This is a genomic window from Geodermatophilus africanus (assembly GCF_900107105.1).
In the GTDB taxonomy this organism is placed as follows: Bacteria; Actinomycetota; Actinomycetes; order Mycobacteriales; family Geodermatophilaceae; genus Geodermatophilus; species Geodermatophilus africanus.
The window spans coordinates 54,948-109,401 of sequence record NZ_FNOT01000007.1 but is presented as its reverse complement, the minus strand read 5'-3'; the positions used below and the strand labels follow the sequence as shown (position 1 = coordinate 109,401).

Here is a 54,454-nt window from a genome sequence, read left to right as displayed (position 1 = left end):
GGCCTCCTGGGCGTACTGCTGGGGGCGCAGTACAACGTGCTCTCCCAGCTGAACCTGCCGAGCATCCCGGTCAGCGGCAGCACCGCGACCACCGCCGGCATCGTCGCGGGCGTCGCGGCCGCGCTGGTCTCGCTGCTCGGCGCGCTGCTGGGCGGCGGGCTGGGGACCCGCTACCACCGCAAGATCGACCGCGTGGGCTTCTCCGCCTGACCGGTGTCACGGCAGCGGGGCCGCCCCTACTCCCCGGCCGTCGAGGCGGGCTCCTCGACGGCCGAGGGGCGGTCGACGGGCGACCCGCTGTCCTGCACGGCCTGGCTGCAGCGCGGCACGAGCAGCAGGACGGCGAGCACGATGGCCAGCCCGGCGAGGAAGGTGGCCGCGACGACCCCTCGGCCCCGGCGACGTCGGGCGGTGGGGTCGTCCCCGCCGGATCGGTCCCCGGGCCCGTCGCCGTGCGGTCGTGGATCGATCGGCGGCATCGTCGACTCCCGTCCGTGTCGGTCGCGCACTGCGTGCGCACCAGTCCCCTGCCCCGCCGGCGCACCGCCCATGCACGCCCCGTCCGGCCGTACCCTGCGCCTTCAGCACGAGTCGGGGAGGGGGCGGGGGCCCGTGCCACCGTGGCGGGACGACGTCCGCCCGACGTCCCTGGCGGCGCGGCTGCGCGCGGCCGGCTGCGTGTTCGCCGAGGAGGAGGCCGCCGCGCTGCTGGCCGCGGCGACCGGCCCGGACACCCTCGCGGCGATGGTGGCCCGCCGGGTGGCCGGTGAGCCGCTGGAGACGGTCCTCGGCTGGGCCGGCTTCTGCGGCCTGCGCGTCGCGGTGGGACCCGGCGTCTTCGTGCCCCGGCAGCGGACCGCGCTGCTGGTCGAGCAGGCCGTGGCACTGCTGCGGTCGGTCCCCGGCACCCCGGTGGTCGTCGACCTGTGCTGCGGCTCCGGCGCGGTGGGGCTCGCCGTGGCCGCCGGCGCCGGCCCGGTCGAGCTGCACGCGGCCGATGTCGACCCCGTCGCCGTCGACTGCGCTCGGCGCAACCTCGCGGCGGTCGGCGGCCGGGTGCGCCAGGGCGACCTCTACGCGGCGCTGCCCGACGGGCTGCGCGGCCGGGTGAACCTGCTGGCGGTCAACGCGCCGTACGTCCCGAGCGCGGCCATCGCGTCCATGCCCCCCGAGGCGCGCGACGCCGAGCCGTGGACGGCGCTGGACGGCGGCCCGGACGGCACCGACCTGCAGCGCCGGGTCGCCGGGGGGGCACGCTCGTGGCTGACACCCGGCGGGGTCCTGCTGCTCGAGACCAGTGCCGGGCAGGCGCCGCTGACCGCCGCCGTGGTGCGGACCGGCGGACTGCACGCCACCGTGGTGCGCGACGACGAGCGGGACGCGACGGTGGTGGTCGGGACGGCGGCCCCGGACGGCGTGTCCGAGTCGTCACCGTCCGCTTTGACACACCCGGTGACTGTGCGGGACGGATCAGTGACGCCGTGACCAGGGCGGATGCGGGCCCTTGGTCCCTGCCGCCCCGCAATGGGGCGATGCACGATCCCCGCATGGACGACGCGCACCGGCTCAGGGACGAGCCGGAACAGGATCGGCCGGGCTCGCCCGTCGCGGACGACGCCCCGGACGGGCACCACCGGGTGGAGCCGGTGCGGCTGGTCCCGCTGGTGCCGCGGCGGCAGCACCCCTGGCTGCTCGTCGAGGTCGACGGCGCCCCGGCCGCGTACGGCGCCCTGGTCTGGTCGCTGCGCGAGGCCGCCCGCCGGGAGGCCACCGTGGTCGCCGTCTGCGTGGTGGACGACGACGGCGAGGACCCGCTCGCGGGTCTGGCCCGCCCGGCACCGCGCGCGGGCGCCGCCGCGCTGGAGCGGCTGGAGGCCCAGGTGCTGCGGGCCATCGCCGAGACCGGCGTCTCCGGCCGGGTCCGCACCGCCGTCCTCGCCCGACCGGTGTTCGAGGCCCTGAGCAGCGCGGCCCGCGGCGCCGACCTCGTGCTCGTCAGCGGGCAGGGGAAGGCCCTGCTGCGTCCCGCCGTCCCCCGGCAGCCGACCCGCCGCCTGGCCCGCGGCGCGTGACGGGGGCCGCCATCACCACGTCGCCGCCGCGCCCCCGAGAGCACCCCGACCGCCGGGCCCTGACCCCGCCCGGCGCCGGGGCGGTCGGCCTGCCCTCGGTCGACGTGCCCGTCCGCGGCGGCCACCCGGCCGCGCACAGCGAGCGGGTCGACGTCACGCTGCGCGGGGTGGTCCGCGCCGCCCTCGAGGCCACCGGTGCCACGTACGGCGCGCTGGGCGTCCTCGACGACACCGGCGCGGGCTTCGAGCGCTTCCTCGTCGTCGGCATGGACGCCGCCACCCGCGAGCGGATCGGCCGGCTCCCCGTCGGGGCGGGCGTCCTCGGCCTGCTGCTGCAGCGACCCGAGCCGCTGCGCCTCGATGACCTGACCGCGCACCCGGCCGCGGTCGGCTTCCCGCCGGACCACCCCCCGATGCACGCCTTCCTCGGCGTGCCGATCCGGGTGCACGACGCCGTCTTCGGCCACCTCTACCTCACCGTCGAGAGCGGCGGCGGGTCGTTCTCCGACGCCGACGAGGCCGCGGCGGTGGCGCTGGCGGCCACCGCCGGCCTGGCGATCGCCAACGCCGAGCTGGTCGAGCGGGCCGAGCACCGCCGGGCCTGGGCCCAGGCCGGCACCGACATCGCGACCGCGCTGCTGTCCGGCGCCGACCCCGACACCGTGCTGCGCTCCATCGGCGAGCAGGTCGCCGGCCTGGCCTCGGCCGACGCCGCCGGCGTGCTGGTGCCCGACCCGTGCGACGAGGACTCCCTCACCGTCGTGGTCGCCGTCGGGCTGGACGACGACGACCCCGAGGGCGTGCGGCTGCCCCTCGTCGACACCCAGCTGGGGACGGCGCACCGCACCGGCGTGCCGGTGCTCATCCCGGACGTCCGCACCGCGGCGGTCGGGGGCCAGCGGGCGCCGGTGCTCGGCGAGCTGACCCACCGCTTCGGTCCCACGCTGATGATCCCGCTGGGCGGGCGCCCGGCGCTGGGCACCGTGGTCGCCATGCGGCTGCGCGGCCGCGAGCCCTTCGCCCCGGACACCCTCGAGCTCGCCTCCGCCTTCGCCGCCCAGGCCTCCGTGGCCCTGGAGCTGGCCCGCAGCCAGCAGCGGGAGCGCCGGCTGCAGGTGCAGGCCGACCGCGACCGGATCGCCAGGGACCTGCACGACCACGTCGTCCAGCGGATCTTCGCCACCGGCCTGGCGCTGGACCGGGTGAGCCGCTCGCTGGAGGACGAGCACCCCGCGACGGCGGCGGCGCTGGCCGAGCGGGTCGACGAGCTCGACGGCACCATCGCCCGCATCCGCTCGGCGATCTTCGAGCTGCACGAGGCCGACGACGCCTCACCTGACGCCGTCCGCACCCGGATCGTCGACGTCGTCCGCTCGATCACCGGCGGGCAGGGGCTGCGGCCGGACGTGCGGCTGCGCGGGGACGAGGACCTGCCGCCCGCGCTGCTGCCCGACGTCGTCGCCGTCGTCCGCGAGCTGGTGACCAACGTCGTCCGGCACGCGCAGGCCACCCGGGTGACGGTGTCGGTGACCGTCGACGCCGAGGTGCGCGTCGTGGTCACCGACAACGGAGTCGGGCTGCCCGCGGTCGCCGTGCGCAGCGGACTGACCAACCTGGCCGACCGCGCCGAGCGGCACGGCGGCCGGCTGACCACCTCCACCGGACCGAAGGGCACGCAGATCCGCTGGCACGTGCCGGTGTCGCGCCGGGACTGAACCGGCCTCCGGGTGACGTGCTGGAACGGCCCCCGGAAGGACCCTCCTGCCCCCACCACTCGCGGGCTCGCGGCGGGCCCCTGCAGGAGGGCCGCCAGGACGGGGTCCTCAGTCGGGGCGGTCGCGCAGCTCGGTGGCGAGGATCGCGGCCTGGGTGCGCCGCTCGAGGCCCAGCTTGGCCAGCAGGTGGCTGGTGTAGTTCTTCACCGTCTTCTCCGCCAGCCCCATGCGGACGCCGATCTGGCGGTTGGTGAGGCCCTCGCCGATCAGCCGCAGCACCGTGCGCTCCTGCTCGGTGAGCACGGCCAGCCGGCGGTCCCGCTCGGCCGGGCGGCGGCGCGCCGAGGCGGCGGCCCCGGCGTCCCGGTCGAAGAGCGTGCCCCCGTCGGCGACGGTCCGGACGGCGGTGACCAGCGCCGAGCCGCGGACCTGCTTGAGCACGTAGCCCGAGGCCCCGGCGGCGACGGCGGCGGCCACGGCGTCCTCGTCGGGGAAGCTGGTCAGCACCAGGCAGCGCAGGCCGGGCACCCGCTGGCGCAGCTTGCGGCAGACCTCGGCGCCGTCCCCGTCGGGCAGGCGCATGTCGACGACGGTGACGTCGGGCCGCACGGCCGGCACCCGGGCGAGGGCCTCGGCGACCGAGCCGGCCTCACCGACGACGGTGATGACCGGGTCCTCCTCCAGGACCTCCGCCACGCCCCGCCGCACCACCTCGTGGTCGTCGACGAGAAAGACGCGCACGGCACCGTCGCTCGCCCCCACGGGCAGCCCCCTCCGGAGAGTGACCCTCTTCACACAGCGTAGCCAGTGCCCGGAGGGGTCACCAGCCCACCGGCAGCTAGCCGGGCAGCAGGAGCGCCGCGTACAGCGTCAGGCCGGGACCGAACGCCATCGCCACGACCGGGCCGTCGACGTCGGCGAGCTCCTCGAGCACGAGCAGCACCGTGGCCGACGAGCAGTTGCCGTGCTCGGCCAGCACGTGCCGGGAGGCGGCCAGCTGCTCCTCGGCCAGGCCCAGGTGGTCGCGGACGACGTCGAGGATCCGCGGCCCGCCGGGGTGCACCGCCCAGCCGGCGACGTCCTCGACCCGCAGCCCGGCGCCGGTGAGCAGTTCCTCGACGACGTCGCCGACGTGCCGGGAGAGCACGTCGGGCACCCGCGGCGACAGCCCCATGCGGAAGCCCAGGTCGGTGACGTCCCAGGTCATGTGGTCGGCGGTCGAGGCGTCCGTGCGGGCCACCACGCCGGCCAGCCGCCGCTGCCCTCGTCCCGCCCGCCCGGGCTCCAGGACGACGGCCGCCGCCGCGTCGGAGAACAGCGCGTGCGCGATGACCTGCTCGAGCTCCCGGACCGGCGGCTGCACGTGCAGGCTGGTGAGCTCGCAGCACAGCAGGACGGCCGGGCGGGACCGGGCGGTCACGTAGTCGCCGACGGCGGCCAGGCCCGGGATCGCGGCGTAGCAGCCCATGTGCCCGACGAGCAGCCGCTGCAGCCCCGGCGGCATACCCAGGTCGCTGGCCAGCCGGATGTCCAGCCCCGGGGTGGCGTAGCCGGTGCAGGTGGCGACGGCGAACAGGCCGACGTCCCCCGGCGCCAGGCCGGCGTCGTCGAGGGCGGCGGCGACCGCCTGCTTGCCCAGCGGCAGCGCCTCCTGCACGTAGCGCTGCATCCGCGCGCCGGTGCTCCACCCGCTGATGTCCTCGTCGATCGGGTTGGCCACCGCGTGCCGGCGGCGCACCCCGGAGCCGGCGAAGACCCGCCTGGCCGCGCGGACGCCGTCGTAGTGACCGGCGAAGAAGCCGTCCCAGACCGCGTCCTGGTCGATCGTCGTCGGCAGCGCGCGACCGGCGCCGGTCAGGACGGCCGTCATCGGCGCAGCTCACGGGCGCTCATAACCTCGACCCTAGGGGCGGCCGGGGCGGCGCGCCGCCCCGTCGGGCGGCTCACCGGCGCCGCCCGTAGCCGGCGAAGACGACGGCAGTGGACCGGACCGGCTTCATGCGGACCGTGTCGCGCCGGCCGAGCAGCCAGGCCAGCGCCTCCCGGAACGAGGGCCGCAACCCGACCAGGCGGAGGTCCAGCCCGAGGTCGTCGGCGGCGGCGAGCAGGCGGGTGCGGTCGACGAACAGCGCGGGGTCATGGAGGCCCGGCGGCGGGCCGCCGGGCAGCCGCTCGGCCACGGTGACCATGAGGAACCGCCCGATCCGGGTGTCGGCCAGGGCGTCGACGACCAGCGTGCCCCCGGGTCGCAGCAGCCGGGCGCACTCGGCGAGCACGCCCACGTCGTCCTCGACGTGCTCGAGGATCTCCCCGGCCACCACGACGTCGGCGCACCCGCCGGCCAGCGGGACGGCGAGCACCGAGCCGCGCACCGCCAGGACGCCGTGCTCGCGGGCCAGCCGCAGGCCCGGCAGCCCGAGGTCAACCCCGACGTGCCGGTAGCCGAGCCGGGCCGCGTGCGGCGCCATGAGCCCGCCGCCGCAGGCGAGGTCGACGAGCACCGCCTCGGGACCGGGCGCCGGCGGGATGTGCTCGGCCCGCGAGGCCGCAAGCCAGTGCAGCGCGGCGAACTCGCCGGAGGCGTCCCACCACTGGCCGGCCAGCGCGTCGTACTGGGCGAGGTCGTTCCGGGGCAGCCGACCCATGCGTGCGGTTCAGCCCCTTTTCAGCGGATCGTGGCCCCAGTTCATCAGCGAGTAGCGCCACTTGGAGGTCTCGACGTCCGCCTTGGCCGGCTGCTGCGCCAGGTGGCGGGCGACGTAGCCGTGCACCTTGCGCATGTGGGCGAGGTCGTCGTCGCTGAGGTCGGACTTCTTCGTCCGGAGCAGCTCGACGATCCGGCGTCCCTCGGCGTGGCCGGTGGACTCTCCGGACCCGTCCTTCTTCTGGCCGACCGACTGCGACTCCTCGGTCTCCAGCCACTTCTCGAGCTCCGAGGGGCTCATGTTGACCGCCTCGTCGAACTCGCGGCGGACGGTGTCCAGGTCGTCGTCCTCGGCCATGCCTGCTCCAGCGGGTGTCGGCGCGGATCGGGCCGCGTGTCGGGTGCTGCTCGTCGCGGTACCGCAGGTGGGTGGTGCGGAAACGGACCGACGTGACCGGCGCGGCCGTCGCCCGCGGGCAGACGCCCGAGGAGGTGCTCGACCGCAACCTCGCCGAGCTGCTGCAGGAGATGCGGGTGGCGATCACCGGCGTGCAGATCCTGTTCGCCTTCCTCCTCACGCTGCCGTTCAGCGCCCGCTTCGGCGAGCTCGGCGCCTACGGGACGACGGTCTACGCGGTCACCCTGCTCAGCACCGCGACCGCGATGCTGGTGCTGATCGCGCCGGTCTCCTTCCACCGCACGCTGTTCCGGCAGCGGCGCAAGCAGGAGCTGGTCGCCTTCGCCGACGGCGCGCTGCTGGTGGGCTTGGCGCTGCTCCTGCTCGGCATCGCGGCGGCGGTGCTGCTCGTGCTCGACGTCGTCCTCGGCCGGTGGCCGGCCCTCGCCTGCTGCGCCTTCGTCGTGGTGCTGGGCCTGGTGGCCTGGTACGCCGTGCCCCTGTACCACCGGCGGTCACGCGACGGTTGAGGCCCTGGGAGATGCTGCGCGGGTGAACGTCACCGTCGTGGGCAGCCTCAACGAGGACGTGCTGGTCCGTGTCCCGAGGCTGCCCGGGCGGGGCGAGACCGTCGTGGGGCGGCAGACGGTCCTGGCGCCGGGCGGCAAGGGCGCCAACCAGGCCGCGGCGGCCGGTCGGCTCGCGGGGGCGGTGGCCATGGTCGGCCGTGTCGGCGACGACCCGGCCGCCGACCGGCAGCTGACCGCGCTCGCCGACGCCGGGGTGGACGTCACCGCGGTGGTGCGGACGGCGGGGGTCCCCACCGGCAGCGCGACCATCCCGGTCGAGGACGCCAGCGGCGAGAACCTCATCGTCGTCGTCCCGGGGGCCAACGCCGAGCTGGGGCCCGCGGACGTCGACGTCGCGGCGGTGCGCCGGGCCCGGGTGGTACTGCTGCAGCTGGAGGTGCCACTGGAGACGGTGCAGGCCGCGGCCGCCCTGGCACCGGGCACCGTCGTCCTCACCCCCGCGCCGCCCCAGCCACTGCCGGACGGACTGCTCGCGCGGGTCGACGTCCTGGTGCCCAACGAGCACGAGCTGCTGCACCTCTGACCGGCGCGCCCCCCGGCGACCGGACGCCGGGCGAGCTGGCGCAGCTGGCCCGCGGCCTGACGAGCGGCACGGTGGTGGTCACCCTGGGCGGGCGGGGCGCGCTGCTCGTGCCGGACGACGGCCCGGCCCTGCTGCAGCCGCCGCTGCCGGTGCGGCCCGTGGACACCACCGGCGCCGGGGACGCCTTCTGCGGGGCGCTCGCCGTCGCCCTGGCCGCGGGCCGGCCAGCGGCCGAGGCGGTGGCGAGCGCGGCGACGGCGGCGGCGCTGTCGACCGCCGGGCCCGGCGCCCGCGGGGCGTTGCCCGACGCCGCCGCGCTGGCCGCGGCGCGGTCCGGGCTGCCGGTCGCCGTCCCGGTGGCGGAGGCGGTTGACCGGGCCGCCGGCCGGGCACAGGCTCGGCCAGCCGACGACCGAGGAGGACCCGCGATGACCGACCCGGAGCGCCCACCGCACACGCCCGAACCCGCCGAGGGCGGCGACCCGCCCGGTCAGGAGGACGCCGGCCGAACCCCCCGCGCCGAGGAGCCCGCGGAGGGCGGGGACGTCCCCACCGAGGGCGCCGACACCCCCTGATCGGTGCGGACGTGGGCCCGACCGCGTCTGCACCGGGGTCGCCACGCCGGGAAACGTGACGCATCTCTCCGTGACTCCCGCTCAACTCACCGTCGCGGGTCTGTTTCGCGCGCGGTCGCCCAGGGGACGCTGGCTGCCATGGAGGACACCCAGCACCAGCCCCGAGTAGGTACCGAGACGTCGGAGGAGCGCCCGGCCGATGAGTCGCAGGCCCAGCAGGCCTCGGTCGCTCCCCTGGCCCGGCTGCTGGCCAACCCGCGCCGGACCCGCCGGGCCTGAGTGAGGGAGGACCCCCTGCGCCCCACAGTGTGAGGATCCTGCAGGAGGACCCCGTCCTCCGCACCGCTCGCGAGTTCGGGGCGGTGCCCGGGACGGGGCCGCCCCGGGGTCACGGATCGTCACACCCGCCCCACGGATCCCCGTCGTCCCGGTCAGCTCGGGCGTACCTCGTCACTCACCGCAACCACCTGCCGGCAGGTTCCGGCGTGCCGCGAACTGCTCCGTCACGCCCTGCGGCAGCATCGCCGACGTGACCGCAGCCGCCATCCCCCTCACCGCCGACGACACCTCGGTCCCCGTCCGCCGGAGCCGGGCCGAGCGGCAGGCGATCGTCCTGGACACCGCGGAGCGGCTCTTCGCGACCCGCAGCTCGCGCAGCGTGGGGATGGACGAGCTGGTGCGCGAGACGGGGCTGGGCAAGATGACCGTCTACCGGCTGTTCAAGAGCAAGGACGACCTGGTCGGCGCCTACCTCGCGCGCAAGGCGGCCACCGTGCTCGCCCGCATCGACGCCGAGCTCGAGCGCCTGGAGGGCGACCCGCGGGCGGCGCTGCTGTCGGTGGTCGACACCGTCGAGGCCGACGTCACCCGTGCCGGCTTCCGTGGCTGCCCCTTCACCAACGTCAGCAGTGAGTACGACGACCCGGAGCACCCCGCGCGCAGCGCCGCCGCCGACTACAAGTTCGAGCTGCACGCCCGGCTCGAGCGCCTCGCCGAGCAGGTCGCCCCGGGCTCCGGCGAGGACCTCGCCGCGCAGGTCCACCTGATCATCGACGGGATGTACCTCTCCGGCGGGCTCCTGGGCCCCGACGGCCCCGCCTCGCACGGCCGCCGGCTGGCCGAGCGGCTCGTCGACACCGCCGCTCGCTGAACCTGCGGAGCCGCCGAGCGGCCCGCAGGATGGGGCGGTGAGCACCGACCGCAGCCGGCCCGACCTCGACGACACCACCGTGGAGGGCCTCGGCAAGCTCTCCGAGGCCCTCGAGACCATCGAGCAGGCGCGCGGCCAGCTGTACGGCTTCCACCAGCACTCCGGCAAGGCCGACCTGCTGCTCCAGGACGCCGTCGAGCTCCTCCGCAAGGCCGGCCACACCCAGCTCGCCGACGACCTCGACCGCGACCTCGTCGGCCGCAACGTCGTCGCCGACCGCTGGACCTTCCAGATCGTCGAGGACTACGACGCCAACTACTGGTCGGTCTTCCGCGACTTCGACCAGCGGGCCCGCGACGAGCTGGCCGACGGCGACCGGCACGTCTACGAGGCCCGGATGAAGCAGCGCGAGCGCACCCAGGGCCACCCCAACCACGAGGCCGGCCCCGTCCTGGACGAGTGAAGAAGGACCTCCCTGCCCTCGCCACTCGCAAGGTCGCGTCGGGACCCTGCAGGGAGGCCGAGCGGAGTCGCGACCTGGCCCGCGCCCGCCGCAGACTGGGCCCATGACGATGCCCGAGCCCGACGAGCCGCGCGACGCCCAGCCCCTCGGCAGCGAGGCGGCCCCACCCGGTGACCCGGAGTCCCAGGGCGGCACCCCCGGCCCGGCCGACGGCATCGCCGGTCCGAGCTGGCCGCCGGCCGGGACCGAGCCGGAGGCGCAGCGCTGACCGTGCGCGGGACGGCGGCGGGCAGGAGACTCGACCCGTGACCACCCCCGGCTCCGACCCCCTGCGCACCCCGACCGGCACCCCCGGGACGACCACGGGTCCGGCCACCACCGGCCCGGCCGCCACCGACAGGACGACGACGTCCGAGCGTTCCCCCGTCCGCAACGCCGGCCGGACCGCGGGCCGCACGCTCGCCCTGGCGCTGCTGCTGTTCGTCACCGTGGTCCTGGTGCTCTTCGTCGTCTTCAACAACCAGACCGTCCAGATCAGCCTGGTCTTCACCGACCTCCAGGCCCCGCTGGTGCTCGCGCTGGTCATCGCCGCGGGGCTCGGCGGCCTGCTGGTCTGGCTGGCCGGGCTGGTGGTGCGCGCCCGCCGCCGCAACTGAGTCCGGCCGCCGCGGCTCACCCCCGAGGGGGACGGCGCGGTCGGGTGCTCGCTCGGTGTCACCGGCCGGTGCGGGACCCTGCAGGAGGGCACGCTCGTCACGGTCCGGTCGCCGGCCGTCGTCCTCCCGTAGGCAGCGGCCGCCGGTCGTTTCCACCGTGACGACGGCGGGCATGGCCACCGGTGACAGCGGCGTCGGACAGGAGGCTCCCGTGAGCGACCCCCAGGGCAGCGACCGGATCCAGCAGGACATCCCCACCGCGTCGGGCACCGGCGACAACAGCAGCACCGGCTCGGGCTTCGAGGACGTCCCCCTCACCCGCGAGGAGGCCGTCGAGCGCGACGCCGCCGCGGGCGACGACCTTCCCGCCCGCGCCGACTCCGACGTCGCCCGGGCCCGGACGGACGGCCCGTCCGGCGAGGTCCGGTGACCACCCCACGATCCGGAGGCAGGGACACCTGATGAGCCAATCGGACGACACCGGTTACGGGGAGTCCCCGGACACCACCAACGGCCCCAGCCGGAGCGACCTCGTCGACGGCGTCCCCGGCGAGGACCGGTCCGACGGTGGTGAGCGGGACGAGGTCACTCTCACCACCGACGACGACGCCCAGCGCGACGACGGGACGGTGCGCCCCGGGAACGTCCCCGACTGAGCAGCCCACGACGCGAGGAGAGCGCATGAGTGAGCCGCAGCCCGCAGGCGGGACCGGACCGGACCAGACCAACCTGGTGGACGGCGTCCCCGGCGAGGACCGGTCCGACGGTGGTGAGCGGGACGAGGTCACCCTCACCACCGACGACGACGCCCAGCACGACGACGCCCCGGTGCGGCCCGGCAACAGCTGAGACGCCCCCCGGGGTCCCGCCGGCCCCGTCCAGAAACTCGTCCCGAGCCTGCGAGGGATGAGGAGGACGGGGTCCTCACCCGGTGGGGGGCAGGGGGCCTCCTTCAGATCCAGCCGTGCCGGCCCGCCGCCTCCACGGCGGCCTGCCGGTTGGGTGCGCCCTGCTTCACCGCCGCGGCCGACAGGTGGTTGCGCACCGTCCCCGGTGACAGGTGGGCACGGGCGGCGATTTCCTTGACCGGCGCACCCCCGGCGGCCAGCTCCAGGACGTCGGCCTCACGCGGCGTCAGCGGGCTGTCCCCGGCACTGATCGCCTTCGCGGCCAGCTCCGGGTCCACGTGCCGCCCGCGGCGGGGCGGGTGCGACGGACGGGTGCACGGCGACCTCCTCGGTGCGCCCGCCGGCCGGGGGTCCGGCCGGTCCTCCGGACGCGCCCCCGATGCTGCCGCCGTCCCGCGTCGATCGAGCGCCGCGGTGGGGCCGCCGACCGAGCGAGCGATGTACGCAGACCCCACCCCAGCTCGGCGAGGTGTGTGGGCCCGCGCCGTGCGGGCGGACGGCGGGACGGCCTAGCCTTCGGCGGCATGGCGGACTCAGGAACTCTGACCGGACGGCGGGCCCTCGTCACCGGGGGCGCCTCGGGCATCGGCCGCGCGTGCGCGGTGCGACTGGCCGGGGCCGGCGCGGAGGTGGTTGTCGTCGACCGCGACGCCGAGGCGGCGGAGGCGGTGGCGAAGGAGGTCGGCGGCAGAGCGGTCGCCGTCGACCTCTCCAACCTCGACGCGGTCAGCGCGCTCGACGTCGACGTCGACGTGCTGGTCAACAACGCGGGGCTGCAGCACGTGGCCCCGGTGCACGAGTTCCCGGTGGACCGGTTCTCGCTCATCCTGCGGCTGATGCTGGAAACGCCGTTCCGGCTGGCCCGGTCCGCGTTGCCGCACATGTACGAGCGCGGCTGGGGGCGGGTCGTCAACGTCAGCTCGGTCCACGGGCTGCGGGCCTCGGCGTACAAGAGCGCCTACGTCACCGCCAAGCACGGCCTCGAGGGGCTGTCGAAGGTGATCGCCCTGGAGGGCGCCCCGCACGGCGTCACCTCCAACTGCGTCAACCCCGCCTACGTGCGCACCCCGCTGGTGGAGAACCAGATCGCCGACCAGGCGAGGGCGCACGGCCTGTCCGAGGACCAGGTCGTCGAGCAGGTCATGCTCGCCCCCGCGGCGGTCAAGCGGCTGATCGAGCCCGACGAGGTCGCCGAAGCGGTCGCCTACCTCTGCTCCCCGGCCGCGGCGTCGATCACCGGCAGCTCGCTCGTCATGGACGGCGGGTGGAGCGCGCACTGATGGCGGACCCCCTACCCTCGTCGACCCGCCGGCTCGCGGCGGGACCCGGGGGGCCGGCGGCACCGTCCGGGCGGCTCGGCGGCGCCGCGGAGTACTTCGCGCTGCTGCTCGAGGAGGCGGCGGCGATCGAGTTCGAGGGGCCGGTGGTGCGCGCCCGCGCGGCCGGTGCCGACAGCGCGACGTTGGCCGGGCTTGAGGGGGTCAAGCTGCTGGCCCTGCAGGTGCGCGAGGCGTTCGCCGCGCGGCGCCGCCGGGAGTCCGAGCTCGCCGCGCTGTTCGACACCGCCGGCGACCTCGCCTCGCTGCGCAGCGTCGACGAGGTGCTGACCGCGATCGTGCGCCGGGCCCGGCAGCTGCTGGGCACCGACGTGTCCTACCTGACCCTGCACGACGACGCCCGCGGCGACACCTACATGCGGGTGACGGACGGCTCCGTCTCGGCCCGCTTCCAGGCGCTGCGGCTGCCGATGGGCGCCGGCCTCGGCGGCCTGGTCGCGCAGACCGCCGCGCCGTACGCCACCGCCCGCTACTTCGCCGACCCGCGCTTCCAGCACACCGACGAGATCAACGGCGGGGTCGCCGAGGAGGGCCTGGTCGCGATCCTCGGCGTCCCGCTGATCCGCGGGTCGCGGGTGATCGGGGTGCTCTTCGCCGCCGACCGCAACGAGCGGCTCTACGACCGCTCCGAGGTCTCGCTGCTGGGCTCGCTGGCCGCGCACGCGGCCATCGCGCTGGACAACGCCCGGCTGCTGGAGGAGACGAGGTCGGCGCTGGAGGAGCTGTCGGCGGCCACCCGGGAGCTGCGTGCGCACTCCGCCTCGGTGGAGCGGGCGGCGGGCGCGCACGACCGGTTCATCGACATCGTGCTGCGCGGCGGCGGGGTCGAGGACGTCGCGGCCGCCGTCACCCAGGCGCTCGGCGGGCAGATCACCATCCTCGACGAGCACGGTCGCGGCACACCGTCCCCCGGCTCGGACGACGACCTGCCGCCCGACCCCGCGGCCGCCCTCGCCCGCGCCCGCTCGACCGGCCGGACCGTCCGTGACCGCAGCTGGTGGACCGCTGCGGTCACGGTGGGCGCCGAGCTGCTCGGCGGCCTGGTCCTGCGCCGCGACGACCAGCTCACCGACTCCGACCAGCGCATCCTCGAGCGCGCCGCGCTGGTGACGGCGCTGCTGCTGCTGATCCGCCGCACCGCCAGCGAGGCCGAGGGGAGGGTGCGCGGCGAGCTGCTGGAGGAGCTGCTCGGGCCGGCGCTGCGCGACCCCGACGGGCTGCGGGAGCGCGGACGGCGGCTGGGCGCGGACCTCGACCGGCCGCACGCGGTGCTCGTCGCCCTCGTCGAGGAGCGCAGCCGGGACCGGGCGCTGGCGCAGGCCACCCACCTGGCCGCCGTCCGCGGTGGGCTGGCCGGCCTGCACGACGGCCGGGTCGTGCTCTGCCTGCCCGGGGAGGAACCCGGCGCGGCGGCGACGACGGTGTGCCGGGAGCTCACCACCGCCGCGGGCCGGCCGGTGACCGTCGGCGGCGCGGGGCCGGCGCAGGGGCCGGCCGCGGTCGCGCCAGCGCACTCCGAGGCCCAGCGGTGCGCCGCCACGCTGGTCGCCCTCGGCCGGGCCGGTCAGGCCGCCGGCGCCGCCGAGCTCGGCTTCGTGGGGCTGCTGGTCGGCGAGGGGCGGGACGTGCAGAGCTTCGTGACCGCCACGCTCGGTCCCGTCCTGGACTACGACGAGCGGCGCGGCACCGACCTGGTCGGGACGCTGCGGGCCTGGTTCGACGCGGGCGGGTCACCGGCACGGGCGGCCGAGACGCTGCAGGTGCACGTCAACACCGTCACCCAGCGGCTGGACCGGGTGGGCCGGCTGCTGGGCCGCGGGTGGTCGGCGCCCGACCGGGCCCTGGAGGTGCACCTGGCGCTGCGGCTACACCGGCTCACCGCTCCCGCCGGCGCCTGAGCAGGCGCGCGCCGCCGCCCGTGGCGTGTGGCCTCGCCGCGTGCCTGTGCGCCGAGGGTGGTCTCGCGGCGGCCGTAGACCACCAACAGGGCACATCCGCGGGTCCCGGTCCACCTACCCTGGTCCGGTGTCTCCCGCCGTCCCCAGCCGCCTGCGGGCCGACCGGTGGCCAGCGCTGGCGCGGGCGCACGGGGAGCGGGCCGACGCGCTGACCGCGGGGCACCGGGCCCGGCGGGCGACCAGCACCCGCCACCCGGTCGAGGACTTCCTGTACGAGTACTACAGCGCCCGGCCCGCGCAGCTGCGCCGCTGGCACCCGGGGGCCGGGGTGGCGCTCGAGCCCGGCGCGGACGGCCCGGTGCCGCACGCCGCCTGGCGCTGGTACGCCACCGCCGACGACGGCGCGGTCGCCCTCGACCTGGACGCCTTCCGGGCCGACCGCGGCGACACCGTCGCGTTCGTCGCCCGGCTGCTGGCCGCGACCGCGTCCCGGCCGGCGCACACCGGCTGCTTCGGGCTGCACGAGTGGGCGATGGTCTACCGGGCCGACGAGCACCGCCACCCGGTCCCGCTGCGGCTGGGCCGGGCCGGCACGGACGCGGTCGTCGAGTCCTTCCCCGTCCGGTGCTCGCACTACGACGCGTTCCGGTTCTTCACGCCCGCCGCGGTCGACCGCAACCGGCTGCAGCCCACCCGCGCCACCCAGGTCGACCTGGAGCAGCCGGGCTGCCTGCACGCCACCATGGACCTCTACAAGTGGGCCTACAAGCTCGGCCCCGCCATCCCCGGCGAGCTGCTGCTGGACTGCTTCGCGCTGGCCGCCGACGTCCGCGAGCTGGACATGCGCGCCTCGCCGTACGACCTGCGCGCGGCCGGCTACGAGCCGGTCGCGATCGAGACGCCGGAGGGCAGGGCCCAGTACGCCGCCGCCCAGCGGGGGTTCGCCCGCCGCGGGGCCGGGCTGCGGTCGCGACTGCTCGAGGTCTGCGCGCGGCTCCGCTCCGGCTGACCGCCGGCACCCACGCGGTGCGTCGACCGCGCGGGTACCGGCGGTGCCGGCCCCCGGCCGACCGCGGCTAGCCCTTCACGCAGGCGAAGCTGCCCGCCTCGTCGGGGCTGCCCGTGCCGCTGTACTGGGGGTGGGCCGGGTACTCGCACAGCGGCCGCGTGCGGGTGGCGCCGGGGTTGGTGTCCCGGACCACGGGGTCCGCCGGCGCCGCGCCGGTCGTCACCCAGCGGTCCAGCGCGGTCAGCGAGTCCCAGCCGGCGGCGAAGGCGGCGGCGAGGTTCGCGTGGTTCGCGCCGGGGACCAGGTAGAAGCGGGCGAAGGCGTCGACCCGGCGCTCCCCCATGGTCTGCACCAGCCCCTCGTAGTACTCCACCGTGGCCCGGTGGCTGACCAGCTCGTCCGCCGTCCCGTGCAGGAGCAGCAGTTTCCCGCCCCGCCTGGCGAAGGGCCGCAGGTCGGTGCTGTTGACGTCCTGCAGCGCGGTGAGCTCGGAGATGCGCTCCTCCCACGGGCCCGGCGCCAGCGGGTCCAGGGACAGCGAGTCGAAGCCGGGGTCCCGGGTCACCGCGTACTTGACCCAGGCGTCCCAGAACTGCATGCCGTAGCCGGCGGTCTTCGGCATGGGGGTGGCCGGCGCCGTCGTCCCCAGCCCGAGCAGCGGCGTCGACATGTCCGCCCCGGAGAGGTAGGGGAAGCCCGGGTAGCCGGTCTCGCCACTGGCCAGGGGGTACGGGAACGTGACAGCGCTGGAGATGGCCCGGATCGCGGTGATCTGAGGGTCGGACAGGCAGCCGTCGCCGAGGTCCTGCCCCTCCGGGCAGCGGAGGACGACGGGGTCGAAGTCGCAGGCCGGCTCGTTGCTGACGACGCCGTCGACCAGCCCGTCGAGGTCGTCGCAGTCGGCGATGACGGCGTTGTAGAGCAGCACCTGCTGCGCGGGGCGGGGGAACGCGCCCGGCGCGGCGAGCTGCCGGGTCATGTGACCGAAGTACAGGTCGAGGGTGGCGGCGTTGAACGCGGGGTAGACGCTGATGACCCCGTCGAAGTCGCGCTCCCAGCGCTGCGCGACGGCGAGCGCCTCCCGGCCGCCCGTGGAGCCACCGGCGAAGTAGGTCTGCTGGGGGGTGTCCCGGTCGTAGTACCGGCCGATGAGGAACACCGCGGCGTCCCGGGTCTTCTTCAGGGCGTCGCCGGCGAAGTTGCGCAGCGCCTCGTCGTTGGCGAGGAACTCGCCGTAGAGCGAGGCGGTGGGCAGGAAGCCGGGGGGCGTCTGGTGCCCGGAGTCGCTGGCGAAGGTCGCGTAGCCGCGGCCGAGCGGCTGAGGGGCGTCGGTGGGGCCGAAAGGGACGTTGCCGTCGAGCGCCGGGATGGTCCCGTTGTAGCCGCCCCCGCCGAACATGAGCGCCTTGTGGTTCCACGTGGTGGGCAGCGCCACCTGCATGCGGATGTCCGGGGCGGCGGGGTCCACGGGGTGCAGCGCGGCGCTGACCCGGCAGTACTCCCCGATCGCGGTGACACCGGTCCCGGACGGCGCCACGAGGGTGGCCTCGGTGACCTCCCCGCCGGTCGTCGGAAGACCGATGGCGCGGGCGGGGACGTCGACCCCCGCGAGCGCCGCACACCGCTCGGCGGCGTCCGCGGCACCCGCCGGCGTCGTCCAGCCGAGTGCGGCGACGACGGCGAGGGCCACCCCGGCCGCCGCGGTCCTGGCTCTGGTCAGGTCCATGGGGCTCCTGTCGTTCGGCGGACCCGAGCGCCCCCGTGGACGCCGAGTGGGGCGGGTCACACACTAGGCAGCGGCACAGGGGGGCTCCACGTGAGGCGACCCCACAGATGCGACACCGGGTGTGGAGCCGGGTGCCACCCCGGACGGGCACCGGGCGCGTCGTACCGTCGTGCGCGTGACCTCCGGAGCCTCCGACCGCCTGCGCACCGACCGCTGGGTGCGGCTCGACGGGACGACGAACACCCGGGACCTGGGCGGGCTGCCCACCGTCGACGGCGGGACGACGGTCCCCGGGCGCGTGCTGCGCAGCGACAACCTGCAGACGCTCAGCGAGGCCGACGTCCGCCGGCTGGTCGACGAGGTGCGGCTGCGCGAGGTGGTCGACCTGCGCACCACCGCCGAGGTGCTGCTGGAGGGGCGCGGCCCGCTGCGCGCGCTGCCCGGAGTGACGCACCGACACTTCACCCTGCTGCCCGAACGCGGCCACCACACCGACGTGTTCGCCGTCGAGGAGGCCGAGCTGCCGGAGCTGCCGGCCGACTGGGCCGAGTCGATCCTGCCGCGGCAGGTGGCCGAGGGCGACCAGGCCGAGCCGCCGGCCGTGCGCTCCTACCTCGGGTACCTGGCGCACCGGCCGGAGAACGTGATCGCCGCGCTGCGGGCGCTGGCTGCGCCACCGGACGGCGCCACGGTCGTGCACTGCGCCGCGGGCAAGGATCGCACCGGCGTGGTGGTCGCCTTCGCCCTGGCCGTGGCCGGCGTCCCGCACGAGGAGATCGTCGCCGACTACGCGCTGACCGCCGAGGTCATCGACGACCTGGTCGCCAAGCTGGCCGCGTCACCGACCTACGCCGAGGACATGGTGCGCCGCGACGTCGCCAGCCACACGCCGCGCGCCGAGACGATGCAGCGGGTGCTGGGGCTGCTCGACGAGCGGCACGGCGGCCCGCAGGGCTGGCTGACCGCGCACGGCTTCGGTCCCGAGGAGCAGGCCGCCCTGCGCGCCCGTCTGCGCAGCTAGCACCTGCGGCTACGACTCGTGGCCCCCTTCAGGGTCCCGCGGCGAGCTCGCGAGCCGTGGAGGGGAGGGGGTCTTCTTCTTGTGGCGGTACATGTCCGCGTCCGAGGCGCGCAGCAGCGCGTCGGCACCGCCCTGGCCACCCCCGTGGACGGCGACGCCCACGCTGGTGCCGACGGCGACGGCGGTGCCCTCCAGGCGGAAGGGCTCGTCGAAGCAGCCCAGCACCCGGGCGACGACGCGGTCGGCGTCCTCCGGCCGGGCGAGGACGGGCAGCAGGACGGCGAACTCGTCGCCGCTGAGCCGGCCCACCATGTCGTCGGGGCGGATCGCGGCGCGCAGCCGGGCGGCCACCTGGCGCAGCAGCTCGTCGCCGGCGGCGTGGCCGAGGGAGTCGTTGACCGCCTTGAAGCGGTCGAGGTCGCAGAAGAGCACGCCGACGTGCTGGTCGGCGGGCGTGGTGGCCAGCGCCTCGCCGAGCCGCTCGAGGAAGAGCACCCGGTTGGGCAGCCCGGTCAGCGCGTCGTGGGTGGCCTGGTGTCGCACGGTCTCGAGCAGGCGGGCCCGCTGGAGGGCGGTCGCGGCCTGGTCGCCGACACCGCGCAGGCGGTGCAGGACGTCGCCGGCGAGGACCTCGGGGGCCCGCCCGGCCGGCCAGCTCGCGGTGGCGACGCCGAGGAAGGTGCGCCCGGCCACGACAGGGACGGCGACGACGTCGGTGAGCTGCAGGGCCGTGAGCAGTTGCTCCAGGACGGGGCTGCTGGACTCGGGCCGCAGGAAGCGTGGCTCCCGGTCCGTCAGCATCCCGACCAGCTCCGGGACGTCCTCGGCGTGGAGGGGCGTCCCGTACATGATCTGCTGGTGCTCCGGCACGGGGTCCACGTGGGCGGCCGTGCGCAGGCAGCCCTCCGCCGGGTCCCAGAGCAGCACCGCGGCGCTGTCGCAGCCGACGACGCGGGGCAGCGCCTCGACGACCACCGTGCACACGTCACCGGCGTCGGTGGCCCCGGCGAGCTCGTGGGCCAGGGTGAGCAGCGTCCCGGCGCGGTCGGCCTCCTGCCGAGAGCTCTCCAGCGCCATGAGCAGGTCGAGGGCGGCCGCGGCGTAGCCGGCGTAGGCGGCGAGCATCTGGCGCTCGTGCTGGAGGCCGCCGTCACCAGGACGGTAGACGGTGGCCAGCCGGCCGTGCACCCGACGGGCCGAGGCGACGTCGACCGCGACGACGTTCGGGCCCGGGTCGGCGCCGGCCAGCAGCGTGGCCGCGAGGCTGTCGACCTGGTGCTGCGGCAGGCCGGCGCTGTGCACCAGCGCGGGACCGCCCGCGGGGTCGGCCACGGCGAGCACCCAGCCCGGGGCGAGCACCGCCTCGGCGGCCTTCTCGATGATCCGCTGCAGGACGGTCTCGACGTCCTCGCTGGCGACCAGGTCGGCGGCCGCCGACTGCAGGATGCGCAGCTGCTCGCGCAGGGCCAGCAGCTCGGGGACGTCGTCGTCGGTGCGGCGGCGCCCGCCCAGCCTCCGGCGGCGCTCCCACGTCAGGTGGTAGACGCAGACGGGGTGGCCGTCGGACTCGCACTCGACGTGCACGAGCTGCGCCTGCGGCAGCCCGAAGACCGTCGGCACCATGCCGATGAGGCCCTGGGCGTACTCGCAGTCCAGCCGGGAGTGCCGGTAGCCCTCGTGCAGCCGGTAGCTGAGCGTCGCGTGGGTGGCACCGGCCTCGAGGACCCGCATCGTCGAGGTGGTGGAGAACTTGGCCACGGCGCGCGGCAACTGGCGGTACACCTGGCGCGGTGAGCCCATCGCACGGATGAGCAGGATCAAGGCCGGGGTCAGGCCGAGCCCGAGGGCCTCGCGGCCGACGCGGAACATGGTCTGCGGGTCGCCGAGCACCTCGGTGGCAGCGGTGAACAGCTTGATCCGGGTGTCGTAGCTGGTCCAGTGCGAGGGCAGCTCGAGCTCGGCGGCGGTGAACGGCACACCGGCACGGCGCAGCACCTCCGCGACCGCGTCGTCCCCGCCCTGCTCGCGCACGTAGCTCAACAGCAGCCCCGTGGTGGCGCCGGACGTCTCCCGAGGCTCGGACACCGCAGGGCCGCTCACCTCGGGCCACCCGTTCTGCTCACGCCCGTCCCATCGGCAGGAACGGGGCCCGTGTTGAACGGGTCCACCCCAAAAGAGGGACCGCGCAGTGCCGGAACACCGGCCGTGCGGCGGACGGGTGACACAGATACCCGTGGGGGGTATTTTCTCCGTTGCCGGGACACCCGGTCCCCGGCGACCGACCCGAGGAGGCGACTCCCGTGACGACGAGCCCGCACGGCCACGCAGCGCACACCCACGAGGGCCACCCGCCGGCGCCCGGACACGGGCCGGCACCCGCGTCCTGGGCCATGGCCGCGAGCGCCACGCTGCACTGCCTCACCGGCTGCGCCATCGGCGAGGTGCTCGGCATGGTGATCGGCACGTCCATCGGCCTGCCCGACTGGGCCACGGTGGCGCTCGCCGTCGCCCTGGCGTTCGTCTTCGGCTACGCGCTGACCATGCGCGGCGTGCTGCGCGCCGGACTGCCGGTCCGGCAGGCGCTGCGGGTGGCGCTGGCCGCCGACACGCTCTCCATCGCCGTCATGGAGGTCGTCGACAACGCGGTCGTGCTCTCGGTGCCCGGCGCGATGGAGGCCGGCATCGGCGGCTCGCTGTTCTGGCTCGCACTCGCCGGCGCCCTGGCGGTCGCCTTCGTGGTGACCCTGCCGGTCAACCGCTGGATGATCAGCCGCGGCCGGGGTCACGCCGTGGTCCACCGCCTGCACTGATGAAGGACCCCCCTGCTTCCCCACCGCTCGCACGCTCGCGGCGAACGGTGGGGGGCAGGAGGGTCCTTCGATGGCGGGCGGCAGGGGGTCCTTCACGGGGGGCGAGGGGGTCCCCTGTCAGCGGAGGGAGAACCCGCCGCCGTTGGCCATCGTCAGCAGCTCGTCCCGCATCGCCGGGCTGCTGCTGCGAGCGAGGGCACGGTCGAGCGCCCGACGCGTCCGCGCCGCCTGCCGACGCCGCCGCCAGCTGGAGGTCACGCTGTTCATGTCTCGTTGCCTTCTTCCGGTTTCGTATGGTCTGCACCCAGAGCAATGCAGGTCCACGCCGGATTATTCCGAAGAAAACTAGGCACATGACGAGATACGGCGACGATCCGTCGCTCCGACAGGTGACATCGGCCTCAGCCGGTGACGCCACGGCCGCTCACTCCACCCCCAGCTCCCGGCGCGCCGCGGCGCGCGCGGCGTGCGGGTCGTCGGTCAGCAGCGCCGCATCCGCGGCCCGCCGGCACGCGTCGGTGTCGACGACGGCCAGCCGGGCCCCGACACCGGCGATGGACGAGGCCGCACACGACAGCGAGGTGATGCCGAGGCCGATCAGGACACAGGCCAGCAGCGGGTCGGCGGCGGCCTCCCCGCAGACGCCGACCGGCTGCCCGGTACGGCGGCCGGCCTGGGCGGTGAGCTGCACCAGGGCCAGCAGCGCCGGCTGCCACGGGTCGGTGAGGTCGGCGAGGTCGGCGGAGAGCCGGTCGGCGGCCAGCGTGTACTGCGAGAGGTCGTTGGTGCCGATCGACAGGAAGTCGACGTGCTGCAGCAGCCGCTCGGCCATCAGCGCCGCCGACGGCACCTCGATCATCACGCCGGGCGTGAGCCCGCGGGCGCGCACCCGCCCGGCGAAGTCCGCGGCCTCGGCGACGGTGGCCACCATCGGTGCCATCACCCACGGCGAGGCGCCGGCCCGGCGGGCGCCCTCGGCGATCGCGTCCAGCTGCCGCTCCAGCAGGCCGGGGTCGCGGCGGGCCACCCGCAGCCCGCGGACGCCGAGCGCCGGGTTCTCCTCGTCGGGCATCGTGGCGAAGGCCAGCGGCTTGTCCGACCCGGCGTCCAGGGTGCGGACGACGACCCGCTCCCCGGGGAAGGCCTCGAACACCTCGGCGTAGCCCGCCGCCTGCTCCTCGACCGAGGGCTCCTCGGCCCGGCTGAGGAAGGCCAGCTCGGTGCGCAGCAGCCCGACGCCCTCGGCGTGCTTGGCCGCCGCGGCCCGCGCCCCGGCGCCGTCCTGCACGTTGGCCAGCACCTTCACCTCGACCCCGTCGCGGGTGCGACCCGGCCCGCGGTACCCGGCCAGCGCCGCGGCGGCGGCCTGCGCGGCCTCCACCCGGGCGCGCGCCTCCTCCGGGTCCGGGTCGACGGTGACCGTGCCGCGCTCGCCGTCGAGCAGCACGGTGGCGCCCTCCGGGACGTCGTCCAGGCCGCCGACGGCGACCACGCAGGGCATCCCAAGCTGGCGGGCGATGATCGCGGTGTGGCTGGTCGTGCCGCCCAGCCGGGTGGCCAGGCCGGTGATGCGGGTGGGGTCCAGCCCCGCGGTGTCGGCCGGCGCCAGGTCCTCGGCGAGCAGCACCGAGGGCTGCTCCGGGCTCGGGACGCCGGGCTCGCCCTGCCCGGTCAGCTGGGCGACGATCCGGTCCCGGACGTCGCGGACGTCGGTCACCCGCTCGGCCATGAGCCCGCCCAGGCTGGTGAACAGTTCCACGAACTGCTGCGCGGCCTGCACCGTGGCGACGGCGGCGGGCGTGCCGGCGTCGATCCGCTGCTCGACCGCCGAGAGCAGGCCGCGGTCCCGGGCCAGGCCGGCGGTGGTGGACAGCACCTCCGCGCTCACCCCGGTCGCCGCGCCCGCGCGCTCCGTGAGCCGGTCGGCCACCACGCCGGCGGCCGCGGCGAAGCGCTCCTTCTCCCCCGCGCGCTCCTGCTCGGCGACCACGATCCCGTCGTCGGGCGGCAGCACGACCGCACCCGACGGGCGCACGACCGGCCCCCAGGCCACCCCGGGGACGACGGGCGTGCCCGGGAGCACCGCGGGACCTGTGGTGGACGGGGCGGCGGTTCCAGGGGCGTGGGTGGTCATGGCTACCTCACACGTGTCGGTGGCGGGACGCTGTTCCGGCTATGACCAGAGTCACGAAGAGGTGTTGACTTGTCAACGGATCAGACGTAGAACAACACCAACACAACACCAAGCCAACACAAACGGGCACCCGTTGTGTGGTAGGCCGAGGGAGGTGGGACGTGTACGCGGAGGAACGCCAGCAGACGATCGCCGCACTGGTCGCCGACCGCGGCCGGGTCTCGGTGACCGCGCTCGCCGAGGAGTTCGGGGTGACCACGGAGACCGTGCGCCGCGACCTCGCCGTCCTGGAGCGTGCCGGGATGCTGCGCCGCGTGCACGGCGGCGCCGTCCCCGCCGGCGCGCTCACCTACGTGGAGACCGCGCTCGGCGAGCGGCACGGCACCCGCAGCGAGCAGAAGCGCAAGATGGCCGCCGCCGCGCTGGACCTGCTGCCCGCGCCCGACGGCAGCCTGCTGCTCGACGGCGGCAGCTCCACCGCCGCCCTCGCCGAGATTCTCCCCAGCGACCGCCGGCTGCTCGTCGCCACCCACTCGGTGCCGATCGCCGCCCGGCTGGCCGCGGCGCCCGGCGTCGACCTGCACGTGCTCGGCGGTCGGGTCCGCGGCATCACCCAGTGCGCCGTGGGCGAGCGGGCGGTCGCCACCCTCGCCGACCTGCGGGTCGACGTCGTCTTCCTGGGCACCAACGGCATGACCCCCGAGCACGGGTTCACCACGCCCGACGAGGCCGAGGCCTCCGTGAAGCGGGCGATGATCCGCGCCGCGCAGAAGGTCGTCGTCCTGGCCGACAGCAGCAAGCTCGGCCGGGAGCACCTGGTCCGTTTCGCGACGCCGGCCGACGTCGACGTCCTGGTCACCGACGCCGAGGCCGCACCGGCCGACCTCGCCCGTCTCGAGGACGCCGGGATCGAGGTCGTGGTCGCATGACTGGACGAGTCGTCACCCTCACCGCCAACCCCAGCCTGGACCGGACGCTGTCGCTGCCCGGTCCGCTGGTGCGCGGCGGCGTGGCCCGGCTGGCGCCGAGCTCCACCGAGCCCGGCGGCAAGGGCGTGAACGTCGCCCGCGCGGTCGCCGCCGCGGGCGGGGAGGTCGTCACCGTGCTCCCCGCGGCCGACGACGACCCCATCGTGGGCGCGCTGCGCGGGCTGGACCTGCCGATGGCCACGGTCCCCATCGCCACCCCGGTGCGCACCAACTACACGCTGGCCGAGCCCGACGGCACCACCACCAAGCTCAACGAGCCGGGCGCCCCGCTGGACGACGAAGCACGGGCGGCGCTCACCATCGCGCTGCACCAGCACGCCGAGGGCGCCCGCTGGGTGGCGCTGTCCGGCTCGCTGCCCCCGGGCACGCCGCTGGACTGGTACGCCGACCTGGTCCGCTCGCTGCGCGACACCGGCGCGAAGATCGCCGTGGACACCTCCGAGGCGCCGCTGCTGGCCCTGCTGGCCGCCGGCCCGGACGCCGCGCCGGACCTGCTCAAGCCCAACTCCGAGGAGCTCTCCCAGCTCTCCGGCGTCCCGGAGGCCCACCTCACCGCCAACCGCGCCACCGCGCTGGCCGCCGTCGACACGCTGCACGCGCGCGGTGTGACCGAGGTGCTGCTGACCCTCGGTGCCGACGGCGCGCTGCTGTCCTGCGCCGAGGGCGTCTGGGCGGCCGGCCCGCCACGGATCGCCGTCCGCAGCACCGTCGGCGCCGGCGACTGCAGCCTGGCCGGCCACCTGCTGGCCGACCTGGCCGGCGCCACCCCGGCCGAGCGGCTCCGCAGCGCCGTCGCGTACGGCGCGGCCAGCGCCTCGCTCCCCGGTTCCGCCGTCCCCACGCCCGAGCAGGTGGCCGCCCTCGATGTCGAGATCGTCACCATCCGGACCACGGGCCTGCCCAGCACCACCGCACCACCCGTCACATGGAGCACCACCGTCCCGGCCGCCGGCCGCGACGTCAGCTGACCACTCCGGAGAGGTGGGCCATGCCCGACCTGATCACACCAGACCTGGTGGCGCTCGACGCCGACCTGGGATCCGACAAGGCCACGGTGGTGCGCCGGCTCGCCGGTCTCGTCGCCGGGACCGGGCGGGCCACCAGCGCCGACGGGCTCGCCGACGACGCCCTGGCCCGCGAGGCGCAGGCGGCGACCGGTCTGCCCGGCGGCATCGCCATCCCGCACTGCCGCTCGGAGGCGGTCACCGAGGCCTCGCTGGCCTTCGCGCGGCTCGACCCGAAGGTCGACTTCGGCGCCCCGGACGGCCCGGCCGATCTCGTCTTCCTCATCGCCGCGCCGGCGCACGGCGACGCCGACCACCTCACCCTGCTGACCGCCCTGGCCCGGGCGCTGGTGCGGCCGGACTTCGTCGCCTCGCTGCGCGCGGCCGGCTCGGCCGACGACGTCGTACGGCTGGTGCAGGAGGTCGTCTCCCCCGAGCCGGCACCCGCCGGCGCGCCCGCGGCGTCCGGCTCCTCGAGCGCCGCGACCGCTGCCACCCCCGCCGCCACGCCGGCCGCCGACACGACCACCACCGGCGCCCGCCGCAGCGTCGTCGTCGTCAGCGCCTGCCCGACCGGCATCGCGCACACCTACATGGCCGCCGACAAGCTCACCGCGGCCGGCGAGGCCGCCGGCGTCGACGTGCACGTCGAGACCCAGGGTTCCTCGGGCTCCACCCCGCTGGACCCGGCCGTGATCCGGGCCGCCGACGCGGTCATCTTCGCCGTCGACGTCGGCGTCCGGGACCGGGACCGGTTCGCCGGGAAGCCGCTCGTCCAGTCGGGCACCAAGCGGGCGATCAACGAGCCCGACGTCATGCTCCGTGAGGCACTGGCCGCCGTCGACGACCCGAACGCCCGCCGGGTGCCGGGTGGCGCCGGTGGCGCGGAGGAGTCCGCCGCTGCGGCAGGCGGCGGACCCGGCGTCGGGACGGAGATCCGCCGCTGGCTGCTCACCGGCGTCAGCTACATGATCCCGTTCGTCGCCGCGGGCGGTCTGCTCATCGCCCTGGGCTTCCTGTTCGGCGGCTACCAGATCGTCAGCACCGACCCCTCGACCGTCACGACAACGCCCGTGGAGGAGGGCAGCAGCTACGCCCTGAACTGGGTCCTCAACAACACCTTCCTCAACCTGCCGGACGTCGCGCCCACCGAGGGCCTCAACGACGGCTTCTGGGGCTACCTCGGCGCGGTCTGCATCGTGCTGGGCCAGGCGGCCTTCGGGTTCCTCGTCCCGGCGCTGGCCGGCTACATCGCCTACGCGATCGCCGACCGCCCGGGCATCGTCCCCGGCTTCGTCGTCGGCGCCGTCTCGGTGAGCGTGGGCGCCGGCTTCATCGGCGGCCTCGTCGGCGGCATCATCGCCGGCTTCGCCGCGCGGTGGATCAGCGGCTGGAAGCTGCCGACCGGGGTCCGCGGCCTGCAGCCGGTCGTGATCATCCCGCTGCTCGCGACGCTGATCTCCAGTGGCCTGATGGCCATCGTCCTCGGCCGCCCGCTGGCCGCCGCCCTCACCGGCCTGGGCAACTGGCTCAACGGCCTGACCGGCACCTCGGCGGCCCTGCTCGGGATCATCCTCGGCCTGATGATGTGCTTCGACCTCGGCGGCCCGCTCAACAAGGCGGCCTACGTCTTCGCCACCACCGGCCTCACCGCCACGGCCACCGGCGCTCCGCTGGTCATCATGGCGACCGTCATGGCCGCCGGCATGGTGCCCCCGCTGGCGATGGCGCTCAGCACGGTGATCCGCCCGAAGCTGTACACGCCGGCCGAGCGGGACCAGGGCAAGGCCGCCTGGCTGCTGGGCGCCTCGTTCATCTCCGAGGGCGCGATCCCGTTCGCCGCAGCCGACCCGCTGCGGGTCATCCCCTCGATGATGCTGGGCGGTGCCACCACCGGCGCCATCGTCGCGGCGGCGGGTGTCGAGCTCCGCGCCCCGCACGGCGGCATCTTCGTCCTCTTCGCGATCACCGGGATCCTGTGGTTCATCGTCGGGATCGTGGCGGGCACGGTGGTCGGCGCGCTGGCGGTCACCATCGCGAAGAGCATCGGCCGACCGAAGGCCGAGGCCGTCCCCGAGGACGCCGTCGACATGGCCCACGCCCACAACGCCGCCCCGGTCACCCAGCCGGCTCGCGCCTGACACGCCAGGCTGTCCCCGACCACCCGTCCCCCAACAGAGGGAGAGACCCCATGCCCAGTCAGACCGTCACCGTCGGCTCTCGCGTCGGGCTGCACGCCCGCCCGGCGGCCCTCATCGCCGAGGCCGTCGGCAAGGCCGGTGTCCCGGTCACGCTGGCGACGACCGGGGGGAACCCGGTGGACGCCGGGTCGCCGCTGATGATCATGACTCTCGGCGCGAAGCAGGGGACGGAGGTCGTCGTCAGCAGCGACGACCCCGCCGTCCTCGAGCAGATCGCGGGCCTGGTCGCCCAGGACCTCGACGCCGAATAGCGGAAGGACCCTCCTGCCCCCCACCGCTCGCGAGCTCGCGGCGGGCCCCTGCAGGAGGGCCGACCCGCCGGCCTCCGGGCCGCACAGACGACGGCGCCCGTCCCCTGCAGAAGGGGGCGGGCGCCGTCCTGTCGTCTTCCGGCTGTGCGGTGATCACCGGCGGGTGGTGGCTCCCGTCGGTGTGTCGGGCAGCCACTCGCCGAAGATCACCTTCCAGCGGGGGCGAGGGGTCCTCTCTCAGGTCTGGTCAGGGCGCGGGACGTCGCCCCGCCAGGCGCCGGTCTCGGTGCCGCGGCTCTCGATGAACGCCTTGAACCGCTTGGCGTCGGCCTTGACCTGCCGGTCGTCGAAGCCCAGCGCCGCGCCGGCCTTCTCGACGATGCCGTGCGGCTCCCAGTCGATCTGGATCATCACCCGGGTCTTGGTGTCGTCGAGGCGGTGGAAGGTGACCACGCCGGCGTGCTTGGCGTCGCCGCCGGTGCTGGTCCAGGCCACCCGCTCCTCGGGGTGTTGCTCGGTGATCTCGGCGTCGAACTCCCGCTTGACGCCGTCGATGTTGGTCACCCAGTGAGTGCGCGTCTCGTCGATCTGGGTGATCCGCTCGACCCCGCCCATGAAGTTCGGGAAGGACTCGAACTGGGTCCACTGGTCGTAGGCGACCCGGATGGGGACGTCGACGTCGACGGATTCCTGCACGCTGGCCACGTTGGCCTCCTCTACTCGGGGTCCTCGGATGGAGTCGCTCTACCCGACCTCCCGACGCAGGACACCTGCCTCACACCGGTCAGCCGAGCGCGGCCGCCACGCTCCCGCACACCGCGCGGCCGGGCAGCAGCAGCACCTGCGCCAGGTGGTAGGCGTCGGGCTGCCCCTCCCACGTGCCCGTGGCGACCGCGCCCTCCGGCGTCAGCTCGTGGTGCCAGCTGCCGGTCGCCGGGTCGGCGAAGCGGGCCTCGCCGTGCCCCCACCAGTGCTCGGCGAGACGCCGGTAGGAGGCGTCGCCGGTGACGGCGGCCAGCGTCTGCGCGGCCGCGACCGCCTCGCACAGCACCCAGTGCATGCGCGCGGACACCACCGGCCGGTCGTCCCAGCCCAGCGTGTACGGGAAGCCGTCGTGCCCGTCGGCGGCCCAGCCGCGGGAGGCGGCCGCGGTGAACAGCCCGGTGGCGTCCTCGAGCAGCCAGGACGGCGGATCCGGGGTGACGGCGCGGGCGTGCAGCGCGAGCCGGGCCCACTCGAACTGGTGCCCGACGGTCACGCCGTACGGGCGGAAGGGGTGGGCCGGCTCGTCGCGGTTGTGGTCGGGCAGCGGCTCCCACCCCGCGGTGAAGTGCTCGGGCAGCCGCCAGTCCCGCTCGCGTGCCCAGCCGTGCACCACCCGCTGCACGGTGCGCAACGCCTGCCGGCGGAGCCGCGCGGCCCGCGGGTCGCCGTCCCCCAGGGCGTCCGCGGCGGCGAGGGAGGCCTCGACGCCGTGCATGTTGGCGTTGGCGCCGCGGTAGTCCGACAGCCGCGACCAGCCGGCGTCCCACTCCTCGACCGCCAGGCCCGCCGCGTCGTCCCAGAACCGGGTCTGCCAGACGCCGAGCGCCTCGTCGAGCAACTCCCGGCCGCCGGGCGCCCCCGCCGTCGCGGCCGTGGCCCCGGCCAGGACGACGAAGGCGTGCACGTACGCGGCCTTGCCGTCGTCGCTGGTCGAGGCGTACCAGCCGCCGCGGTCGCCGTCGTGCAGCGGCCCGGCGGCCAGCGCCTCGACCCCGTGCCGGACCAGGTCGTCCCACCCGCTCCGCCCGCTCAGCTGCGCGAGCCCGAAGACGTGCGTCATGCGGGCCACGATCCAGCTCTCCTGGCCGCGCTCGGGCCGCACCCGGCCGTCGTCGCCGAGGTAGCCGAAGCCGCCGTCGGGCAGCTGGGATCGGGCCGCGAACTCGAGCAGCCGGTCGAGGTCGGTCACCGGGCCCCCTCCCCTCGCGACGATCATGGCGTCGCGACCACATCCTGAACCGGACCGGTGGTCACGGCGCCATGATCGTCGGCGGGTTCAGAACGCCAGCGCCGTCCCCGGGTCCGACAGCAGGGCCCCGACGTCGGCGAGGAACCGGCTGCCCAGCTCCCCGTCGATGATCCGGTGGTCGAACGAGAGCGCCAGCTGCGTCACCTGCCGCGGGCGCACCTTCCCCTTGTGCACCCACGGCAGCTCGCGGATCGCGCCGAAGGCGAGGATCGCGGACTCGCCGGGGTTGAGGATCGGTGTCCCGGTGTCGACGCCGAAGACGCCGACGTTGGTGATCGTGATCGTGCCCCCGGTCATGTCCTCCGGAGCGGTGCGGCCGGCCCGCGCGGTCTCGGTGAGCTGCGCGAGCGCGCCGGCCAGCTCGGCCAGCGACAGCCGCCCGGCGTCCTTGACGTTGGGGACGACGAGCCCGCGCGGGGTGGCCGCGGCGATGCCGAGGTTGACCTGCCCGTGGACGACGATCTCCTGCGCCGCCTCGTCCCAGGAGCTGTTGACCATCGGGTGCCGGCCCGCGGCCAGCAGCAGCGCCTTGGCGACGAACAGCAGCGGGCTGACCTTGACCCCGGCGAACTCCGGCCGGGCCGCGATCCGCGAGCGCAGCTTCAGCATCCGGGTCACGTCGACGGTGAGGAACTCGGTGACGTGCGGGGCGGTGAAGGCGCTGGCCACCATGGCGGCGGCGGTGTGCTTGCGCACCCCCTTCACCGGGATCCGCTGCTCCCCCGCCGTCGCCGCGGGGACCGGGCGGAGCTCGGTGACGGACGCCGCGGACGGCCCGGCTGCCGCGGCGTGCACGTCGGCCCGGGTGATCACCCCGCCGTCCCCGCTGCCGGTCAGCGCGGTCAGGTCGACGCCGAGGTCCTTCGCCAGCTTGCGCACCGGGGGCTTGGCCAGCGGCCGCGGCCGACGGTGGCCGTGCTCGGCCGCCCGGGACGGCGCCGCCGCCTCGGCCGCGGCGTGCGCCTCGGCCTGGCGGCCGACCTCCAGGCCGCCGTGCCGGACCGGCTTGGCGGTCGCGTCCGGCGCGGTCGCCAGCAGCGGCGGCCGGTCCTGGCCGCCGGAGCCGTAGTCGGCCGCGGGTGCGGGCGCGGGTGCCGCGTGGGCGGCGCGGCGCGGACGCCGGCGGGCCTCGGTGTTGCGCGGCCCGTAGCCGACGAGCACCGCCGTCCGTCCGCCGGGCGCCGCCCCGCCGATCAGCCCGGCCGCCACCTCTTCCCCGCCCGCCCCGTCGGCGGTCTCGCCGCCGTCCCCGGTGGGCGCCGGGGCGGCGTCCCCGCCGACGTCGATGGTGATGATCGGCGTGCCGACGTCCACGGTGCTGCCGGCGTCGTGCAGCAGCGCGGTGACCGTGCCGGCGTACGGCGAGGGCAGCTCGACGGCGGCCTTCGCCGTCTCCACCTCGCAGAGCGGCTGGTTGACCGTGACCGTGTCGCCGACGGCGACCAGCCACTGCAGGATCTCGCCTTCGGTCAGCCCCTCGCCGACGTCGGGCAGCTTGAACTGGCGCAGCATCTCGGTCAGTACTCCAGGGATCGGTCGACGGCGTCGAGCACCCGGTCGAGGTCGGGGAGGTACTCCTCCTCGAGCTTCGACGGCGGGTAGGGCGTGTCGTAGCCGCCCACCCGGAGCACCGGCGCCTCCAGCGAGTGGAAGCACTCCTCGGTGATCCGCGCGGCGATCTCCGCGCCGAGCCCGAGGGTCACCGGCGCCTCGTGGACCATGACGCAGCGGCCCGTGCGCCGCACCGACTCGACGACCGGGTCGAGGTCCAGCGGGGAGAGGGTGCGCAGGTCGACGACCTCCAGCGAGCGGCCCTCCTCCGCCGCGGCCTCGGCCGCCTGCAGCACCGTCTTCACCATCGGGCCGTAGGCCAGCACGGTGACGTCGTCCCCGCCGCGGACGACGCGGGAGGCGAACAGCGGGTCCGGCGTGGCCGCGGTGTCGACCTCGGCCTTGTCCCAGTACCGGCGCTTGGGCTCGAGGAACACGATCGGGTCGGGGTGCGCGATCGCCTGCTGGATGCCCCAGTAGGCGTCGACCGGGTTGCTGACCGCGACCACCTTGAGCCCGGGCGTGTGCCCGAAGTAGGCCTCGGGGCTCTCGCTGTGGTGCTCGACCGCGCCGATGCCGCCGCCGAAGGGGATCCGGATGACGATCGGCATGGCCAGCTTCCCGCGCGAGCGGGCGTGGATCTTGGCGACCTGGGTGACGATCTGGTTGTAGGCGGGGAAGACGAACCCGTCGAACTGGATCTCGCAGACCGGCCGGTAGCCGCGCATGGCCAGGCCGACGGCGGTGCCCAGGATGCCGGCCTCGGCCAGCGGGGTGTCGACGACGCGGTCCTCGCCGAAGTCCTTCTGCAGGCCGTCGGTGATCCGGAAGACCCCGCCGAGCCGGCCGATGTCTTCGCCCATCAGCATGACCTTGGCGTCGTCCTCCATGACCCGGCGCAGGCCGAGGTTGAGCGCCTTGCCGATGGTGAGCGTCTGGGTACTCATTCCGACGCCTCCCCGAAGCTCGCCTGGTAGGCCTCGAACTGGGCCTGCTGCGCGGCCAGGTGCGGCGTCTGCTCGGCGTAGACCTGATCGAACATCGCCGTCCCCGGCGGGTCGGGCATCTCGGTCGTGCCGCGCCGGATGCGAACCGCGAGCTCGTCGGCCTCGGCCTCGACGGCGTCGAAGAAGTCCTGGTCGGCGGTGCCGCTGCGGGAGAGGTACGCCTTGACCCGGGCGATCGGGTCCCGCAGCTTCCACTCCTCCAGCTCGCTGGCCAGCCGGTAGCGGGTGGGGTCGTCGGAGGTGGTGTGCGCGCCCATGCGGTAGGTGAAGGCCTCGATGAACGTCGGTCCCTGCCCGTCCCGCGCGGCCACGAGCGCCGCCCGGGTCACGGCCAGGACGGCGAGGACGTCGTTGCCGTCGACCCGGACGCCGGGGAAGCCGAAGCCGGCGGCGCGCTGGTAGAGCGGCACCCGCGACTGGCGCTCCAGCGGGACGCTGATCGCGTACTGGTTGTTCTGGCAGAAGAAGACGACCGGCGCGGAGAAGCTGGCCGCCCAGATCATCGCCTCGTTGACCTCGCCCTGGCTGGTCGCGCCGTCGCCGAGGAAGGCCAGGACGGCGGTCTCGGAGCCGTCCCGCTGCACCCCCATCGCGTAGCCGGTGGCGTGCAGGCACTGCGCGCCGATGACGACGGTGTAGAGGTTGAAGCCGGTGGCGACCGGGTCCCAGCCACCGTTGTCGACGCCGCGGAACAGGCTGATGACGTGCAGCGGGTCGACGCCGCGGGTCCAGGCCACGCCGTGCTCCCGGTAGGTCGGGAACGCCGTGTCGCCGGGCTGCAGCGCCCGGCCGGCGCCGACCTGGGCGGCCTCCTGGCCCAGCAGCGAGGCCCAGATGCCCAGCTCGCCCTGCCGCTGCAGGGCGGTGGCCTCGACGTCCCACCGGCGGACCAGGACCAGGTCGCGGTAGAGCTCGCGCAGCTGCTGGTCGTCGAGGTCGATGGCGTAGTCGGGGTGCTCGACCCGCTCGCCCTCGGGGGTCAGCAGCTGGACCAGGTCGGGCTGCCGGGGCAGGTGCGGCGCTCCCGCCCCCGGTACCGGGTCGACCACCTCGGTGGCACTGGAAACGCTCACGTGCTCCTCCTCGCCGTCGTCCGCCGCTGCCGGGGTCGCCGGCGCGAGCGGGCGGTGTGGACGTCTCGCGGCGCCCGGGTGTGGCACCACTCACACATCCTGACACGACCCGGCCGTCCCTGGAGCACACACCCACCCGCCGTTCTGCGCAAGATCCCCCGATCGGACTGCGCACGATGACCCGTCACGGGGTGGTCGGGCCTGTCAGACTGAGCGACGTGCCGGCCCTCGACGCCACCGACGCCCGCCTGCTGCAGGCCCTGGGCGAGGACCCGCGGGCGACGGTGATGGCGCTGTCGCAACGGCTCGGCCTGGCGCGCAACACCGTGCAGGCGCGGCTGGCCCGGCTGGAGTCCAGCGGCGCGCTGGCGCCCTTCGAGCACCGGGTCCGCCCGGAGGCGCTCGGCTACCGGCTGGGCGCCTACGTCACCGTGCAGGTCGTCCAGCGCAGCCTGGCCGACGTCGGTGCCGCGCTCGCGCACATCCCCGAGGTGCTCGAGGTGACCGCACTGTCGGGCGTCGCCGACCTGCTGGTGCGGGTGGTCGCGGTCGACGCCGACGACCTGTGGCGGATCACCGAGCGGGTGCTGGCCATCCCCGGTGTCCAGCGCACCGACACCGCGCTGGCGCTGCGCCGGCTGGTCGACCACCGCGTGGGACCGCTGCTGGACCGCGCGGCCGGGACCGACCGGCCCCCGGACACGCCCTAGACCCGCCGCACCCGCACCGGACCGCGCGCGGTCGCCACGTTGACGACCTCGCCGCGCTGGGTGACCTCCACCTGCCCGGCCGCGGCCAGCCGCCCGGCCGCCGCACGCGCCGGGGGCATCAGCTCGCGCCAGCCGTCGGGGTCGACCGCCCGGGCGGCCTCGGAGGGACAGATCGTCGCGCCGGCCCGCCGCTCGTCGAGCAGCGCGTCGATCGCCCGCTCCAGCCGCGCGTCGACGTCGTCCACACCGCCAGCGTGCGGTGGTCGACGCCGCCGCGCCACCGGCCGGGGATGCTGGACCGGTGCGCCGCTGGACGACCGGGCTGCTCGCCGGCCTGCTGCTCGTGGTCGCCGGCTGGGTGTCGGCCCCGCCCGCGTCGGCCTGCAGCTGCACGGGTGGGACGACGACCGACGCCCTCGCCCGCGCCGACGCCGTGTTCAGCGGCCGGCTGGTCTCCCGCGAGATGGACGACGGAACGGCCCTGCACGTCTTCGCCGTCGACACCGTCCACGTCGGGGAGGTGTCGGCCCGGCAGGGCGTGCTGTCGGCCGCGTCCGGCGCCTCGTGCGGCCTCGAGCTCCGCGGCGACGGGCCGTTCCTCGTCTTCGCCACCCGGCAGGGCGACGCGCTGGCGGCCGACCTGTGCGGCGGGACCCGCCCGTGGGACGCCATGGCCGCGGCGGAGGTGCAGATGCTGACCGGCGCGGCCCCGCCGCGGCCCGGCGCGGCCGGCACCGAGCTGGCCGGGCAGCTGTCCGACGCGACGCTGGAGGCGGCCGTCGCCGTCCTGCTCGTGGCGGCGTTCGGCGCCGGGCTGTTCGTGCGCCGTCGCCGGTTCGCCGACTCGGGCGGGTGATCCTGCGACGACCCGGGTCGTGGCCGAGTTCCCCGTGCCGCCCCACGCCGCGGTGAGCAGGGTGTGCCCGGCCGTCCGCCGGGGGTAGACCGGGCGGGTGGCAATGCGCACCCCGCTGGGGACCATCGGCAAGGGACGGCGCGGCATCAGCGCGGCGGGCTGGGCGCTGCGCGGCGCGGCGGCCGGGGCTGCGGGCACCACGGCGCTCAACGCCGTCACCTACCTCGACATGACCGTCCGCGGCCGCCCGACGAGCTCCACCCCCGAGCTGACCGTGGAGAAGCTGGCGGAGAAGGCGCACGTGCCGATCCCGGGGGACGAGGAGACGCGCCGGAACCGGGTGCAGGGCCTGGGCCCGATCACCGGGCTGGTGGCGGGCGTGGGGTTCGGCGTCGTCGTCGGCCTGGTCCGCGCGGCCGGCTACCGGCCGCAGCCGCTGGTCGGCACGCTGCTGACCACGCTCGGCGTGCTGATCGCCGCCAACGGGCCGATGACCGTCCTCGGCATCACCGACCCGCGCACCTGGTCGGGGGCCGACTGGGCCAGCGACATCGTCCCGCACCTGGCCTACGGCGCGGTGGTGAAGACGACGATGGACGCCTTCGACCTGCCCTGAGCTCGCGCGAGATCTGCACAGTGGCGGTCATCAGCCGCCGGATCGCCACCACTGTGCAGATCTCGCGCCATGGGCCCGCGGGCAACTGCGCGGGTGCAGGACATCACCACGGAGGCCGAGCTCACCGAGCTCCTCGGGGAGCCCATCCGGGGCGCCGTCGCCAAGGAACGGACCACCCTCGACGAGCTCGACCGGCAGGTGCTCTCGCACTGCGCCGAGGCGTTCCTGCGCTCGGAGCTGTGGGACCCGGCGAGCCGGGCGCCGGACGCCGTCCCGTTGCGGGCGGTGATCGCGCACCGGCTGGAGCGCCGGGACCAGCGGCTCGAGGACATCGAGCGCTACTACGGCGAGCAGTACTCCGCGGGGCTCCACCCGGCGACCTGACGAGATCGGCGGTCTCGTGGCGATCAAGGGTGATGGCCACGAGATCGCCGGTCTCGCGGGCCGGACCCCGCGTCAGGCCCGCCAGCCGCCCTCGTCGACGCCCCCGGGCACCGGGGCGTCGGGGTCGTAGGGCTGCCGGGTGAAGACGAAGGTGCCCAGGTCCAGGTGGTCGTCGGCGATGCGCAGCGGCTCGCCGGCGTAGTAGCCGTCCAGGCCCACCCACGTGCGATCGTCCCGGCGGGCGAAGCGGCTGGCCCGACCGGCACGGCCCGGCAGCGGGCCCAGGTGCAGCAGGCCGCCGGGCACCGCCCGCAGCGCGTGCGGCCCCGGGCCCCAGTACCAGATGCCGAGGGCGTCCAGCGGCACCGGCGGCGACTCGGGCACCCACGGCTCGACGACGCGCGGCTCGCCGGCGCGCAGGTCGGCGAGCAGGCCCGGCACCAGGGGGTCCAGACCGGCGGTCGTGTTGGCCAGCGACACCGCGCCGGTCCGTTCCTCGCGGTCGACGAAGACACCGGCGAGGAAGCCGGGCATCGAGCCGCCGTGGCCGACCAGCGTGCTCCCGTCGACCCGCAGCACCTGCACGCCGAGCCCGTACGCCGACCAGCCCGGCGCGGAGGGGTCCACGCCCGCGGGCACGGTCATCTCCTCCAGGGTCGCGGGGTCGAGCACGTCCCCGGTGTCGCCGAGCAGGAAGGCGGCGAAGCGCCCGAGGTCGGCCAGGGTGGCCCACAGCTGACCGGCGGCGGCCATCACGCCGGCGTCGTGCTCCGGCTCCGGCAGGACGACATCGGCCCACGGGTGCACCGCATGGCCCTCGGCGGCGGGCGCGACCGGCCGGGGCGTCGTGCGGGTCATGCCGAGCGGGCCGAGCACCTCGGCGGCGACGACGTCCGCCCAGGACCGTCCGCGTAGCCGGGCGACCAGCTCGCCGAGCAGGCCGAAGCCGAGGTTGGAGTAGTGGAAGCGGCGCGCGGCACCGAGGACGACGTGCTCGGGGGCCAGCTGCAGGTCGGCCAGCGAGCCGCCCGGTGCCCGTTCCCACCACGCGCCGGGGCTCTCCGCGGCGGCACCGGCGACGTGGGCGAGCAGCTGGCCGACGGTGCGGTCACCGAGCGGGGTGCCGGGCACGTGCCGGTCCAGCGGGTCGTCGAGGTGCACCCGGCCCTCGTCGCGCAGCCGCAGGACGGCGACCGCGGTGACGGTCTTGCTGATCGACCCCAGCCGGTACTGGACGTCGGTGTGCGGCTCGGGGACGTCGCCGCGCCCGGTCGACCAGGCCAGCCCACCGTCCCGGACGACGCCGGCGACGAGGCCGGGCGCCCGCCCCTCGCGCTGGACGCGGGCGGTGCGGGCGAGCAGCAGGCGGGCGGTGGACGGCAGGACGGCGTCGGGCACGGACCGGACGCTAGCGAGCCGGGTCAGGACGTGGGCGCGGCCTCGGGCACGGGCAGCCGGCCGTTGCGGGTGGCCCAGCGGTCGAACCACAGGGTGGCCAGCGGCGGCACCGACGCGGCCAGGGCGAGCAGCGTGGTGGTCGCGTTCCAGCGCAGCACCCGGGCGGCCACGACCGCGACGACGACGTAGGCGACGAAAATCCCGCCGTGGATCGGGCCGAAGATCTGCACGCCGCGCTCGGAGGTCGCCAGCACGTACTTGACGAACATCCCGAACAGCAGGCCCGCCCAGGAGCACGCCTCGGCGAGGGCGACGGCACGGAAGGCGAGGGCGACGGCGCGCGGCTTCACGCCGCCCATGGTCCCCGACGCCCCGGCGGACCGGCCGGGTCGGTGTGGTGAGGCGTGCCACCTGGCAGGGTCGGGGCCCGTGCGGGGTCTGGCGCGGCGGGAGTTCTGCCTGGTGCTGCTCCGCCGGATGGCCGACCTGCGGCCGGACCTGGTCGCGGAGGCGCTGCCCCGGCTGCGCGCCACCCGCGGGGAGGCGCACGCGGCGCACACCCGCTGGCAGGCGCTGCAGCACTCGCCGCGGGCGCCGCGGGGGCTGGCGCTGCGCTCGGCCGTCCTCGGCCCGCCGGAGGAGACCGAGGACCGCCGCTTCGGCGACCTCGGCCTGGAGGTGCGCCGCTGGCCGCTGCCGCTGTGGCCGCACCTGTACTGGGAGGTGCTCACCGGCCCCGGCGGCAGCGTGCTGCAGGAGCACCTGGTGCGGGCCCCGGGCTCCCCCGTCCCGCGGGCCACGCCGGCCCGGCTGCGGGTGTGGGAGCACACGCTGGACGACGTGGTCGGGCTGCGCGGGGCGACGAGCGTGGACCCCGGCGTCGTCACCCGCTGGGAGGTGCACCTGCCCGGCGACGTCCGCGCCCGCTTCGTCTGGGGCCTGCTCCAGGCCGTCGACCCGCCGTGATCATCGGCAAGTGGCGGTTGCTGTCGGCGTGTCGAGCAGCCACACGGCGATGATCACGGCGGCCGTCCTTCAGCCGGCGATGCGGTTGAACTTCGGCGTCGCGCCCATGTTGTCGACGCTGGCGACCTTGACGACGTCGCCGGACGTCGGCGCGTGCACCATCTGCCCGTTGCCCAGGTAGATGCCGATGTGGCTGACCGGGCTGTAGAAGGCGACCAGGTCGCCGGCGCGGGCCTCGGAGCGGGACACCGGCGTGCCCGTCTGCGACTGCATGCGGCTGGAGTGCGGCAGGCTGATGCCGGCCGCCTGGAACGCGTACTGCACCAGGCCCGAGCAGTCGAACGAGCCCGGACCCGACGCCGCCCATACGTAGGGCTTGCCGCGCTGGGCCAGCGCGCGGTCGATGACCGCCTGCAGCGAGCCCCCGTCGACCGCCACGGGGGCGGAGGCCGCCGCGGCCGGCGCCTCGCGCTCGGTCCGGCTGGCCCGGCCGCCCTCGCCGGCGCCGTGCGCGGCCGCGGCGGCCTCGAGCGCGGCCCGCCGCTCCTCGGCCGACAGCCGGGCGTAGTCGGCCTGGTACCCGGCGATCTGGGCCTGCAGGTCGGCCTGCTGCCGGGCGACCGCGTCGTACTGCTGCTGCGCCTCGGTGCCGGCCCGGTCGGCCACGACCTGCGCCTGCGTGGCCACCTCGCCGGCCGCGACCGCCGCCTCGAGCAGCTCGCCCTGGTGGCCGGCGACCGCCTGCAGCAGGGTCACCCGGTTGACGAACTCCTCGGCGGAGTCGCTGGTCATCAGGGCCTGGAAGGAGCCCATGGAGTCGCCGGTGAAGGCCGTGCGGGCGACGCCGACGACCGACTCGCGGGCCGTGGCGGCCGCCGCCTGCGCCTCGGTCACCGCCGCGGCCGCCGCCTGCGCCGCCGCCTGCTGGCCGGCCAGCACCTCGCGGGCCTCGTTGAAGTCCTCGGTGAGGACCTCCAGCTCGTGGCCGCGGGCGGCGACGAGGGCCGCGGCCTCGGCGGCGGAGGTCGGCTCCTCCGCGCCGGCCGGGGCAGGCGCGAGGGCCAGGCCGATGACGCCGGCCAGGACGAGGGCAGCGCGACGGGCAGCGCGAGGGGTCGCCATGGTGCGGCGGCACTCCGTTCATCCACGGCCGCCTACCGGGTCAGCTGACGGGTTCGGGCTGGACGTGCCCGGCGCGGCCGGCCGCGGTGCCGGCGTGCGCTTCACCCCAGTGGTTCGGTGGGTCCCCGGCCCAGCGCTCCCGGGGAGGAGAGCGCCGGCTCGGCGGCACCCGCGGGGTGTCACCCAGGCTGGTGACGGAGCGCCCCGACGGATGTACACACCGTAGGGTCCGCGACGGCGCCGTGACAATCACCCGGTTGTGATTTCGTGGACTCTCGACTCGACCGCCGCGGTCGGCGGGAACGGGCGGGACAGGTGTGACGGACGGGGTTCACCGTGGGTGCGCCGGGGCACGCAGCGGCCATGGATCTGAAGCGCCCGCTGGTCGTCCTCGCCACCGTCGTCGCGCTGGTGGGCTGCGGCAGCAACACCGAGGACGACAACACCGACCTGGACCGGGGCACGACCGAGTGCGGGGCCGCCGAGGCCGGCGCCACCGACGAGGAGCAGTGCGAGGACACCGAGCAGGACAACGAGGAGCAGACCGACGAGGAGGACGACGGGGCGAACTGACGGCGGCACGCAGGGACAGGGGCGCTCCGGCTACGGTCCGCCGGTGGGAGCGCGCAGGTACGACGCCGTCGTCGTGGGGGCCGGGCACAACGGACTGGTCGCCGCGGCGTACCTGGCGCGCGCCGGCTGGTCGGTGCTGGTGCTCGAGCGGCTCGCCGAGGCCGGCGGCGCCGCGGTCAGCCGGCAGGTGTTCCCCGGCCTCGACGTCCGGCTGTCGGCCTACTCGTACCTGGTGAGCCTGCTGCCCGACCGGGTCGTCGCCGACCTCGGCCTGCAGGTGACGCTGGCCGACCGGGCGGTCGCCTCGTACACCGCCGTCCCCGGCGGGCCGGGGTTGCTCGTCGAGCGGGACGATGGCCCGGCCACCGCGGCGTCGTTCCACGCGCTGACCGGCTCCGACGCCGAGCTCGCGGCCTGGCGGCGGTTCTACGCCCGGCTCGCCACGCTCGCCGAGGACCTCGCCCCCACCCTCACCGAGCCGCTGCTGTCCCCTGCCGAGCTGACCGGGCGGCTGCGCGACCAGCAGCTCTGGCACGACCTGCGCGAGCGCCCCCTGGCCGACGTCGTCGGCGACGCGCTCGCGCACGACGTCGTCCGCGGGGTGGCGCTGACCGACGGGCTGATCGGCACGTACGCCGACGTGCACGCCGCCGACGGCCTGGCCGGGCGCTGCTTCCTTTACCACGTCGTCGGCAACGGCACCGGGCGCTGGCGGGTGCCGGTCGGCGGGATGGGCGCGGTCACCGGCGCGATGGCCGCCGCCGCCCGCGGCGCCGGCGCCGAGCTGGTCACCCGTGCGGAGGTGACGGCCGTCGAGCCGCGGGACGACGGCGCGACCGTGCACTGGACCGACGACGAGGGCACCGAGCGGGCCGTCGACGCCGGCTGGGTGGTCGGCGGCGCCGCCCCCGCCGTGCTCGACCGCCTGCTCGGCGAGGCCCCGCAGCCCTCGGCGGACGGCGCCCAGCTCAAGGTCAACATGGTGCTGGCGCGGCTGCCCCGGCTGCGCTCCGGCGTGGACCCGGCGGTCGCCTTCGCCGGCACCTGCCACGTCGACGAGGCGGCCTCCCAGCTCGACGCGGCGCACGCGCAGGCGGCGGCCGGCCGGCTGCCCGACGTCGTCCCCTTCGAGGTGTACTGCCACTCGCTGACCGACCCGACGGTGCTGGGCCCGGCCGAGCGGGCCGCCGGCTGGCACACGCTGACCCTGTTTGGCCTGCACACCCCGGCGGGGCTGTTCCGCGACGACCCCGACGGCACCCGCGACGAGGCGGTGCGCCGGGTCGTCGCCCAGCTCGACGCGCACCTGGCCGAGCCGCTACTGGACTGCCTGGCCCGGGACGCCGAGGGGCGGCCGTGCCTGCAGGCGGCCTCGCCGCTGGACGTCGAGGCGTCCCTGGCGATGCCCGGCGGGCACATCTTCCACGGCGACCTGTCCTGGCCGGTCGCCGCGACGCCGGAGGAGGTCGGCACCTGGGGCGTGGCGACGGCGCACCCCCGGGTGGTCGCCGCCTCCTCGGGCGGCACCGTGCGCGGCGGCGCGGTCAGCGGCCTGGGCGGGTACGCGGCGGCCCGCGCCCTGCTGGACCGGTGCTGAGCCGACCCTGGACGGCGCGCCGGGCCCGCGCCGAGACCCGGACACTGCTGCGCGGGGTCGCCGAGCAGCTGCGCGGGCGGGACGTCGCGCTGATCGCCGCCGGGCTGACCTTCTACGCCGGGATCGCGGTCGTCCCGCTGCTGCTGGTCGCCCTGTCACTGACCTCGCTGGTCAGCTCGCCGGAGACCGTCCGTGCGCTCGGCGACCGGCTCGGCGAGCTGCTGCCCGCCGAGCTGGGCGCGCCGGCGGCCGTGCGGACCCTGGTCGACGCCGGGGTGTCGATGGACCTGCTGGAGTTCGTGCTCGCGCTGCTCCCGCTGTCCTTCTACGGCGAGGGGCTGCGCCGGGCGCTGCTGCGCTTCACCACGGAGCGGGACACGCTGACCGGCTGGCGCGGCCGGCTGCTGGCCATGCCCCTGGTGGCCGCCTTTCCCGCGCTGACGTACCCGCTGCTGCTGGCGGCCTCGGGGATGGCCGAGCTGGAGGAACGGGGCAACGACGTCGGCAGCTTCCTCGTCGGTTACTACTCGGTGCTGTTCGCCCTCACGGTGCCCCTGCTCTGGGGCTACGGCGTCATTGCCGGGGGACGGCGACTGTCCTGGCCGGCCCTGCTCGGCGGCGTGCTGTTCACCGCCGCGTGCCTGTCGGGATTCCTGCAGGGCTTCGTGCTCTTCCTGGCCCTGCCCCTGGCGCTCGGGGCGCCGTTCGGCGGGCTGACCGCCGTGGGCGCGGTCGTGGCGATCATCCTGTGGCTGTTCCTGCTGCACCTGGTGGTGATCGGGGGCTGGCTGCTCACCCAGTCCCTCGACGACCGGCTCCGCGGCGGGGCTCAGCCGTCGCGGCCTCCCCAGTCCTGACCCGGTTCCCCGTCGTCACCCGGGCCCTGCTCGGGCGCCGGCTCGGGGGGCCCCTGCGGGGGCTCGGCGAACGGTGGGGGCCCGTCCGGCTGCTGCTGCCGCGGCTCCGGGTCGGGCGCCGGCGGGGCGTAGTCCTCGCCGTTGCTCACCAGGATGGAGACGACCTGGCCCTGCACCGCGCGGGCGCCGCGCGGTGGGCTGGTCCCCAGCAGGGTCCCGGAGCGCCGGGCGCTGTCGATCTCGACGGTGGTGTGCTGGAAGCCGGCCTCCTCGAGCGCCGCCCGGCAGGCCCGCACCGACGTGCAGCCCGGCACGGGGCGGGTGTTGCCGTTCTCCACGACCTCGTCGGCCGGCGGGAACTCCCCACTGCCCCGGGCCTCCAGGATCGGGGCCATCGCGTCGCGCCAGACGGTGGCCGCCTTGCCGCCGCCGAACCCGCCGACGTTCTGCTTCTCCTTGGGGTTGAGCACCATGACGCTCGCGGCGATCTCCGGGGTGTACCCGACGAAGGCGATGGAGTCGTTGTCCTGCGACGTGCCGGTCTTGCCGGCGATCTGGTGGCCCGGGACGTAGGCGCGGGTGCCGGTCGCGCCGGAGTACCCCGGCTCGACGTCCTTGCGGAGCATCTGGTTGAGCGTGTTCGCCACGCCCGGCTTGATCGCCTCGGGGGTGCACCGGTCGCCGACAGCCAGCGGCTCGCCGTCCGGCCCGAGCGCGGGGTCGCCGTGCTGGTCGAGCACCGCGGTCACCGGGACGACGTCGCACTGCGTGCCGCCGGCCGCCAGCGTGGAGTAGGCGCTGGCCAGGGCCAGCGGGCTGGTGGCCTCGGAGCCGAAGGTGAAGGAGCCCCGGTTCTCGTCGATGATCTGCTGCGGCAGGGCGGGGTCGCTGTACTGGAACAGCCCCATCCGCTCGGCCATCCGCACCGGCTGCTCGACGCTGCCGAGGGCGTCCTCGAGGGCGAGGAAGTAGGTGTTGGACGACTGGTACAGCGCGGTGGTGAGGTCCAGCGTCGAGCGGTAGGTGCCGGCGTTCTCGACGTCGTAGCGCCCGGTGCCGTCCCGGTAGACCCGGGAGACGTAAGGGTCCGACGTGGTCAGCGTGTAGTAGCTGGAGAACCCGCGGTCCAGCGCGGCCGCGGCGGTGAACACCTTGTAGGTCGAGCCGGAGCCCTTGCTCGGCGCGGCGTTGAGGTTGTACGACTCCTGCGCCGGGTCGTCCTGGTCGTAGCCGAAGACGCGGTTGACGCTCATCGCCAGCAGGCGGCCGGTGCCCGGCTCGACGGCGGTGAACATGCCGGCCAGCGAGTTGCCCATGGACAGCGTCTCGAGGACGGCGGCGTCGCCGGCGCGCTGCAGGTCGGCGTCCAGCGTGGTCTGGACGACGTAGCCGCCGTTGTCCAGCTGCTGCTGGGTCATGCCGAGCTGCTGGATCAGGTAGCGCTGCACGAAGTCGCAGACGAACGCCCCGACCGTCGCCTCCACGCAGCCGCGGCGCGGGGCCGGTGCGGGGGCGAGGCCCAGCGGGACGGCCTGCGCGGCGGCGACCTCCGCCGGGTCGGCCAGGCCCTGCTCGGCCATCCGGGAGAGGACCTCGTTGCGGCGCGCCGTGGCTGCCTCGGGGTTCGTGAAGGGGTCGTCCTGGGTCGGGCTCTGTGCCAGGCCGGCCAGCAGCGCGGCCTGCGGCAGGGTGAGGGCCGCGGCGTCGACGCCGAAGAAGGCCTGCGCGGCCGGCTGCACGCCGTAGGCGTTCCGCCCGAAGTACACGAGGTTGAGGTAGCGGGTGAGCAGCTCGTCCTTGGAGTAGGCGTCCTCGAGGGCCAGCGCCAGCCGGGCCTCGCGCAGCTTGCGGCCCATCGTCTGCTCGGTCGCCGCGCGGCGCTCCTCCGGGGTGTCGGCGGTCTGCAGCAGGGTCTGCTTGACCAGCTGCTGGGTGAGCGTGGAGCCGCCCTCCTGCACGCCGCCGGCGGCGATGTTGGTCAGCAGCGCGCGGGCGGTGCCCTGCACGTCCAGGCCGTGGTGCTCGTAGAAGCGGGCGTCCTCGATGGCGACCATCGCCTGCTTCATGACCTCGGCGATGCCGTCGCTGGGCACCGGCGCGCGGTTCTCCTCGTAGAAGGAGGTGATGACCTCACCGTTCGCAGCCAGCAGCACGGTGTTGGCCGGCGGGGCGTCGACGGTGAGCTCCGTGGGCAGGTCGCCGAGCAGGCTGGTCGACTGCTGGGCGGCCACCGCGGGCCCGCCGACCCAGGGGAAGAGGAGTCCTGCGACGAGTGCTCCGGCCACCACGACCGTCGCGGCGAGCTTGATCAGCGTCCTGGCCCGTGGGTCGGTGCGCAGGTCCATGGGCCCCCTTCCGTGGAGTGCCACTCGAACAGGAATCGACGTCGTCCACAACGATGCGCGCCGCGCCGCCGGACATCGTGACCCGCGCACGCCACACCTGTCACGCAGCGAGCAGTTCCGGCAGGTCACCGGCGTGCAGCACCACCAGGGTGCTGACCGCCCGGGTGAGGACGACGTAGAGCCGGTGCAGCCCGCGCGGCTCGGCCGCGGCGATCGCGGCGGGGTCCACCACGACGACCGCGTCGAACTCCAGCCCCTTGGCCAGCGTCGCCGGGACGACGGCCAGCGACCCCGCGTCGCCGTCCTCGTCGAGCACCGCCGCGGGCAGCCCGGCCGCGACCAGCGCCCCGGTCACCTCGGGCACGGCGGCGTCGGCGCAGACCACCCCGACCGAGCCCGGCGTGGCGGCCAGCTCGCGCACCATGTCGGGCAGCGGGCCCTCGGCGCGGATGCGCAGCGAGCCGGAGCCGCGGCGCACCGCGGTGGCGGCCGGCAGCCCGGGCGCGATCACCGGCAGCAACCGGTTGGCGTACTCGAGCACCTCGCCGGGCACGCGGTAGCCGCGGGTGAGCGGCCGGACCTCGGTGTCCGGGCGGCCCAGGCCGGCCAGCGTGCGGCCCCAGTCGGCCGTCGACCACGGGCTGGTGGCCTGCGCGAGGTCGCCGAGCACGGTGAGCGACCCGGCGGCCAGCCGGCGGGCGATGGCGCGGCACTGCATGGGCGAGAGGTCCTGCGCCTCGTCGACGACCACGTGCCCGTGGCCGGCGGTGCGCTCCAGCAGCCCGGCGACCTCGTCGACCAGCACCGCGTCGGCCTCGGTCCACGGGGCGCTGCGCAGCGGGCCGGCCGGGCGCAGCAGCAGCGCCTGCTCGGCGTCGTCGAGCACGCCGCGGGCGGCCCGGGCCAGCACGGCGGGGTCGGTGAGCAGCGCGTGCACCCGCGCCGCAGCGTCCTCCGCCGGCCAGACCGCGTCGCAGAACGCGCGGACCTCGGCGCTGCGGGCGGCCCGGCGGGTCTCGGCGTCCGTCGGGCTGCCGCCGGCCGCCTCGGCCTGCCGGCGGGCGTCCTCGGCCAGCAGCATCGCCAGCCGCTCGCGCCCGGCGGCGTGGTGCAGCACCTGCTGGTCCTCGCCGGCCCGCCCACGCCGGCGCAGGTCGTCGACGTACCGCTTCAGCCGCTCGACCGGCACGCGGCGGCGGCGCCCGGCCAGGGGCACCTGAACGTCGTCCGCCGGCTTGGCGATCGAGCCCCACAGGGCGCGGTGCAGCACCTCGGCCAGCCGGGCGTCGCCCTTGAGGACGGCGACCGCCGGGGCGTCGACCGCGCGCACCGGCACCCGCGCGGTGAGCTCGGCGACGGTGGTCTGCTCGACGTCGACCTCGCCGAGGGTGGGCAGCACCTGCTCGATGTAGCGGAGGAACGCGCGGTTGGGCCCGACGACGAGGACGCCGGTGCGGGCCAGCTGCCCGCCGTGCGTGTACAGCAGGTAGGCCGCCCGGTGCAGGCCCACGGCGGTCTTGCCGGTGCCCGGTGCGCCCTGCACGCAGACCGACTCGGCCAGTGGCGCGCGCACGATCGCGTCCTGCTCGGGCTGGATGGTGGCCACGATGTCGCGCATCGGCCCGGACCGCGGGCGCTCGATCTCCTGCTCGAGCAGCCGGCCCGGGGCGGCGTCCCCCACCCCGAGCAGCTCATCCTCGTAGCTGGTCAGCTCGCCGCCGGAGAAGCCGAACCGGCGACGGCGCACCAGCCCCTGGGGATCGGCGGCGCTGGCCCGGTAGAACGGCCGGCTCATCGGCGCCCGCCAGTCGATGACGACCGGGGCGCCGTCGGCGTCGCGCACGTGCCGGCGGCCGATGTGGAAGGTCTCGGTCGCGGTGTCGGTGCGCCCGAAGAACGGGGGGACGCCGGGGTCGGCGGCCAGGGCGCGCAACCGCTCGGCGCGGGCGGCGCCGAGCCGCTCGGAGGCCCAGGCGTCCACGCCGGCGTCCACGACGGCGGAGGTCGCCGCGCGCATGCCGGTCAGGCAGTCGGCCGCGCGCGCCAGGTGGGCGCGCTCGGCGGTGAGGACGGGATCGGCGGGGGTGGTCGTCTCGCTCGATGCAGCGGACACGGTCGGAGGACGTTACTCGGCGGTGCGTGGTCCGTCGACGGACTTCCGGCGCGCCCCCCGGCGATCACGGACGTGCGGTGGCGACTCGCGGGTGGACGCCGGCGCGCCGCCACCGGAACCTCATGATCGTCGCGGGGACGGGGGCGGGCGCTCCCCGGGCTCCACGATGTGCACGTCAACGGCGCGGAACTGCGACGGGGTCTCGAGCAGCACCGCCTTCGTCGGGTCACCGACCTCGAGGGCGGCCCCGCGGCGCAGCGCGGCCAGCGCCCGCAGCCGCGGATCGGCCAGGACGTCGTCCACCAGACCGCGGTCGCCACCGGTGAACAGCGCCTCGACCCCGCCGGCGTGCGGCAGCAGCACCCGGACGGCGGTCTCGACCGCGGCGCCCACCACCGCGTCGGTCTGGTGGGCCCGCCGCCGGGCGAAGCGCTGCTGCGACCAGCCACCGGCCGCCGTCCGCCCCTGGACCTGCCGAGCGTCGACCTTCGAGACCACCAGGTCGGCGCCGTCGAACACCCCGACCGCCCACCGTCCGCGGCGGGCCAGGAGGACGGCGGCGCGGTGCGGCACCCGGGCCGCGGCGGTGAACGAGGTCAGGAGCGCGGGACCGGGCCGCCAGTCGAACGGCGCCCTCAGGGTGACCTCGGTGGTGTCCGCGCAGGTCACCCGCACCGCCCCGTCGACCAGCCCGACGCTGTCGAAGGCGCCGTGCCGGGCGGCGACGCCGTCCAGCCAGCGCCCCAGGCGCTCGGGCGGAACGCGCACCTGCCGGCCGCCACCGGCGGCGGGTCGGGCGCGGGTCAGCGCTCGGCGTCCCGGGTGGTGGGCAGTCCGGCCGCGGCCCAGGCCTGGTACCCGCCGACGACGTCGGTGGCGCGGTGCAGGCCCAGGGCGCGCAGCGAGTCGGCGGCGAGGCTGGAGGCGTAGCCCTCGTTGCACAGCACGATGACCTCGACGTCGTGGTCGGTGGCCTCCGGCAGCCGGGCGTGACTGGCCGGGTCCAGCCGCCACTCCAGGACGTTGCGCTCCACCACGAGCGCGCCGGGCACCTCGCCGTCGGCCTCGCGCTGGGCGACCGGGCGGGTGTCGACGAGCAGGGCGCCCGCGGCCACCCGCGCCGCGGCCTCGGCAGGCTCGAGGCGGTGCAGGCGGCCGCGCGTCTCGTCGAGCACGTCGTCGATGGACCGGGGGCCGGGCGGGGTCTCCACGGGCTCCATCCTGACCGCTCAGCGGGCCATCGCGGGCTCGGCGGCGTGCTCGGCGGGCACGTGCAGCAGCCGCTGGGTGAGGGCGACGACCACCGTGGCGACCGCGGCGGCGACGGTGGCCACCCAGAAGGCGCTGCTGGCCCCCGTCGTGTCGACCAGCTTGCCCGCCGCCGAGGAGCCGACGGCCACCCCGAGACCGAGCGCGGTGCCGATCCAGGTGAACGCCTCGGTGGTCGCCGAGCGCGGCACCAGCACCTCGGCCAGCGTGAACGAGCTGATGAGGGACGGCGAGATCGCCAGCCCGGCGAGCACCACGAACGGGATCATCAGCCACACGTCGCCGACCAGCGCCAGCGGCAGGCTCAGCACGGTCAGCACCCCGAGGACGACGACCAGCCGGTGCCGGAGCGGGTGCCGCCAGTGCACGTTCCCCCACCCGATGCCGCTGGCCATGGACCCGACCGCGAGGGCGGCGATGAGGACGCCGGACAGCGGCATCGCGTCGGCCTCGTCGGCGAACGCGACCAGGGCGATCTCGAGGCTGCCGAGGACCGCGCCCACGGCGGCGCCGACGACGAAGAGCACCCGGATGCCCGGCGAGCGGATCGCCGTCGGGCCGCTGCGGGCGGCGTGCCCGTGCGGCGGCGGCTCGGTGCGCGTCTGGGCGGCGAAGAGCAGGCTCCCGACGACGGCGAGGACGAACGCCGTGACCACCCCTGAGGTGGCGTGCCCGGTCGTGGACAGGAAGGTGACCAGCACCGGGCCGATGATGAAGACGAACTCGTCGACCACCGACTCCATCGCCAGCGCCGCCGGCAGCCGGTGCGTGCCGCGCAGCAGGTGGGTCCACCGCACCCGGATCATCGAGGCGACCGGCGGGATGCAGGCGCCGGCCAGCCCGGCCGAGGCGAAGAGGATCCAGCGCGGCCACTCCTCCTTGACCGCCGGGAGGAACACGCAGCCCGCGGCGACGAACACGGCGAGCACCGGCAGCAGCGTCCGCCGCTGGCCGTGGGTGTCGGCCCACCGGCCCAGCAGCGGGCCGGAGATCGCCGTCGTCACGGCGCCGGTGGCGGCCACCGCCCCACCGAGCCCGTAGCTGCCGGTCTCCGAGGCGATGAGCAGCACCGAGCCCAGGCCGACCATCGACAGCGGCAGCCGGCCGACGAAGGCGGCCAGCACCATGGGCAGCGCGTGCGGCGTGCGGAGCACGTGCAGGTACGGGTTCAGCACGGGGAGGGCGACCTGTCGTCTCAGGTGAGGGTGGCGCTGGTACGACGACCCACGCTAACCGACCCGTACGGCCCCGGCCCGGTGGCGCCGTGCTGCTCCGGCGGGGTGCCGGCGCAGCACGGCGCAGGGCCCCGCACCGGTCGCCGTTGACAGTGCGGGGCCCTGCGGGGCCGGCTCGGAGGAGCCGGCCGGGCCGGCTCAGGCGAGCCGGTGCTCCAGGATGGCGAGCTCGTCCCAGAGGGTGCTGGGCAGCTTGTCGCCGAACTTCTCGAACCACTCGGTGATCTGCGGGACCTCGGCGCGCCACTCGTCCTTGTCCACGGCCAGGGCCTTGTCGACCTGCTCGCGGGTCATGTCCAGCCCGGAGACGTCCAGCGAGTCCGGCGTCGGCACGTGGCCGACCGCGGTCTCCTCGGCCGCCGCGGTGCCCTCGAGCCGCTCGACGACCCACTTGAGCACCCGGCTGTTCTCGCCGAAGCCCGGCCACAGGAAGCCGCCGTCCTCGTCGCGGCGGAACCAGTTCACGTAGAAGATCTTCGGCAGCTTGGTCGCGTCGTGCGCCTTGCCCGTCTCGACCCAGTGGCGGAAGTAGTCACCGGCGTTGTAGCCGATGAAGGGCAGCATCGCGAACGGGTCGCGGCGGACGACGCCGACGGCGCCGGTGGCGGCGGCCGTCGTCTCCGAGGAGAGCGTCGCGCCCAGGAAGACGCCGTGGTTCCAGTCCCGGGCCTCGGTGACCAGCGGGATCGTGGTCTTGCGGCGGCCGCCGAACAGGATCGCCGAGATCGGCACGCCCTTCGCGTCCTCGTACTCCGGCGCCAGGATCGGGCACTGGGTGATCGGCGTGCAGAAGCGGCTGTTCGCGTGGCTGGAGGGCTGGTCGCTCTCCGGCGTCCAGTCCTGCTTCTTCCAGCTGGTCAGGTGCGCCGGGGGCTCGTCGGTCATGCCCTCCCACCAGACGTCGCCGTCGTCGGTGAGCGCGACGTTGGTGAACACCGAGTTGCCCTTGTCGATGGTGCGCATCGCGTTGGGGTTGGTGTGCCAGCCGGTGCCCGGGGCGACGCCGAAGAGGCCGTACTCGGGGTTGAGCGCGTAGAGCCGGCCGTCCTCGCCGAACCGCATCCAGGCGATGTCGTCGCCCAGGGTCTCGACCTTCCAGCCCGGGATGGTCGGCTCGAGCATCGCCAGGTTGGTCTTGCCGCAGGCCGACGGGAACGCCGCGGCGACGTAGTAGCTCTTCTGCTGCGGGCTGGTCAGCTTGAGGATCAGCATGTGCTCGGCGAGCCAGCCCTCGTCGCGCGCCATCACCGAGGCGATGCGCAGCGAGTAGCACTTCTTGCCCAGCAGGGCGTTGCCCCCGTAGCCCGAGCCGTACGACCAGATCGTGCGCTCCTCGGGGAAGTGCACGATGTACTTGGTGTCGCTGCAGGGCCACGGCACGTCCTGCTGGCCCTCCTCCAGGGGGGCGCCCAGGGAGTGCATCGCCGGCACGAACGGCCGGTCCTCGCCCATCGCCTCGAGGATCGCGCTGCCGATGCGGGCCATGACCCGCATCGAGACGACGACGTACTCGGAGTCGGTGAGCTCGACGCCGAACATCGGGTTCTCGGCCTCGACCGGGCCCATGCAGAACGGGATGACGTACATGGTCCGGCCGCGCATGCACCCGCGGTACAGCCCGGTCATGATCGACTTCATCTCGGCCGGGTCCATCCAGTTGTTGGTGGGACCGGCGTCGGCCTCGTCGACCGAGCAGATGAAGGTGCGGTCCTCGACGCGCGCGACGTCGCTGGGGTCGGAGGCGGCCCAGAACGAGTTGGGCTTCTTCTGCAGGCGGGTGAAGGTCCCGGCCTCGACCAGCCGCTGGGTGAGCCGCTCCCACTCCTCGTCACTGCCGTCGACCCAGACGACCCGGTCGGGGGTGGTCAGCTCGGCCATCTCCCGCACCCACGCGAGCAGCCGGGTGTGGGTGGTCGGGGCGTTGTCGAGACCGGGGGTGGCCACAGAAGTCACGGCGTCTCCATCCTCTGGGTGCACCGGGGTGAGTGCCGCCGGCGTTGGTGTTCGTCCTGCTCAGCTGTCGTCCGGACCGCCGCGGCGCCACAGGCACCGGTGGGGTTCCGGATCCGGAGAGCGTAACGGCGGGGACGACCACTGTAACCGTGAGAGATGTTACGTATAAGACGTCTACCCCGCGGGCCGGCAGTCCCTGGTGGCGCCGTGCGTTGACTCGAACCGTGGACACCCCAGCCGACCGCCCCGGCCCTCCTGACCCCGCTGACCCTCCGCGGGGTCACCCTCCCGAACCGGCTGGTCGTGGCCCCGATGTGCCAGTACGCGGTGACCGACGGCTTCGTCGGCGACTACCACCTGGTGCACCTGGGCCGATTCGCGCTGGGCGGCTTCGGCCTCGTCGTTGTCGAGGCGACCGGGGTCACGCCGGAGGGCCGGGTCAGTCACGGCGACACCGGCCTGTGGTCCGACGAGCACGTGCCCGGGATGGCCCGGGTCGTCGACTTCCTGCACGCACACGGGTCGCTGGCGGGCATCCAGCTGGCGCACGCCGGCGCCAAGGCCAGCAGCAAGCGGCCCTGGGACGGCGAGGGTGCGGTGACGCCGGAGAACGCGCACCCCGGCGAGGAGCCGTGGCCCACCGTGTCGGCCAGCGCGGTGCCGGTCGCCGGGCTGGCCCACGCCGCACGCGCTGACCGTCGACGAGCTGGCCGAGGTCCGCGACGCGTTCGCCGGCCCCGTCTAGGGCCCCGCCCCGAGCCTGCGAGGGGTGGGGAGGACGGGGTCCTTCTACTGCTCAACCAGTTCCTCTCCCCGCTGACCAACCGGCGTGCGGACGAGTACGGCGGCTCGCGCGAGGGCCGCATGCGGTTCCCGCTCGAGGTGGTCGAGGCCGTGCGCGCGGCGTGGCCCGACGACCGGCCCGTCTTCGTGCGCGTCTCGTCGGTCGACGGATCCCGCGACGGCGTGACGCTGGAGGACACCGTCGCCCTCGCCCGCGAGCTGCGGCCCGCGGGGTGGATGCCGTCGACGTCTCCGGCGGCGGCCTCGGCGGCGGCTGGCACCACCCGATCGGCAACGGCTAGCAGGTGCCGCACGCCGCCCGTATCCGTGCGGAGGCCGACATCGCCACGATGGCCGTCGGGCTCATCGTGGACGCCCGGCAGGCCGAGGCGGTCGTCGACCAGGGCTTCGCCGACCTCGTGGCCGTCGCGCGCGAGGCGCAGGACGACCCCAACTTCGCCGCACGGGCGGCACGGGAGCTCACCGGCAGCCACGACGTCTTCCCGGTGCAGGCCGGGCCGCGGCTGGCCGCGCGCGACCGGCTGCTCACCACACTGGGCCCGTGGACCGGGCCGGACCCGGTCCAGGTGCAGGGTCAGGCCTCCGGCGTGCGTCCGTAGACGGGAGCGACGTCGGCGGCGAAGGCGTCCCAGTCCCGCGGGGCGGGGCGCCCGCCGACCTCGGCGTCGAACTTGTCGAGGTACCAGTGCCAGCCGGCGGCGAAGTCGGCGACGTCGGCGTCCGCGGCGAAGACCTGGCGGAAGCGCAGGACCGTCCGGCCGTCCTCGCTCCACAGGTCCAGCTCGACGGTCCAGTCGTCCTGGCCCGCCCAGGAGACCACGAGCCGCCGCGGCGGGTCGCACTCGACCACCGTCATCGGCTCGCCGGCCGGCTCCTGCTCGTGCGTCATCGTGAAGGTGCCGGTGCCGCCGGGGCCGCGCTCGCCGTCATAGGTGCCGATCCAGCGGGCCATCCGGTCGGGCTCGGTGAGCGCCGACCACACGTCCTCGACCGGGTCGGGCCAGGAGCGGCGGAACTCCAGGCGCTGCCGGCCGTCGGCCTCGGTGGTGACGACGCCGCGGCGGGCCATCGCGTCCTGCACGGTCATGGGGTCTCTCCGCTCCTCCGGGCCCGCCGGCCGCGGGCGATCTCGGTGTCCAGTGCGTCGAACCGCTGGGCCCACAGATCGCGGTAGGGCTCCAGCCAGTCGTCGAGCTCCCGCAACGGCCGCGGGTCGAGCGCGTAGAGCCGCCGGCGTCCCGCCACCCGGCTGCAGACCAGGCCGGCCTCCCGCAGCACCCGCAGGTGCCGGCTGATCGCCGGGCGGCTGACCGGGAACCGCGCGGCGAGCTCCCCGGCCGCCAGCTCGCCCCGCGCCAGCAGGGCCACCAGCTCGCGCCGGGTCGGGTCGGCGAGCGCCGCGAGCGTCTCCACGGGGAATGCGTAACACATCGGTTACACGTGAGGCCAGGGGTTGGCGCGCGGACCGGCCGGGCACGAGGAAGCCATGACCGTCACCGACCCCGACGTCCCGGACCCGCTCAACGATCCCCGCACCCTGCAGGCCGACCCGGGCGCCTACGGACAGGGCGAGGACCTGGCCTCCACGGCGGACGACGCCGTGTCCTCCGGCGAGGACGAGCTGGCCGAGCAGGGCCTGACCGCCGGCCGGGACGCGGCCGACGACGCCGGCGGCGGCGACGTGACCGGCGGCGCGTTCTCCGAGGCACCGCGCGACTGAGACGGGCCGGTCCGTTTCGCGACCCGCCGACCGGGCACCATCGGGTCCCCCAGTCCCTCGACGAAGAGGAGGACCGCCATGGCCACCGGTGAGACCGGCTTCGAGGACGTCGCCTACGACCTGATCTCGGTTCAGTACCACTCGCTCAAGGCCGGCCACGACTACGGCCAGTACGTCCGCGACGCGGACAACGCCGGCCTGCAGGACATCGCGGCGTT

62 protein-coding genes and 1 pseudogene (2 of these 63 only partly in view) are annotated in these 54,454 nt (G+C 75.6%); 36 read left to right on the top strand and 27 right to left on the bottom strand.

Translation table 11 applies throughout. From position 1 onward, the window contains the following. Window positions 1–210: the end of a hypothetical protein gene (locus BLW63_RS14480; RefSeq protein WP_091157613.1), read on the top strand. It extends 438 nt beyond the left edge of the window; the window shows 210 of its 648 coding nt (coding positions 439–648); its start codon lies off the left edge, out of view; its stop codon occupies window positions 208–210. Window positions 211–236: 26 nt separating this feature from the next. On the opposite strand, the gene BLW63_RS14475 is transcribed toward BLW63_RS14480, so the two are convergent. Continuing rightward, complete coding sequence (locus BLW63_RS14475) at window positions 237–479, bottom strand: hypothetical protein (protein ID WP_091157609.1); 243 nt, start codon at window positions 477–479, stop codon at window positions 237–239. A gap of 133 nt (window positions 480–612) precedes the next feature. On the opposite strand from BLW63_RS14475, the gene BLW63_RS14470 reads away from it, so the two are divergent. From BLW63_RS14470 to BLW63_RS14460, 3 genes are all read left to right on the top strand, one after another. Next, window positions 613–1,485, top strand: coding sequence for a putative protein N(5)-glutamine methyltransferase (locus tag BLW63_RS14470; protein WP_244522583.1), 873 nt, complete (start codon window positions 613–615; stop codon window positions 1,483–1,485). A 62-nt stretch (window positions 1,486–1,547) separates the two neighbouring features. Continuing rightward, window positions 1,548–2,072, top strand: coding sequence for a universal stress protein (locus BLW63_RS14465; RefSeq protein WP_170856781.1), 525 nt, complete (start codon window positions 1,548–1,550; stop codon window positions 2,070–2,072). Next, complete coding sequence (locus BLW63_RS14460) at window positions 2,069–3,787, top strand: GAF domain-containing sensor histidine kinase (RefSeq protein WP_244522582.1); 1,719 nt, start codon at window positions 2,069–2,071, stop codon at window positions 3,785–3,787. The genes BLW63_RS14465 and BLW63_RS14460 overlap by 4 nt, the downstream gene beginning before the upstream one ends. A gap of 108 nt (window positions 3,788–3,895) precedes the next feature. Here the strand turns inward: BLW63_RS14460 and BLW63_RS14455 are convergent, their stop codons facing one another. From BLW63_RS14455 to BLW63_RS14440, 4 genes are all read right to left on the bottom strand, one after another. Beyond that, window positions 3,896–4,549: a response regulator transcription factor gene (locus BLW63_RS14455; RefSeq protein ID WP_091157596.1), complete on the bottom strand. Its 654-nt coding sequence runs from the start codon at window positions 4,547–4,549 to the stop codon at window positions 3,896–3,898. Between the two features lie 76 nt (window positions 4,550–4,625). Beyond that, complete coding sequence (locus BLW63_RS14450) at window positions 4,626–5,657, bottom strand: type III polyketide synthase (RefSeq protein WP_091157591.1); 1,032 nt, start codon at window positions 5,655–5,657, stop codon at window positions 4,626–4,628. Window positions 5,658–5,730: 73 nt separating this feature from the next. After that, a complete protein-coding gene (locus BLW63_RS14445) occupies window positions 5,731–6,432 on the bottom strand; it encodes a methyltransferase domain-containing protein (RefSeq protein WP_091157587.1) in 702 nt (233 codons plus the stop codon). A 9-nt stretch (window positions 6,433–6,441) separates the two neighbouring features. Continuing rightward, window positions 6,442–6,789, bottom strand: coding sequence for a DUF3140 domain-containing protein (locus BLW63_RS14440; protein ID WP_091157581.1), 348 nt, complete (start codon window positions 6,787–6,789; stop codon window positions 6,442–6,444). A 71-nt stretch (window positions 6,790–6,860) separates the two neighbouring features. Between BLW63_RS14440 and BLW63_RS14435 the strand changes: the two genes are divergently transcribed. The 11 genes from BLW63_RS14435 to BLW63_RS26835 all read left to right on the top strand — a co-directional run bounded on the left by BLW63_RS14435 (window position 6,861) and on the right by BLW63_RS26835 (window position 11,634). Beyond that, window positions 6,861–7,358, top strand: coding sequence for a DUF6328 family protein (locus BLW63_RS14435; protein ID WP_091157576.1), 498 nt, complete (start codon window positions 6,861–6,863; stop codon window positions 7,356–7,358). A gap of 22 nt (window positions 7,359–7,380) precedes the next feature. Continuing rightward, window positions 7,381–7,941 carry a PfkB family carbohydrate kinase gene (locus tag BLW63_RS28590; protein ID WP_280140525.1) on the top strand — a complete coding sequence of 187 codons (561 nt, stop codon included), beginning with the start codon at window positions 7,381–7,383 and terminating at the stop codon, window positions 7,939–7,941. Window positions 7,942–8,012: 71 nt separating this feature from the next. Next, window positions 8,013–8,516, top strand: coding sequence for a PfkB family carbohydrate kinase (locus BLW63_RS28585; protein ID WP_280140524.1), 504 nt, complete (start codon window positions 8,013–8,015; stop codon window positions 8,514–8,516). Window positions 8,517–8,654: 138 nt separating this feature from the next. Further along, on the top strand, window positions 8,655–8,795 hold the full coding sequence (locus BLW63_RS26845) for a hypothetical protein (RefSeq protein ID WP_170856780.1): 141 nt from the start codon (window positions 8,655–8,657) through the stop codon (window positions 8,793–8,795). Between the two features lie 250 nt (window positions 8,796–9,045). Next, window positions 9,046–9,666, top strand: a complete 621-nt coding sequence (locus BLW63_RS14425) for a TetR/AcrR family transcriptional regulator (protein WP_091157571.1) — start codon at window positions 9,046–9,048, stop codon at window positions 9,664–9,666. 37 nt (window positions 9,667–9,703) lie between these two features. Beyond that, window positions 9,704–10,129 carry a hypothetical protein gene (locus tag BLW63_RS14420; protein WP_091157568.1) on the top strand — a complete coding sequence of 142 codons (426 nt, stop codon included), beginning with the start codon at window positions 9,704–9,706 and terminating at the stop codon, window positions 10,127–10,129. Window positions 10,130–10,232: 103 nt separating this feature from the next. Then, entirely contained in the window at window positions 10,233–10,397 is a 165-nt protein-coding gene (locus BLW63_RS26840; RefSeq protein WP_170856779.1) for a hypothetical protein, read from the top strand. 37 nt (window positions 10,398–10,434) lie between these two features. Next, window positions 10,435–10,785 carry a LapA family protein gene (locus tag BLW63_RS14415; RefSeq protein ID WP_091157565.1) on the top strand — a complete coding sequence of 117 codons (351 nt, stop codon included), beginning with the start codon at window positions 10,435–10,437 and terminating at the stop codon, window positions 10,783–10,785. 211 nt (window positions 10,786–10,996) lie between these two features. Beyond that, window positions 10,997–11,215 (top strand): hypothetical protein, encoded by a 219-nt coding sequence (locus BLW63_RS14410; protein WP_091157984.1) that lies wholly within the window; start codon window positions 10,997–10,999, stop codon window positions 11,213–11,215. 31 nt (window positions 11,216–11,246) lie between these two features. After that, window positions 11,247–11,441, top strand: a complete 195-nt coding sequence (locus tag BLW63_RS14405) for a hypothetical protein (RefSeq protein WP_091157562.1) — start codon at window positions 11,247–11,249, stop codon at window positions 11,439–11,441. Window positions 11,442–11,466: 25 nt separating this feature from the next. Next, the gene (locus BLW63_RS26835; protein WP_170856770.1) at window positions 11,467–11,634 is read left to right on the top strand and encodes a hypothetical protein; all 168 of its coding nucleotides are present in this window, start codon (window positions 11,467–11,469) and stop codon (window positions 11,632–11,634) included. Between the two features lie 103 nt (window positions 11,635–11,737). Here BLW63_RS26835 and BLW63_RS14400 read toward each other — a convergent pair whose 3' ends face one another. Beyond that, the gene (locus BLW63_RS14400; RefSeq protein WP_244522581.1) at window positions 11,738–11,971 is read right to left on the bottom strand and encodes a response regulator transcription factor; all 234 of its coding nucleotides are present in this window, start codon (window positions 11,969–11,971) and stop codon (window positions 11,738–11,740) included. 246 nt (window positions 11,972–12,217) lie between these two features. Here BLW63_RS14400 and BLW63_RS14395 point away from each other — a divergent pair, with 246 nt between their 5' ends. From BLW63_RS14395 to BLW63_RS14385, 3 genes are all read left to right on the top strand, one after another. Next, window positions 12,218–12,973, top strand: coding sequence for a 3-hydroxybutyrate dehydrogenase (locus tag BLW63_RS14395; protein WP_091157559.1), 756 nt, complete (start codon window positions 12,218–12,220; stop codon window positions 12,971–12,973). Continuing rightward, a complete protein-coding gene (locus tag BLW63_RS14390) occupies window positions 12,973–14,928 on the top strand; it encodes a helix-turn-helix domain-containing protein (protein WP_211517116.1) in 1,956 nt (651 codons plus the stop codon). Before BLW63_RS14395 ends, BLW63_RS14390 begins: the two co-directional genes overlap by 1 nt. Window positions 14,929–15,055: 127 nt before the next feature. Then, on the top strand, window positions 15,056–15,937 hold the full coding sequence (locus BLW63_RS14385; protein WP_170856778.1) for a 3-methyladenine DNA glycosylase: 882 nt from the start codon (window positions 15,056–15,058) through the stop codon (window positions 15,935–15,937). A gap of 67 nt (window positions 15,938–16,004) precedes the next feature. Here the strand turns inward: BLW63_RS14385 and BLW63_RS14380 are convergent, their stop codons facing one another. Then, complete coding sequence (locus tag BLW63_RS14380; protein ID WP_091157555.1) at window positions 16,005–17,663, bottom strand: tannase/feruloyl esterase family alpha/beta hydrolase; 1,659 nt, start codon at window positions 17,661–17,663, stop codon at window positions 16,005–16,007. Window positions 17,664–17,838: 175 nt separating this feature from the next. Here BLW63_RS14380 and BLW63_RS14375 point away from each other — a divergent pair, with 175 nt between their 5' ends. Then, complete coding sequence (locus tag BLW63_RS14375; protein WP_244522580.1) at window positions 17,839–18,684, top strand: tyrosine-protein phosphatase; 846 nt, start codon at window positions 17,839–17,841, stop codon at window positions 18,682–18,684. A 9-nt stretch (window positions 18,685–18,693) separates the two neighbouring features. Here BLW63_RS14375 and BLW63_RS28580 read toward each other — a convergent pair whose 3' ends face one another. Then, on the bottom strand, window positions 18,694–20,769 hold the full coding sequence (locus BLW63_RS28580) for a sensor domain-containing diguanylate cyclase (protein ID WP_280140523.1): 2,076 nt from the start codon (window positions 20,767–20,769) through the stop codon (window positions 18,694–18,696). Between the two features lie 215 nt (window positions 20,770–20,984). On the opposite strand from BLW63_RS28580, the gene BLW63_RS14365 reads away from it, so the two are divergent. Further along, window positions 20,985–21,494: a DUF4396 domain-containing protein gene (locus BLW63_RS14365; RefSeq protein ID WP_244522579.1), complete on the top strand. Its 510-nt coding sequence runs from the start codon at window positions 20,985–20,987 to the stop codon at window positions 21,492–21,494. Window positions 21,495–21,611: 117 nt separating this feature from the next. Here the strand turns inward: BLW63_RS14365 and BLW63_RS26830 are convergent, their stop codons facing one another. Both BLW63_RS26830 and BLW63_RS14360 read right to left on the bottom strand, forming a co-directional pair. After that, window positions 21,612–21,761 carry a hypothetical protein gene (locus BLW63_RS26830; RefSeq protein ID WP_170856777.1) on the bottom strand — a complete coding sequence of 50 codons (150 nt, stop codon included), beginning with the start codon at window positions 21,759–21,761 and terminating at the stop codon, window positions 21,612–21,614. Window positions 21,762–21,918: 157 nt separating this feature from the next. Next, window positions 21,919–23,628, bottom strand: coding sequence for a phosphoenolpyruvate--protein phosphotransferase (locus BLW63_RS14360; protein ID WP_091157551.1), 1,710 nt, complete (start codon window positions 23,626–23,628; stop codon window positions 21,919–21,921). Window positions 23,629–23,789: 161 nt separating this feature from the next. On the opposite strand from BLW63_RS14360, the gene BLW63_RS14355 reads away from it, so the two are divergent. The 4 genes from BLW63_RS14355 to BLW63_RS14340 are packed head-to-tail and all read left to right on the top strand — an operon-like array spanning window position 23,790 to window position 28,073. Then, window positions 23,790–24,557, top strand: a complete 768-nt coding sequence (locus BLW63_RS14355; RefSeq protein WP_091157549.1) for a DeoR/GlpR family DNA-binding transcription regulator — start codon at window positions 23,790–23,792, stop codon at window positions 24,555–24,557. Beyond that, on the top strand, window positions 24,554–25,585 hold the full coding sequence (locus BLW63_RS14350; protein ID WP_091157546.1) for a 1-phosphofructokinase family hexose kinase: 1,032 nt from the start codon (window positions 24,554–24,556) through the stop codon (window positions 25,583–25,585). The genes BLW63_RS14355 and BLW63_RS14350 overlap by 4 nt, the downstream gene beginning before the upstream one ends. A gap of 20 nt (window positions 25,586–25,605) precedes the next feature. Next, window positions 25,606–27,762, top strand: coding sequence for a PTS fructose transporter subunit IIABC (locus BLW63_RS14345; protein ID WP_091157541.1), 2,157 nt, complete (start codon window positions 25,606–25,608; stop codon window positions 27,760–27,762). A gap of 50 nt (window positions 27,763–27,812) precedes the next feature. Beyond that, complete coding sequence (locus BLW63_RS14340; protein WP_091157536.1) at window positions 27,813–28,073, top strand: HPr family phosphocarrier protein; 261 nt, start codon at window positions 27,813–27,815, stop codon at window positions 28,071–28,073. A gap of 237 nt (window positions 28,074–28,310) precedes the next feature. Here BLW63_RS14340 and BLW63_RS14335 read toward each other — a convergent pair whose 3' ends face one another. The 5 genes from BLW63_RS14335 to pdhA all read right to left on the bottom strand — a co-directional run bounded on the left by BLW63_RS14335 (window position 28,311) and on the right by pdhA (window position 33,718). Then, the gene (locus tag BLW63_RS14335) at window positions 28,311–28,778 is read right to left on the bottom strand and encodes an SRPBCC family protein (protein WP_091157531.1); all 468 of its coding nucleotides are present in this window, start codon (window positions 28,776–28,778) and stop codon (window positions 28,311–28,313) included. Between the two features lie 79 nt (window positions 28,779–28,857). Then, window positions 28,858–30,027 carry an AGE family epimerase/isomerase gene (locus BLW63_RS14330; RefSeq protein WP_244522578.1) on the bottom strand — a complete coding sequence of 390 codons (1,170 nt, stop codon included), beginning with the start codon at window positions 30,025–30,027 and terminating at the stop codon, window positions 28,858–28,860. 87 nt (window positions 30,028–30,114) lie between these two features. Then, the gene (locus BLW63_RS14325) at window positions 30,115–31,599 is read right to left on the bottom strand and encodes a dihydrolipoamide acetyltransferase family protein (RefSeq protein ID WP_091157524.1); all 1,485 of its coding nucleotides are present in this window, start codon (window positions 31,597–31,599) and stop codon (window positions 30,115–30,117) included. A 5-nt stretch (window positions 31,600–31,604) separates the two neighbouring features. After that, complete coding sequence (locus BLW63_RS14320) at window positions 31,605–32,585, bottom strand: alpha-ketoacid dehydrogenase subunit beta (RefSeq protein WP_091157520.1); 981 nt, start codon at window positions 32,583–32,585, stop codon at window positions 31,605–31,607. Continuing rightward, on the bottom strand, window positions 32,582–33,718 hold the full coding sequence (gene pdhA, locus BLW63_RS14315) for a pyruvate dehydrogenase (acetyl-transferring) E1 component subunit alpha (RefSeq protein WP_091157516.1): 1,137 nt from the start codon (window positions 33,716–33,718) through the stop codon (window positions 32,582–32,584). Before pdhA ends, BLW63_RS14320 begins: the two co-directional genes overlap by 4 nt. A 218-nt stretch (window positions 33,719–33,936) precedes the next feature. Here pdhA and BLW63_RS14310 point away from each other — a divergent pair, with 218 nt between their 5' ends. Beyond that, a complete protein-coding gene (locus tag BLW63_RS14310) occupies window positions 33,937–34,428 on the top strand; it encodes an Lrp/AsnC family transcriptional regulator (protein WP_211517115.1) in 492 nt (163 codons plus the stop codon). On the opposite strand, the gene BLW63_RS14305 is transcribed toward BLW63_RS14310, so the two are convergent. After that, complete coding sequence (locus BLW63_RS14305; protein WP_091157512.1) at window positions 34,425–34,673, bottom strand: DUF3253 domain-containing protein; 249 nt, start codon at window positions 34,671–34,673, stop codon at window positions 34,425–34,427. The genes BLW63_RS14310 and BLW63_RS14305 overlap by 4 nt on opposite strands. A 56-nt stretch (window positions 34,674–34,729) precedes the next feature. On the opposite strand from BLW63_RS14305, the gene BLW63_RS14300 reads away from it, so the two are divergent. The 3 genes from BLW63_RS14300 (at window position 34,730) to BLW63_RS14290 (ending at window position 36,284) form a co-directional block, all read left to right on the top strand. Further along, complete coding sequence (locus BLW63_RS14300) at window positions 34,730–35,284, top strand: hypothetical protein (protein ID WP_091157508.1); 555 nt, start codon at window positions 34,730–34,732, stop codon at window positions 35,282–35,284. A gap of 103 nt (window positions 35,285–35,387) precedes the next feature. After that, complete coding sequence (locus BLW63_RS14295; RefSeq protein ID WP_244522593.1) at window positions 35,388–35,900, top strand: hypothetical protein; 513 nt, start codon at window positions 35,388–35,390, stop codon at window positions 35,898–35,900. Window positions 35,901–35,993: 93 nt separating this feature from the next. After that, window positions 35,994–36,284, top strand: a complete 291-nt coding sequence (locus tag BLW63_RS14290) for a PNPOx family protein (RefSeq protein ID WP_091157499.1) — start codon at window positions 35,994–35,996, stop codon at window positions 36,282–36,284. A gap of 72 nt (window positions 36,285–36,356) precedes the next feature. Here BLW63_RS14290 and BLW63_RS14285 read toward each other — a convergent pair whose 3' ends face one another. Together BLW63_RS14285 and BLW63_RS14280 are read right to left on the bottom strand one after the other, a co-directional pair. Then, window positions 36,357–37,682 carry a serine hydrolase domain-containing protein gene (locus BLW63_RS14285; protein ID WP_091157495.1) on the bottom strand — a complete coding sequence of 442 codons (1,326 nt, stop codon included), beginning with the start codon at window positions 37,680–37,682 and terminating at the stop codon, window positions 36,357–36,359. A gap of 23 nt (window positions 37,683–37,705) precedes the next feature. Further along, a complete protein-coding gene (locus tag BLW63_RS14280; protein WP_091157491.1) occupies window positions 37,706–38,041 on the bottom strand; it encodes a DUF3817 domain-containing protein in 336 nt (111 codons plus the stop codon). A gap of 70 nt (window positions 38,042–38,111) precedes the next feature. On the opposite strand from BLW63_RS14280, the gene BLW63_RS14275 reads away from it, so the two are divergent. Continuing rightward, complete coding sequence (locus BLW63_RS14275; RefSeq protein WP_211517114.1) at window positions 38,112–38,648, top strand: hypothetical protein; 537 nt, start codon at window positions 38,112–38,114, stop codon at window positions 38,646–38,648. A 69-nt stretch (window positions 38,649–38,717) separates the two neighbouring features. Here BLW63_RS14275 and BLW63_RS14270 read toward each other — a convergent pair whose 3' ends face one another. Further along, on the bottom strand, window positions 38,718–39,770 hold the full coding sequence (locus BLW63_RS14270) for a C40 family peptidase (RefSeq protein WP_091157486.1): 1,053 nt from the start codon (window positions 39,768–39,770) through the stop codon (window positions 38,718–38,720). Between the two features lie 363 nt (window positions 39,771–40,133). On the opposite strand from BLW63_RS14270, the gene BLW63_RS14265 reads away from it, so the two are divergent. The 3 genes from BLW63_RS14265 to BLW63_RS14255 are packed head-to-tail and all read left to right on the top strand — an operon-like array spanning window position 40,134 to window position 42,797. Beyond that, a complete protein-coding gene (locus tag BLW63_RS14265) occupies window positions 40,134–40,343 on the top strand; it encodes a hypothetical protein (protein WP_139263543.1) in 210 nt (69 codons plus the stop codon). Between the two features lie 43 nt (window positions 40,344–40,386). Next, a complete protein-coding gene (locus BLW63_RS14260) occupies window positions 40,387–41,940 on the top strand; it encodes a phytoene desaturase family protein (protein ID WP_091157477.1) in 1,554 nt (517 codons plus the stop codon). After that, entirely contained in the window at window positions 41,934–42,797 is an 864-nt protein-coding gene (locus BLW63_RS14255; RefSeq protein ID WP_244522577.1) for a YihY/virulence factor BrkB family protein, read from the top strand. Before BLW63_RS14260 ends, BLW63_RS14255 begins: the two co-directional genes overlap by 7 nt. Here BLW63_RS14255 and BLW63_RS14250 read toward each other — a convergent pair. The 6 genes from BLW63_RS14250 to BLW63_RS14225 form a co-directional block, all read right to left on the bottom strand. Continuing rightward, window positions 42,770–45,142: a transglycosylase domain-containing protein gene (locus BLW63_RS14250; protein ID WP_091157474.1), complete on the bottom strand. Its 2,373-nt coding sequence runs from the start codon at window positions 45,140–45,142 to the stop codon at window positions 42,770–42,772. The genes BLW63_RS14255 and BLW63_RS14250 overlap by 28 nt on opposite strands. Before the next feature lie 100 nt (window positions 45,143–45,242). Continuing rightward, a complete protein-coding gene (locus BLW63_RS14245) occupies window positions 45,243–47,255 on the bottom strand; it encodes a HelD family protein (RefSeq protein WP_091157470.1) in 2,013 nt (670 codons plus the stop codon). A gap of 120 nt (window positions 47,256–47,375) precedes the next feature. Then, window positions 47,376–48,023 (bottom strand): acVLRF1 family peptidyl-tRNA hydrolase, encoded by a 648-nt coding sequence (locus BLW63_RS14240; protein WP_244522576.1) that lies wholly within the window; start codon window positions 48,021–48,023, stop codon window positions 47,376–47,378. Window positions 48,024–48,058: 35 nt separating this feature from the next. Beyond that, the gene (locus tag BLW63_RS14235) at window positions 48,059–48,466 is read right to left on the bottom strand and encodes a rhodanese-like domain-containing protein (protein ID WP_091157466.1); all 408 of its coding nucleotides are present in this window, start codon (window positions 48,464–48,466) and stop codon (window positions 48,059–48,061) included. A gap of 18 nt (window positions 48,467–48,484) precedes the next feature. Then, the gene (locus BLW63_RS14230) at window positions 48,485–49,699 is read right to left on the bottom strand and encodes an MFS transporter (protein WP_091157462.1); all 1,215 of its coding nucleotides are present in this window, start codon (window positions 49,697–49,699) and stop codon (window positions 48,485–48,487) included. A 198-nt stretch (window positions 49,700–49,897) separates the two neighbouring features. Further along, window positions 49,898–51,712, bottom strand: a complete 1,815-nt coding sequence (locus BLW63_RS14225; protein ID WP_091157459.1) for a phosphoenolpyruvate carboxykinase (GTP) — start codon at window positions 51,710–51,712, stop codon at window positions 49,898–49,900. A gap of 312 nt (window positions 51,713–52,024) precedes the next feature. Here BLW63_RS14225 and BLW63_RS28950 point away from each other — a divergent pair. Both BLW63_RS28950 and BLW63_RS28575 read left to right on the top strand, forming a co-directional pair. Beyond that, window positions 52,025–52,642: pseudogene (locus BLW63_RS28950) on the top strand (oxidoreductase); the annotation flags it as partial. 158 nt (window positions 52,643–52,800) lie between these two features. Beyond that, complete coding sequence (locus BLW63_RS28575) at window positions 52,801–53,115, top strand: hypothetical protein (protein ID WP_211517113.1); 315 nt, start codon at window positions 52,801–52,803, stop codon at window positions 53,113–53,115. On the opposite strand, the gene BLW63_RS14215 is transcribed toward BLW63_RS28575, so the two are convergent. Next, complete coding sequence (locus tag BLW63_RS14215) at window positions 53,091–53,603, bottom strand: SRPBCC family protein (RefSeq protein WP_091157456.1); 513 nt, start codon at window positions 53,601–53,603, stop codon at window positions 53,091–53,093. The genes BLW63_RS28575 and BLW63_RS14215 overlap by 25 nt on opposite strands. Beyond that, on the bottom strand, window positions 53,600–53,929 hold the full coding sequence (locus BLW63_RS14210; protein ID WP_091157452.1) for a metalloregulator ArsR/SmtB family transcription factor: 330 nt from the start codon (window positions 53,927–53,929) through the stop codon (window positions 53,600–53,602). Before BLW63_RS14210 ends, BLW63_RS14215 begins: the two co-directional genes overlap by 4 nt. A gap of 73 nt (window positions 53,930–54,002) precedes the next feature. Between BLW63_RS14210 and BLW63_RS14205 the strand changes: the two genes are divergently transcribed. Both BLW63_RS14205 and BLW63_RS14200 read left to right on the top strand, forming a co-directional pair. Further along, window positions 54,003–54,236 (top strand): hypothetical protein, encoded by a 234-nt coding sequence (locus tag BLW63_RS14205; protein ID WP_091157448.1) that lies wholly within the window; start codon window positions 54,003–54,005, stop codon window positions 54,234–54,236. A gap of 78 nt (window positions 54,237–54,314) precedes the next feature. Further along, on the top strand, window positions 54,315–54,454 hold the 5' portion of the coding sequence (locus BLW63_RS14200; protein ID WP_091157444.1) for an acyl carrier protein. 103 nt of this gene lie beyond the right edge of the window; the window shows 140 of its 243 coding nt (coding positions 1–140); it begins with the start codon at window positions 54,315–54,317; its stop codon lies beyond the right edge, outside the window.

Bases quoted from the DNA above. Each gene is read 5' to 3' on its own strand.
- BLW63_RS14345 (WP_091157541.1), top strand. From the start codon at position 25,606: ATGCCCGACCTGATCACACCAGACCTGGTGGCGCTCGACGCCGACCTG.
- BLW63_RS14280 (WP_091157491.1), bottom strand. From the start codon at position 38,041: ATGGGCGGCGTGAAGCCGCGCGCCGTCGCCCTCGCCTTCCGTGCCGTC.
- BLW63_RS14350 (WP_091157546.1), top strand. From the start codon at position 24,554: ATGACTGGACGAGTCGTCACCCTCACCGCCAACCCCAGCCTGGACCGG.
- BLW63_RS14445 (WP_091157587.1), bottom strand. From the start codon at position 6,432: ATGGGTCGGCTGCCCCGGAACGACCTCGCCCAGTACGACGCGCTGGCC.
- BLW63_RS14265 (WP_139263543.1), top strand. From the start codon at position 40,134: ATGGATCTGAAGCGCCCGCTGGTCGTCCTCGCCACCGTCGTCGCGCTG.
- BLW63_RS14320 (WP_091157520.1), bottom strand. From the start codon at position 32,585: ATGAGTACCCAGACGCTCACCATCGGCAAGGCGCTCAACCTCGGCCTG.
- BLW63_RS14405 (WP_091157562.1), top strand. From the start codon at position 11,247: ATGAGCCAATCGGACGACACCGGTTACGGGGAGTCCCCGGACACCACC.
- BLW63_RS14250 (WP_091157474.1), bottom strand. From the start codon at position 45,142: ATGGACCTGCGCACCGACCCACGGGCCAGGACGCTGATCAAGCTCGCC.
- BLW63_RS14325 (WP_091157524.1), bottom strand. From the start codon at position 31,599: ATGCTGCGCCAGTTCAAGCTGCCCGACGTCGGCGAGGGGCTGACCGAA.
- BLW63_RS14295 (WP_244522593.1), top strand. From the start codon at position 35,388: ATGCGCACCCCGCTGGGGACCATCGGCAAGGGACGGCGCGGCATCAGC.
- BLW63_RS14205 (WP_091157448.1), top strand. From the start codon at position 54,003: ATGACCGTCACCGACCCCGACGTCCCGGACCCGCTCAACGATCCCCGC.
- BLW63_RS26835 (WP_170856770.1), top strand. From the start codon at position 11,467: ATGAGTGAGCCGCAGCCCGCAGGCGGGACCGGACCGGACCAGACCAAC.
- BLW63_RS26840 (WP_170856779.1), top strand. From the start codon at position 10,233: ATGACGATGCCCGAGCCCGACGAGCCGCGCGACGCCCAGCCCCTCGGC.
- BLW63_RS14340 (WP_091157536.1), top strand. From the start codon at position 27,813: ATGCCCAGTCAGACCGTCACCGTCGGCTCTCGCGTCGGGCTGCACGCC.
- BLW63_RS14380 (WP_091157555.1), bottom strand. From the start codon at position 17,663: ATGGACCTGACCAGAGCCAGGACCGCGGCGGCCGGGGTGGCCCTCGCC.
- BLW63_RS14440 (WP_091157581.1), bottom strand. From the start codon at position 6,789: ATGGCCGAGGACGACGACCTGGACACCGTCCGCCGCGAGTTCGACGAG.
- BLW63_RS14465 (WP_170856781.1), top strand. From the start codon at position 1,548: ATGGACGACGCGCACCGGCTCAGGGACGAGCCGGAACAGGATCGGCCG.
- BLW63_RS14215 (WP_091157456.1), bottom strand. From the start codon at position 53,603: ATGACCGTGCAGGACGCGATGGCCCGCCGCGGCGTCGTCACCACCGAG.
- BLW63_RS14475 (WP_091157609.1), bottom strand. From the start codon at position 479: ATGCCGCCGATCGATCCACGACCGCACGGCGACGGGCCCGGGGACCGA.
- BLW63_RS14360 (WP_091157551.1), bottom strand. From the start codon at position 23,628: ATGACCACCCACGCCCCTGGAACCGCCGCCCCGTCCACCACAGGTCCC.
- BLW63_RS14450 (WP_091157591.1), bottom strand. From the start codon at position 5,657: ATGACGGCCGTCCTGACCGGCGCCGGTCGCGCGCTGCCGACGACGATC.
- BLW63_RS26845 (WP_170856780.1), top strand. From the start codon at position 8,655: ATGGAGGACACCCAGCACCAGCCCCGAGTAGGTACCGAGACGTCGGAG.
- BLW63_RS14390 (WP_211517116.1), top strand. From the start codon at position 12,973: ATGGCGGACCCCCTACCCTCGTCGACCCGCCGGCTCGCGGCGGGACCC.
- BLW63_RS14395 (WP_091157559.1), top strand. From the start codon at position 12,218: ATGGCGGACTCAGGAACTCTGACCGGACGGCGGGCCCTCGTCACCGGG.
- BLW63_RS14270 (WP_091157486.1), bottom strand. From the start codon at position 39,770: ATGGCGACCCCTCGCGCTGCCCGTCGCGCTGCCCTCGTCCTGGCCGGC.
- BLW63_RS26830 (WP_170856777.1), bottom strand. From the start codon at position 21,761: ATGAACAGCGTGACCTCCAGCTGGCGGCGGCGTCGGCAGGCGGCGCGG.